Annotated in this window: 55 protein-coding genes and 1 tRNA gene (2 of these 56 running past the window's edge); 26 read left to right on the top strand and 30 right to left on the bottom strand. The window is 63.4% G+C overall.

Annotation, left to right across the window (positions count from 1 at the left end; genetic code table 11):
• Positions 1-620: the 5' portion of a fumarate/nitrate reduction transcriptional regulator Fnr gene (fnr, locus tag R3F42_04605; GenBank protein ID MEZ5541305.1), read on the bottom strand. Its footprint begins 154 nt before the window's first position; the window shows 620 of its 774 coding nt (coding positions 1-620); its start codon is at positions 618-620; its stop codon lies beyond the left edge, outside the window.
• Between the two features lie 235 nt (positions 621-855).
• On the opposite strand from fnr, the gene gshA reads away from it, so the two are divergent.
• Entirely contained in the window at positions 856-2,433 is a 1,578-nt protein-coding gene (gshA, locus tag R3F42_04600; GenBank protein MEZ5541304.1) for a glutamate--cysteine ligase, read from the top strand.
• A gap of 271 nt (positions 2,434-2,704) precedes the next feature.
• On the opposite strand, the gene R3F42_04595 is transcribed toward gshA, so the two are convergent.
• Entirely contained in the window at positions 2,705-3,325 is a 621-nt protein-coding gene (locus tag R3F42_04595) for a hypothetical protein (GenBank protein MEZ5541303.1), read from the bottom strand.
• Positions 3,326-3,658, bottom strand: a complete 333-nt coding sequence (locus R3F42_04590; protein MEZ5541302.1) for a hypothetical protein — start codon at positions 3,656-3,658, stop codon at positions 3,326-3,328. It lies immediately after the preceding gene.
• 326 nt (positions 3,659-3,984) lie between these two features.
• Between R3F42_04590 and R3F42_04585 the strand changes: the two genes are divergently transcribed.
• The gene (locus tag R3F42_04585) at positions 3,985-4,890 is read left to right on the top strand and encodes an HDOD domain-containing protein (GenBank protein MEZ5541301.1); all 906 of its coding nucleotides are present in this window, start codon (positions 3,985-3,987) and stop codon (positions 4,888-4,890) included.
• 184 nt (positions 4,891-5,074) lie between these two features.
• On the opposite strand, the gene R3F42_04580 is transcribed toward R3F42_04585, so the two are convergent.
• Both R3F42_04580 and R3F42_04575 read right to left on the bottom strand, forming a co-directional pair.
• Positions 5,075-5,464: a DUF302 domain-containing protein gene (locus R3F42_04580; GenBank protein ID MEZ5541300.1), complete on the bottom strand. Its 390-nt coding sequence runs from the start codon at positions 5,462-5,464 to the stop codon at positions 5,075-5,077.
• A gap of 51 nt (positions 5,465-5,515) precedes the next feature.
• Positions 5,516-6,421 carry a phosphoribosylaminoimidazolesuccinocarboxamide synthase gene (locus R3F42_04575; protein MEZ5541299.1) on the bottom strand — a complete coding sequence of 302 codons (906 nt, stop codon included), beginning with the start codon at positions 6,419-6,421 and terminating at the stop codon, positions 5,516-5,518.
• Between the two features lie 153 nt (positions 6,422-6,574).
• On the opposite strand from R3F42_04575, the gene purE reads away from it, so the two are divergent.
• From purE to dxs, 10 genes are all read left to right on the top strand, one after another.
• Positions 6,575-7,072 (top strand): 5-(carboxyamino)imidazole ribonucleotide mutase, encoded by a 498-nt coding sequence (gene purE, locus R3F42_04570; GenBank protein ID MEZ5541298.1) that lies wholly within the window; start codon positions 6,575-6,577, stop codon positions 7,070-7,072.
• Positions 7,069-8,196 (top strand): 5-(carboxyamino)imidazole ribonucleotide synthase, encoded by a 1,128-nt coding sequence (locus tag R3F42_04565; protein MEZ5541297.1) that lies wholly within the window; start codon positions 7,069-7,071, stop codon positions 8,194-8,196. The genes purE and R3F42_04565 overlap by 4 nt, the downstream gene beginning before the upstream one ends.
• Before the next feature lie 54 nt (positions 8,197-8,250).
• Positions 8,251-8,646 carry a hypothetical protein gene (locus R3F42_04560; GenBank protein MEZ5541296.1) on the top strand — a complete coding sequence of 132 codons (396 nt, stop codon included), beginning with the start codon at positions 8,251-8,253 and terminating at the stop codon, positions 8,644-8,646.
• A gap of 8 nt (positions 8,647-8,654) precedes the next feature.
• On the top strand, positions 8,655-9,578 hold the full coding sequence (locus R3F42_04555) for an HPP family protein (protein ID MEZ5541295.1): 924 nt from the start codon (positions 8,655-8,657) through the stop codon (positions 9,576-9,578).
• 58 nt (positions 9,579-9,636) lie between these two features.
• The gene (locus tag R3F42_04550) at positions 9,637-10,335 is read left to right on the top strand and encodes a DUF6498-containing protein (GenBank protein ID MEZ5541294.1); all 699 of its coding nucleotides are present in this window, start codon (positions 9,637-9,639) and stop codon (positions 10,333-10,335) included.
• Positions 10,332-10,514 (top strand): PLDc N-terminal domain-containing protein, encoded by a 183-nt coding sequence (locus tag R3F42_04545; protein ID MEZ5541293.1) that lies wholly within the window; start codon positions 10,332-10,334, stop codon positions 10,512-10,514. Before R3F42_04550 ends, R3F42_04545 begins: the two co-directional genes overlap by 4 nt.
• A 40-nt stretch (positions 10,515-10,554) precedes the next feature.
• Positions 10,555-11,220, top strand: a complete 666-nt coding sequence (locus tag R3F42_04540) for a hypothetical protein (protein ID MEZ5541292.1) — start codon at positions 10,555-10,557, stop codon at positions 11,218-11,220.
• Positions 11,217-11,684: a methyltransferase gene (locus R3F42_04535; protein MEZ5541291.1), complete on the top strand. Its 468-nt coding sequence runs from the start codon at positions 11,217-11,219 to the stop codon at positions 11,682-11,684. Before R3F42_04540 ends, R3F42_04535 begins: the two co-directional genes overlap by 4 nt.
• A complete protein-coding gene (locus tag R3F42_04530; protein ID MEZ5541290.1) occupies positions 11,681-12,115 on the top strand; it encodes a hypothetical protein in 435 nt (144 codons plus the stop codon). Before R3F42_04535 ends, R3F42_04530 begins: the two co-directional genes overlap by 4 nt.
• 153 nt (positions 12,116-12,268) lie before the next feature.
• The gene (dxs, locus tag R3F42_04525) at positions 12,269-14,164 is read left to right on the top strand and encodes a 1-deoxy-D-xylulose-5-phosphate synthase (GenBank protein MEZ5541289.1); all 1,896 of its coding nucleotides are present in this window, start codon (positions 12,269-12,271) and stop codon (positions 14,162-14,164) included.
• A 15-nt stretch (positions 14,165-14,179) separates the two neighbouring features.
• Here the strand turns inward: dxs and R3F42_04520 are convergent, their stop codons facing one another.
• The 8 genes from R3F42_04520 to R3F42_04485 all read right to left on the bottom strand — a co-directional run bounded on the left by R3F42_04520 (position 14,180) and on the right by R3F42_04485 (position 24,551).
• Complete coding sequence (locus R3F42_04520; protein MEZ5541288.1) at positions 14,180-15,574, bottom strand: MFS transporter; 1,395 nt, start codon at positions 15,572-15,574, stop codon at positions 14,180-14,182.
• 354 nt (positions 15,575-15,928) lie between these two features.
• Positions 15,929-16,843: a YkgJ family cysteine cluster protein gene (locus R3F42_04515; protein MEZ5541287.1), complete on the bottom strand. Its 915-nt coding sequence runs from the start codon at positions 16,841-16,843 to the stop codon at positions 15,929-15,931.
• Between the two features lie 265 nt (positions 16,844-17,108).
• Positions 17,109-19,091: an adenylyl-sulfate reductase subunit alpha gene (gene aprA, locus R3F42_04510; GenBank protein ID MEZ5541286.1), complete on the bottom strand. Its 1,983-nt coding sequence runs from the start codon at positions 19,089-19,091 to the stop codon at positions 17,109-17,111.
• Positions 19,092-19,128: 37 nt separating this feature from the next.
• Positions 19,129-19,596, bottom strand: coding sequence for an adenylyl-sulfate reductase subunit beta (aprB, locus tag R3F42_04505; GenBank protein ID MEZ5541285.1), 468 nt, complete (start codon positions 19,594-19,596; stop codon positions 19,129-19,131).
• A 76-nt stretch (positions 19,597-19,672) separates the two neighbouring features.
• Positions 19,673-20,884 carry a sulfate adenylyltransferase gene (sat, locus tag R3F42_04500; GenBank protein ID MEZ5541284.1) on the bottom strand — a complete coding sequence of 404 codons (1,212 nt, stop codon included), beginning with the start codon at positions 20,882-20,884 and terminating at the stop codon, positions 19,673-19,675.
• 326 nt (positions 20,885-21,210) lie between these two features.
• On the bottom strand, positions 21,211-21,999 hold the full coding sequence (locus R3F42_04495) for a sulfite exporter TauE/SafE family protein (protein MEZ5541283.1): 789 nt from the start codon (positions 21,997-21,999) through the stop codon (positions 21,211-21,213).
• 143 nt (positions 22,000-22,142) lie between these two features.
• Positions 22,143-22,640, bottom strand: a complete 498-nt coding sequence (locus R3F42_04490; protein ID MEZ5541282.1) for a VPLPA-CTERM sorting domain-containing protein — start codon at positions 22,638-22,640, stop codon at positions 22,143-22,145.
• Positions 22,641-23,189: 549 nt separating this feature from the next.
• Complete coding sequence (locus tag R3F42_04485) at positions 23,190-24,551, bottom strand: NAD-dependent succinate-semialdehyde dehydrogenase (GenBank protein MEZ5541281.1); 1,362 nt, start codon at positions 24,549-24,551, stop codon at positions 23,190-23,192.
• Between the two features lie 49 nt (positions 24,552-24,600).
• On the opposite strand from R3F42_04485, the gene R3F42_04480 reads away from it, so the two are divergent.
• The 3 genes from R3F42_04480 to R3F42_04470 are packed head-to-tail and all read left to right on the top strand — an operon-like array spanning position 24,601 to position 28,736.
• The gene (locus R3F42_04480) at positions 24,601-26,568 is read left to right on the top strand and encodes a transglycosylase SLT domain-containing protein (GenBank protein MEZ5541280.1); all 1,968 of its coding nucleotides are present in this window, start codon (positions 24,601-24,603) and stop codon (positions 26,566-26,568) included.
• A 25-nt stretch (positions 26,569-26,593) separates the two neighbouring features.
• On the top strand, positions 26,594-27,556 hold the full coding sequence (locus tag R3F42_04475; GenBank protein MEZ5541279.1) for a complex I NDUFA9 subunit family protein: 963 nt from the start codon (positions 26,594-26,596) through the stop codon (positions 27,554-27,556).
• Position 27,557: 1 nt separating this feature from the next.
• The gene (locus R3F42_04470) at positions 27,558-28,736 is read left to right on the top strand and encodes a multifunctional CCA addition/repair protein (GenBank protein MEZ5541278.1); all 1,179 of its coding nucleotides are present in this window, start codon (positions 27,558-27,560) and stop codon (positions 28,734-28,736) included.
• 332 nt (positions 28,737-29,068) lie between these two features.
• On the opposite strand, the gene R3F42_04465 is transcribed toward R3F42_04470, so the two are convergent.
• The 5 genes from R3F42_04465 to folB all read right to left on the bottom strand — a co-directional run bounded on the left by R3F42_04465 (position 29,069) and on the right by folB (position 32,915).
• On the bottom strand, positions 29,069-29,866 hold the full coding sequence (locus tag R3F42_04465; protein ID MEZ5541277.1) for an undecaprenyl-diphosphate phosphatase: 798 nt from the start codon (positions 29,864-29,866) through the stop codon (positions 29,069-29,071).
• A 465-nt stretch (positions 29,867-30,331) separates the two neighbouring features.
• On the bottom strand, positions 30,332-30,577 hold the full coding sequence (locus R3F42_04460) for a hypothetical protein (GenBank protein ID MEZ5541276.1): 246 nt from the start codon (positions 30,575-30,577) through the stop codon (positions 30,332-30,334).
• Positions 30,578-30,866: 289 nt separating this feature from the next.
• Complete coding sequence (locus R3F42_04455; GenBank protein ID MEZ5541275.1) at positions 30,867-32,045, bottom strand: SAM-dependent methyltransferase; 1,179 nt, start codon at positions 32,043-32,045, stop codon at positions 30,867-30,869.
• A 15-nt stretch (positions 32,046-32,060) separates the two neighbouring features.
• Positions 32,061-32,552, bottom strand: a complete 492-nt coding sequence (gene folK / locus R3F42_04450) for a 2-amino-4-hydroxy-6-hydroxymethyldihydropteridine diphosphokinase (GenBank protein ID MEZ5541274.1) — start codon at positions 32,550-32,552, stop codon at positions 32,061-32,063.
• A 6-nt stretch (positions 32,553-32,558) separates the two neighbouring features.
• A complete protein-coding gene (gene folB, locus R3F42_04445; GenBank protein ID MEZ5541273.1) occupies positions 32,559-32,915 on the bottom strand; it encodes a dihydroneopterin aldolase in 357 nt (118 codons plus the stop codon).
• 121 nt (positions 32,916-33,036) lie between these two features.
• Between folB and plsY the strand changes: the two genes are divergently transcribed.
• Positions 33,037-33,636, top strand: a complete 600-nt coding sequence (gene plsY / locus R3F42_04440; GenBank protein ID MEZ5541272.1) for a glycerol-3-phosphate 1-O-acyltransferase PlsY — start codon at positions 33,037-33,039, stop codon at positions 33,634-33,636.
• 394 nt (positions 33,637-34,030) lie between these two features.
• Here plsY and tsaD read toward each other — a convergent pair whose 3' ends face one another.
• Positions 34,031-35,044 (bottom strand): tRNA (adenosine(37)-N6)-threonylcarbamoyltransferase complex transferase subunit TsaD, encoded by a 1,014-nt coding sequence (gene tsaD / locus R3F42_04435; protein MEZ5541271.1) that lies wholly within the window; start codon positions 35,042-35,044, stop codon positions 34,031-34,033.
• A gap of 107 nt (positions 35,045-35,151) precedes the next feature.
• Here tsaD and rpsU point away from each other — a divergent pair, with 107 nt between their 5' ends.
• The 7 genes from rpsU (at position 35,152) to R3F42_04400 (ending at position 42,919) form a co-directional block, all read left to right on the top strand.
• Positions 35,152-35,367, top strand: coding sequence for a 30S ribosomal protein S21 (rpsU, locus tag R3F42_04430; GenBank protein ID MEZ5541270.1), 216 nt, complete (start codon positions 35,152-35,154; stop codon positions 35,365-35,367).
• A gap of 13 nt (positions 35,368-35,380) precedes the next feature.
• Entirely contained in the window at positions 35,381-35,824 is a 444-nt protein-coding gene (locus R3F42_04425; GenBank protein ID MEZ5541269.1) for a GatB/YqeY domain-containing protein, read from the top strand.
• A 469-nt stretch (positions 35,825-36,293) separates the two neighbouring features.
• Positions 36,294-38,057: a DNA primase gene (dnaG, locus tag R3F42_04420; GenBank protein ID MEZ5541268.1), complete on the top strand. Its 1,764-nt coding sequence runs from the start codon at positions 36,294-36,296 to the stop codon at positions 38,055-38,057.
• A 138-nt stretch (positions 38,058-38,195) separates the two neighbouring features.
• Positions 38,196-40,064 carry an RNA polymerase sigma factor RpoD gene (rpoD, locus tag R3F42_04415; protein ID MEZ5541267.1) on the top strand — a complete coding sequence of 623 codons (1,869 nt, stop codon included), beginning with the start codon at positions 38,196-38,198 and terminating at the stop codon, positions 40,062-40,064.
• 51 nt (positions 40,065-40,115) lie between these two features.
• Positions 40,116-40,192: transfer RNA gene (locus tag R3F42_04410), tRNA-Ile, on the top strand.
• Between the two features lie 375 nt (positions 40,193-40,567).
• Positions 40,568-41,299 (top strand): DUF2726 domain-containing protein, encoded by a 732-nt coding sequence (locus R3F42_04405; GenBank protein MEZ5541266.1) that lies wholly within the window; start codon positions 40,568-40,570, stop codon positions 41,297-41,299.
• A gap of 879 nt (positions 41,300-42,178) precedes the next feature.
• Positions 42,179-42,919 (top strand): hypothetical protein, encoded by a 741-nt coding sequence (locus R3F42_04400; protein ID MEZ5541265.1) that lies wholly within the window; start codon positions 42,179-42,181, stop codon positions 42,917-42,919.
• A gap of 152 nt (positions 42,920-43,071) precedes the next feature.
• Here R3F42_04400 and R3F42_04395 read toward each other — a convergent pair whose 3' ends face one another.
• Complete coding sequence (locus tag R3F42_04395; protein MEZ5541264.1) at positions 43,072-43,428, bottom strand: PA2779 family protein; 357 nt, start codon at positions 43,426-43,428, stop codon at positions 43,072-43,074.
• 640 nt (positions 43,429-44,068) lie between these two features.
• Here R3F42_04395 and R3F42_04390 point away from each other — a divergent pair.
• Positions 44,069-44,530 (top strand): hypothetical protein, encoded by a 462-nt coding sequence (locus R3F42_04390; protein MEZ5541263.1) that lies wholly within the window; start codon positions 44,069-44,071, stop codon positions 44,528-44,530.
• A gap of 705 nt (positions 44,531-45,235) precedes the next feature.
• Complete coding sequence (locus R3F42_04385; protein ID MEZ5541262.1) at positions 45,236-45,952, top strand: ParA family protein; 717 nt, start codon at positions 45,236-45,238, stop codon at positions 45,950-45,952.
• Positions 45,953-46,835: 883 nt separating this feature from the next.
• Here R3F42_04385 and R3F42_04380 read toward each other — a convergent pair.
• The gene (locus R3F42_04380; protein MEZ5541261.1) at positions 46,836-47,861 is read right to left on the bottom strand and encodes a PKD domain-containing protein; all 1,026 of its coding nucleotides are present in this window, start codon (positions 47,859-47,861) and stop codon (positions 46,836-46,838) included.
• A 1,080-nt stretch (positions 47,862-48,941) separates the two neighbouring features.
• A complete protein-coding gene (locus R3F42_04375; protein ID MEZ5541260.1) occupies positions 48,942-49,340 on the bottom strand; it encodes a hypothetical protein in 399 nt (132 codons plus the stop codon).
• A 553-nt stretch (positions 49,341-49,893) separates the two neighbouring features.
• On the opposite strand from R3F42_04375, the gene R3F42_04370 reads away from it, so the two are divergent.
• Positions 49,894-52,824: an EAL domain-containing protein gene (locus R3F42_04370; GenBank protein MEZ5541259.1), complete on the top strand. Its 2,931-nt coding sequence runs from the start codon at positions 49,894-49,896 to the stop codon at positions 52,822-52,824.
• Between the two features lie 14 nt (positions 52,825-52,838).
• Here the strand turns inward: R3F42_04370 and tatC are convergent, their stop codons facing one another.
• The 8 genes from tatC to hisH all read right to left on the bottom strand — a co-directional run.
• Complete coding sequence (tatC, locus tag R3F42_04365) at positions 52,839-53,705, bottom strand: twin-arginine translocase subunit TatC (GenBank protein ID MEZ5541258.1); 867 nt, start codon at positions 53,703-53,705, stop codon at positions 52,839-52,841.
• Positions 53,689-54,030 carry a Sec-independent protein translocase protein TatB gene (tatB, locus tag R3F42_04360; GenBank protein ID MEZ5541257.1) on the bottom strand — a complete coding sequence of 114 codons (342 nt, stop codon included), beginning with the start codon at positions 54,028-54,030 and terminating at the stop codon, positions 53,689-53,691. The genes tatC and tatB overlap by 17 nt, the downstream gene beginning before the upstream one ends.
• A gap of 36 nt (positions 54,031-54,066) precedes the next feature.
• Positions 54,067-54,294, bottom strand: a complete 228-nt coding sequence (tatA, locus tag R3F42_04355; protein ID MEZ5541256.1) for a Sec-independent protein translocase subunit TatA — start codon at positions 54,292-54,294, stop codon at positions 54,067-54,069.
• Positions 54,295-54,336: 42 nt separating this feature from the next.
• Positions 54,337-54,654 (bottom strand): phosphoribosyl-ATP diphosphatase, encoded by a 318-nt coding sequence (locus R3F42_04350; GenBank protein ID MEZ5541255.1) that lies wholly within the window; start codon positions 54,652-54,654, stop codon positions 54,337-54,339.
• 21 nt (positions 54,655-54,675) lie between these two features.
• Entirely contained in the window at positions 54,676-55,083 is a 408-nt protein-coding gene (hisI, locus tag R3F42_04345; GenBank protein MEZ5541254.1) for a phosphoribosyl-AMP cyclohydrolase, read from the bottom strand.
• A 107-nt stretch (positions 55,084-55,190) separates the two neighbouring features.
• The gene (gene hisF / locus R3F42_04340) at positions 55,191-55,964 is read right to left on the bottom strand and encodes an imidazole glycerol phosphate synthase subunit HisF (GenBank protein ID MEZ5541253.1); all 774 of its coding nucleotides are present in this window, start codon (positions 55,962-55,964) and stop codon (positions 55,191-55,193) included.
• A 9-nt stretch (positions 55,965-55,973) separates the two neighbouring features.
• On the bottom strand, positions 55,974-56,723 hold the full coding sequence (gene hisA / locus R3F42_04335; protein MEZ5541252.1) for a 1-(5-phosphoribosyl)-5-[(5-phosphoribosylamino)methylideneamino]imidazole-4-carboxamide isomerase: 750 nt from the start codon (positions 56,721-56,723) through the stop codon (positions 55,974-55,976).
• A 3-nt stretch (positions 56,724-56,726) separates the two neighbouring features.
• Positions 56,727-56,990 carry the 3' portion of an imidazole glycerol phosphate synthase subunit HisH gene (gene hisH, locus R3F42_04330; GenBank protein ID MEZ5541251.1) on the bottom strand. 384 nt of this gene lie beyond the right edge of the window, so only the last 264 of its 648 coding nucleotides appear in the window; the start codon falls outside the window, past its right edge — the gene reads right to left on this strand; it ends in the stop codon at positions 56,727-56,729.

Here is a 56,990-nt window from a genome sequence, read left to right as displayed (position 1 = left end):
GTCTCGATGGCCAGCCCGAGGTAGTTGCCGATGTCCTGGCGGGACATGGGCAGGTTGAACTCGGTGGCCGAAAGGCCGCGCTGGTGATAGCGCGTCGACAGGCTGAGCAGGAATGAGGCCAGGCGTTCCTCGGCAGTGCGCTTGCCGAGCAGCATCAGCATGTGCTGATCGGACGTGATTTCCCTGGCCATCACGTGCATCATCTGCCGGTGCAGACTGGGCAGCTCGCTGCACAATCCCTCCAGCTTGTGAAACGGCAGTTCGCAGATGCTGGAGGTCTCCAGCGCGACCGAGGCGCTGGCATAGGTTCCGCCGCTCAGGCCGTCCATGCCAGTCAGCTCGCCGGGCAGGGTGAAGCCGAGCACCTGTTCCTCACCGTCCTCGGTGATGCAATACGATTTCAGCGCACCGGAGCGAAGCGCGAACAGCGCCCTGCTCTTGTCGCCGGAGCGGAACAGATGCTGTCCGGGTTGCACCGGCTGATGATGCAGTACGATGGATTCCAGCCGGTTCAGCTCTTCCGCACTCATACCGTGCGGCAGACACAGATCGGCCAGTGAGCAGTCCTTGCAAGAGACCTTGAGCTCTTCGAGATTCAGGGTCTTGCTCTTCTTCGGCATAATGTCGGTCCCACAACCACGTGATGACGGCAGGCCGGTGTGTTACACCCCGTCTCACGACTCGTTATAGTAGTCCTGCCTGCGACTTCCACAGCTGCCCCACTGTGCTGGCAGGCCGGCGTATTGTCGAGTATTTATTTGTTTATATTGTATTTATACATCACAAGCCGGGGAAAGCAAACTACAATACCCGCCGACCATAGCGGCCGGCAGCGCGCCGCGGAGATATAACGCCTTGATTTCCATCCCGACTGATAAACTGAATCGCCTGCTGGAATTACGTCCCGACGGCTTTTCCGGTGGCCTGACCGGCATCGAGAAGGAGAGTCTGCGCGTGGGACCCGACGGGGTGATCGCGCAGACACCGCATCCGGCCGGTCTCGGTTCGGCGCTGATGCACCCGTGGATCACCACGGATTACTCCGAGGCGCTACTGGAACTGATCACCCCGCCATTCGCGGGACCGGAACCGGCGCTGGCTTTCCTCGCCCAGCTGCAGCAGTTCGTCTACCAGCGCCTCGACGACGAGCTGCTCTGGTCGGGAAGCATGCCGTGCGTGGTGCAGGGCGAAGCCGGTATTCCCATCGCACAATACGGCCACTCCAACCTCGGCATGATGAAGACGGTATACCGGCGCGGCCTGGGGTACCGCTACGGCAAGGTCATGCAGGTGATCGCCGGCACCCATTACAACTACTCCTTTCCGCAGGTGCTGTGGCCGGCCTGGCAGTCCGTGCAGGATGACGACCGCCCGCTGCAGGCATTCATCGCCGATCAGTATTTTCATACCATTCGCAACCTGCTGCGGCATGGCTGGCTGGTACCCTACCTGTTCGGCGCCTCACCGGCAGTCTGCAAATCCTTTCTGTGCGGCCAGCCCGCGCCCCGGCTGGTGATCTACAACGAGGGCAGCTACTACGGTCCATATGCCACCTCGCTGCGCATGTGCGACATCGGCTACCAGAACTCGCGCGAGGCGGAACTCGGCTTCAAGGCCAGCTACGACAGCGTCGATGCCTACGTCGCCAGCCTCAGCCGCGCCATCACCACACCCTGTCCGCGCTACGCCGAGATCGGCGTGAAGGTGGCCGGCGACTATCGCCAGCTGAACGCCAACATGCTGCAGATCGAGAACGAGTACTACAGCTCGGTGCGCCCCAAGCAGCTGCCAGTCGGCAACGAGAAACCGACCCACGCGCTGGCGCGCCGCGGCGTGCGCTATATCGAACTGCGCTCGCTCGACATCAACCCCTTCGATCCGCGCGGCATCGACGAGACCCAGTGCCGCTTCCTGGAAACCTTCATGCTGTTCTGCCTGCTCGCCGACAGCCCCCCCATCAGCCGGGAGGAAAGCCGCGACATCGACGTCAACCTGGATGCGGTCTGCTATCGCGGGCGCGAACCCGGACTCGTTCTGGCGCACGCCGGTGGCAACATGACGCTGCGCGATTGGGGCAGCGAGCTGTGCGAATCCATGGCCGGCTGCGCCGAACTGCTTGATGCGCATGTCGCCGGCACCCCGTACCGTGACGCGCTTGAGCGCCAGTCCGCCGCGATCCGCGACCCGGATCTCACCTTCTCCGCGCGCGTGCTGGCTGAAATGGACGAGCACGGCGAGGGTTACTTCGATTTCGCCAGGCGCATGTCGACCCGGCACCAGCAGTATTTCCTGAAGCTTGCACCCGATGCCGCACAAACCCGGATCTTCGACACCAGCGTCATCCAGTCACTGGAGGAACAGCAGGCACTGGAACAGGCCGAGACCCAGTCATTCGACGATTTTCTGCAGGAATATTTCGCGCAGACGCTCTAGAACCTAGCGCATCATTCCCCGCGCGCAACGGCAGCAGAGCAAATCACAAGCAACCCGCGCCGGGACGCAAAGCAATCAGCGGCAATGCCACGGAGACCGCGGTCGCGCATAGGAATTGAAAATCTGCACCGGCAATGCGCGCCCGCCACCGCCCGGACCGGAGTGCCTGTGCCGCGGACAGCCGCTGGCTGCGCCGAGATCGGGGCTGGAATATTGCTGCTCTTTCCCGCGCGTCTAGGCGCGAACCAGGCAATGAGAACGATGCCCGTGCTCAGCCCGCCAGCACAAAGCACACGCCTGCCAGATAGCACCCGGCCGGATAGTGCCAGCGCGGCGGTTGCCGGCGCAGGTATTCGAGCAGCAGGTTGAGAATGATGCCCATGATCATGTACAGGGGGATCACCCGCAGCGAGGTGTAGTGACGCAGGTCGCCCGGCAGGTAGTAGAAATAAAAGGTGCCGTAGCAGAGCAGGAAGAAGCCGTTGGCGAGAATCTCCAGTACCGGCCCGTCGAACCCGGCCACGATACCCTGCAGCCAGCGCGGCCGGATGGCGATGCGCCGCAGCCGCAGCACCTGGTGCAGGAAGTAGAGGTAATAGCCATAGACCGGCCAGACGATGAAATTGAGCGCCGAGGTGTAGCCGCCATGGATCGGCCAGACCCGGTACTGCCACAGCGGCTCCCCGCTGAACAGGTAATAGAGCCTGCCGAGGCAGACCTCGCAGACGATCGCGACCAGGAAGGCGACGGTCATGAACAGCGCCAGCTGGTAGGCATCGATGCGGATCCAGTGCCGCACCAGCAGCGATCCGAGCAGATAGAACAGCACCGCACCGACCAGCGCGCCCGACACGGCCTGCAGGATCAGGACCGCTGCATGGATGGCACTCATTTAGATGTGCGAGATGAGCTTCGCCTCGGGGACGAGGCGCTGGATCGCGTCCGCAATTTCCAGCCGGATGCCCTGGATGGCACGCACCGACACCCACAGCAGGTTGAGCCTGAGATTGAACTCCGCGAACACCACGGCGTGGCTGTAATGCGTCAGCGCGATGTGCACGTCCTGGAGGGTGCTGTCCACCTGGTGCCTGGGCTTGTCGCGCAAGCCCGGTATCAGCATCATGAAATCGCCCAGCGGGCGGCCATGCTCGTCGTGGGTCGGGGCGCGCTTGCGCAGCGGCTCCGAGGCCTGTTCCCAGGCTATGGTGACGCGCGGAACGGACATGTCAGAACACCCGCTAATCGTTGCTCGTCGGGAGTATACAAAATTCGTGCGCGCGCCGCCGGACCCCGATCGACAATGTCGCGCGCCCGGGTTGCCCTGCACTCCGTACGGGAATAGCGGACAGATCCGGCACCTGTCGTCACATGCCCAGCGCCGCAGGACACCGGCATGCGAAACTGCAATGGTCGCTGTCGCATGGAATGGTGAGATAGGTTCTAGTACGTGTGTATTAATGACAGGCTGTCAGGCCCTGACTAGTATGACAGCGCTCCGCAGCAACCGGCGCCGGCCGGCGGCTGACAACAGGGATGACGGAGCAGGACGACATGGACGCTACCGACACAGCACCCGTCTGCGCAGATATCGAGGAACAGCTGCGGGAATTGCCGCTGCTGCCGGTGGTGGCCGTGAAGATGCTGTCCCTCAACCGGGAGTCCGCGGACTATTTCGATGACATCACCCGGCTCGCCGGGCAGGATCCGACCTTTGCCGTCCGCCTGATCAGGATCGCCAATTCCAGTGCGCTGGCCACGCGCACGCCGATCACCAATCTCAAAACCGCCATCATCCGGCTTGGCACCGCGCAGATCGCGGCACTGGTCACCTCCATGGCGGTCATGAGAATTTTCGTGCCGAGCAGCAGCGAGGCGCGCGACTTGTGGCTGCATTCGATACAGGTCGCACAGGCCGCGCGCGCGGTCGCCGTCCTGGGCAAGGACCTGCAGGTCAACCCCGATGATGCCTTCCTGGCCGGCCTGCTGCACGATATCGGGCGCTTCATCCTCATCAGGACGGCGCACCATGTGCTGCGCACCCTCGATGAAAACGACTGGGACTCAGCCGGGCAGCTCATCGCCAGTGAACAGGAAATCTGCGGCTACGATCACACCCAGCTGGGCTGGCGCATCTGCCGCAAGTGGCAGTTGCCGGAACCCATCGTCAGCGTCGTCAGGTCGCATCACGAGCTGGATATCGCCGCGGACGGTAGCGCGCACGCGAACCTGAGAAACCTGGTCAGAATCACGCGGCTGGCCGACAATCTGAGCATGGCCGCGCTGCAGGCGACACGGCAGCCAGCCGACGGCGCGGCAACCGGCGCGGCAATCGGCGCACGCTGCTCAGCACTGCTCGAGACTGATCCGTTCATCAGCCTGACCGAACTCCAGGCAGCGGTCCCCGGGATATTGGCCGAGGCAGACCGGCAGTTCGCCATGCTGGGGCTGCCCGCGTAGAACCGGTAACGCTAATCCGCGCGGTAGTGCCCGTGACGATTATTCACGTCCGGCAAGGCGCGTGGCGCAACCGTTAGCCGCATGGGCAGGCGCGACAACCGCACGGCTCCACGGCGTTGCGACTGCAATCCGGCTCAGGTGGAATATTACGAGCGGTTACGGATCCCGGGCGCAAGGCGCTGCGCTACTGCCGCAGGGCGTCGCGCACCCGTTCCAGCCTGCCGCGCACCTCGCTGGCGAGCTGTGCCACACCGTCCCGCTCCACCAGCCCGAGCACGGCCGCAGGATCCATGAAGCCGACGGTGATGGTGCCGTCCGCTTCCTCGCGCAGCACCACGTTGCACGGCAGCAGCAGGCCGATATCGGGATCGGCCTCGAGCGCCTGATGGGCCAGTACCGGGTTACAGGCACCGAGGATCACGTACGGCCTGCGCTCGACGCCGAGTTTCTTCTTCAGCGTCGCGGCCACATCGATCTCGGTCAGCACACCGAAACCTTCCTGCTGCAAGGCGGCCGTCACCTGCTCGCGCACCGCCTGCAGATCGCCCGTTACCGAAACATTGAAGCCGTACATAAGCCGAGATCTCCCGTTTGCGTCTGAGTGTTCTGACCGGCGGCGCCCGGGTCATGCCGGCGCCGGGAGCGCGGCGCCGGTCAGCCGCTGCTGGGCCTCGCGGTACTTGGCCGCTGTCCTTGCCAGGATTTCCTCGGGTAGGTGCGGGCCGGGCGCGGTCTTGTCCCAGTCCAGCGTCTCGAGGTAATCGCGCACGTACTGCTTGTCGAAGCTGACCGGACTGGCGCCGGGCCGGTAGCTGTCGGCCGGCCAGAACCGCGACGAATCCGGGGTCAGGATCTCGTCGATCAGCACGAGTCCGCCGCTGTCATCGACACCGAACTCGAACTTGGTGTCGGCAATGATGATGCCGCGTTCCAGCGCGTAGGCCGCACAGGCGCTGTAGACCCGCAGGCTCACATCGCGCACCTGCGCGGCAAGCTCATCGCCCAGCAGTTCCCGCGTGCGCGCGTAATCGATATTGATATCGTGCGCCCCGGCATCGGCCTTGGTCGAGGGTGTAAATATCGGCTCCGGCAGGCGATCCGCCAGCCGCAGGCCGGGTGGCAGCGCGATGCCGCAGACGCGCCCGCTGGCCTGATAGTCCTTCCAGCCCGAGCCGATCAGGTAGCCGCGCACGATCGCCTCGACCGGCAAGGCCCGCATCCGGCGTACCACGACGGCGCGCCCCTCCACCTCGGCACGCTCGCGCGGATCCGGCAGCACCGCCTCCAGCGGCAGGTCGGCCAGGTGATTCGCGACGATCCCACGGGTGAAGCCGAACCAGAAGTTCGAGACCGCGGTCAGTACCGCACCCTTACCCGGCACCGGATCCGGCAGCACCACGTCGAAGGCCGACAACCGGTCGGTGGTGACGATCAGCAGGTGGTCCTCGCCAACGGCGTACACGTCACGCACCTTCCCGCGCAGCAGCAGCGGCAGGCTGGTCAGGCGGGATTCGTACAAGGTCGCTCGCATTCCGGGCTCCGGCGTCGCAATCCGCGCATTGTACAGGCAGAACCCGCCGGCCGGGGCCCGGGGCGGAAAAAATCCCCCCCTCTCACCTGTTTCGGCGCCGGGCAGGGGTGTTAAAATGACCTGCTTTCGTTTTCTCTACAACTGGATAGCATCATGAGCGAAGCACCTCGCGTGGGCCTGGTCATGGGCAGCAGCAGCGACTGGGAGATCATGCAACACGCCGCGGACGTGCTGACCCAGTTCCAGGTTCCGTTCGAGCAGCGCGTGGTTTCGGCGCATCGCACGCCCGACCTGCTGTTCGAGTACGCGAGCGGCGCGCGCGCGCGCGGGCTGGCCTGCATCATCGCCGGCGCCGGCGGCGCCGCCCATCTTCCCGGCATGCTGGCAGCCAAGTGCACCCTGCCGGTGCTGGGCGTACCGGTGCCCTCGCGCTACCTCAAGGGCATGGACTCCCTGCTGTCGATCGTGCAGATGCCGCGCGGCATACCCGTGGCGACCTTCGCGATCGGCGAGCCAGGCGCGGCCAACGCGGCCCTGGCCGCGATCGGCATCCTGGCGGTCTCCGACACCGCGCTGGCCGCGCGGCTGGAACGCTACCGCCGCGAGCTGGAAGCGAGCGTCCACGACATGCAGCTGCCGCCGCCGACATGATCCTGCCCGGCGCCACACTGGGAGTCCTCGGCGGCGGGCAACTCGGCCGCATGTTCACGCTGGCCGCGCACAGCATGGGCTACCAGGTGGTCGTGCTCGATCCGGACCCGCACAGTCCGGCCGGGCGCATCGCCAGCCAGCACATCCAGGCCGGCTATGGCGATCACGCCGCACTGCAGCTGCTGGGCGACGAATGCGCGGCGATCACCACCGAGTTCGAGAACGTCCCGGCCACCAGTCTCGAGTACCTGCAGCGGTTCTGCCCGGTCCGGCCGAATGCCGCGGCGGTGCGTATCGCCCAGGACCGCATCAGCGAGAAGGGTTTCTGCGAGGAACACGGCCTGCCCACCGCGCCGTTCGTCGCCGTTTTCGACAGCAGCGATCTCGAAGAGGCATTCGCTGCGCTCGCCCCCCCGCTGCTGCTGAAGACGGCGACCCTGGGCTACGACGGCAAGGGCCAGATCCAGGTCGCTACGCTGGCAGAGGCCGAGCTCGCCTTCGAACAGCTGGGCAACCGCAGCTGCATCCTGGAGGAGGTCGTGGAGCTCGCCTGTGAGATCTCTGTGATCGTGGCCCGCGGCGCCGACGGCACGCTGGTCGACTACCCGGTCGGGGAAAACCGCCATGTCAACGGCATACTGGATACCACGCTGGTACCCGCCCGTATCGATGACACGCTGAGCAAACAGGCCGTCGCAATGACCCGCCGCATGGCCGCGGCGCTCGACTACTGCGGTGTACTGGCCGTCGAGTTCTTCGTGACCCACGCGGGCACCCTGCTCGTCAACGAGATGGCGACGCGACCGCACAACAGCGGCCACTACACCCTCGATGCCTGCGTGACCACCCAGTTCGAGCAGCAGGTACGCTGCATGTGCGGGCTGCCGCCCGGCGCCGGCGAACTGCTCTCACCGGTGGTGATGACCAACCTGCTCGGCGATATCTGGCAGCATGGCGAGCCGGCATGGGAGCATGTGCTCGGGGAGCCGTATGCGCATCTGCTGCTGTACGGCAAGCACGAGGCGCGCCCGGGACGCAAGATGGGCCACTATAATTGCCTGGCGGGCGACGTGGACAGCGCCCTGCTGCTGGCGACCCGCATACGCGATCGCCTCGGATTCTGATACGGGCGGCGGCACCAGGCCCGCAACCTTTCAACCCCGCGCGGAGGAAGCACCATGATTGGAAGATTCCTGCTGGCGAGTATCACCGTGTTCGTGCTCTGGAGCGGTGCCGACTACCTGTTCCATGGCGTCATCCTCGCCGATGCCTACCGCGACACCGCGCAACTGTGGCGACCCGCAGGCGAGGCGATGCTGGGCCTGCATACCGTGGTCGTACTGTGCAGCGCCGTGCTGTTCTGCGCCATCTACAGCCTGCTCGTCGTACCGCGCTCAGTCCGCAGCGCGATCCTGTACGGGGCGCTGTTCGGGCTCGCCGGCGGCATCTCGTTCGGCTATGGCATGTACGCCTTCATGCCCCTGCCGCACGACATGGCGGTAACCTGGCTCATCGCCAGCCTGGTCGAGGGCGTGCTCGGCGGCCTCGCGCTCGGTTACATCCTCGGCACCTAGCAGCGGCCGTGACCCTGTTCGCGCGCCTGTTCGATGCCCTCGGCGGCTCGGTCAGCCACACCGAGCGACTGGTCTCGGCGCTGGGTGGCGGTGTCTCGATCCTGGCCATCCTGTTGGTTTCGGCGCAGCACCTCGATCCACGCACTGCCGTGCTGATCGTGCCTTCCATGGGTGCCAGCGCCGTGCTCCTGTTCGCGGTGCCGCACGGCGCGCTGTCACAGCCCTGGAACGTGTTCGGCGGTCACCTCGTCTCCGCCCTGATCGGCGTGACCTGCTACCAGCTGGTCCCGCACACCATCGCCGCAGCCAGCCTGGCGGTCGGCCTGGCGATCGGCGCGATGCACTACCTGCGCTGCATTCACCCCCCCGGCGGCGCCACGGCACTGGCCGCGGTGATCGGCGGGGAAACCACGCACGCACTGGGCTATCGCTTCGCGCTCACGCCGGTACTCGAAAACGTGCTGGTCATCCTGGCGGTCGCGGTCCTGTTCAACTACCTGTTCAAGTGGCGCCGCTATCCCGCCTGGCTGATACCGGAGGAGGCACCCGTCGCGGTAGCCGAGCGCACGCCCATCGAGCATTCCGACCTGGTTGCGGCCCTGGCCCAGATCGATTCGTTCATCGATGTCTCCGAACACGACTTGCTGCGCATCTACGAGCTGGCCACGGGCCAGGCCGACCGGCGCCGGTTGCACGCCGACCAGATCGGCCTCGGGCATTACTACAGCAACGGCGCCTTCGGCGCGGATTGGTCGGTGCGCCAGATCGTCGACGAATCCCATCATGTCGACCCCGACAAGGACATGGTGGTATTCAAGGTTGTCGCCGGCAAGGGCCTGCGCAGCTCCGGCGTCGTCACCCGCACCGATTTTGCCCGCTGGGCAAGCTACGAGCTCGAGCGCGAGGAAACGAGCTGGAAGCGCGTGCCATGACCACCGTTGCCCGCGACGGGCACCATCCGGCACACCGGGGCTGAGGAGGAACCGTCACATGCCGCTGCGTAGCTACCGCCCTGACCTGCCGCAGCTCGCGCTGCTGCTGGCCAACCTGCTGCCGGTGATCGGCGTGCTCTGGTTCGACTGGGACGTGGCTTCGATCGTCGTGCTGTACTGGGTGGAAAACCTGATCGTCGGTCTCATCACCATCCTCAAGATGCTCGTCACCGGCGGTGCGCACGCGCTCCCGCAGGCCGCATTCTTCTGTGTGCACTACGGCTTCTTCGCTGCCATTCACGGCTTCTTCGTGCTCAAGCTCACCGGCTTTACCGACCTCGAACGGATCGGCGGCGCCGCCACCAGCTGGCCCGGCCCGCTGGTCGTGCTCGAGAAATTCGTCGCCCTGGCACAGCAGCTGCTGGCGTCCGCGCCCGACCAGTTCCTGTGGGCCTGCCTGGCGCTGCTGTGCAGTCACGGGGCCTCGTTCCTGCTGCTGTTCGTCGGTCAGCAGGAATATCGCCGCACCAGTGTGAGCGCGCTCATGTCCGCGCCGTACCGGCGCGTTGCCCTGCTGCACATCACCGTGATCGCCGGCGGATTCCTGGTACAGCAGCTCGGCTCGCCACTGGGCCTGCTGCTGGCACTGGTTGCACTGAAGACCGGAATGGATATCATGCTGCATATCCGTTCACACCGGGACGCAACCGACCCGGACCAGGCCGGCGCCACCGGCGGGGAGCGCGCGCACGACTGATGCTGGAGACGGGGGGCATATTCGGTCTGTTGCTGCTGGCCGCGGACGTGTGGGCGATTCTCAATATCTTCCAGAGCGCAGCGGATACGGGCCGCAAGGCATTGTGGACCGTACTGGTGCTCGTCCTGCCACTGGTCGGCCTCATCATCTGGTATTTCGCCGGCCCGCGCGAAGGCTGAACGGACGGTGGGTCCGCGCCACAACGGCACCGGGGCGAACATGACCGAATCCAGATACCACACCATCGAAGAGCAGATCCTGAAGGAGACCATCGTCAGTGCCGCCGGCCTGAACGCGGACACCCTGCAGATCGGACTCAAGGGCGACCCTTCCCTGCGCGAAACCGTCCTGCAGCGCAAGCGCCACCGCAGCAGCATGGACGACAATATCGATACCATCGCCGGCAATCTCGAGGACATGATGCTCAACCGCGGCATGTACTGCGTCTATGTCGGATTCAACAGCGGGGAGATCCGCACCCTGTCCGTGTTCGATCCGCTGCGTTCGGAGATCCATGCCGGGGAGAAGCTCGCCGACCGCCACTACATCGAGCGTCACTTCCCGACCATACCGTTCGAGGACAAGATAGCGCTGATGCGCGAGCTCTACGATGCCTTGCGTGCCACGCGCTTCTATCAGCAGCTGCCGGGCTACTGGCAGAGCATTCTCGAGCGCCGCGCCGGCATCTGGCAGCCGCTCGGCCGTGACGAGATCAACGCGGTATTCAGCTCGCTGCGCGCCCTGCGCGAGATGCAGGAATACTATCTGCGCAACGTCACCGTGTGCATGGTCCAGGGTATCGTGCACATGCAGTTCAACTGCGACGGCACCCAGATCATCAATGCCAGGAACGTGCGGCGTTTCGTCAGTGAGAATATTCCGTGAGCGAGACGCCGCAACCCGCTGACGCCGGCCCGGACGTGCACATCAATCCTGCGCTGATCGCGGCAGGCGTCATGCTGATCGGCATGCTGCTGGACCACCTGCAGCCGCTGCCGCTGCCGGCTGCCGCGCCGCTGAAGGCGATCGGCATCGCGCTGGCCAGCATCGCGATCTGGGCATTCGTGCAGTACCAGCGCGCGGATACCGGCATCCGTCCGGACGAACCGGCCAGCGTGCTCATCACCGGCGGCCCCTACCGCTACTCGCGCAACCCGCAATACCTCGTACTGGCGCTGCTGCAGGTCACCGTGGCGTGCTGGCTCGACAAGCTGTGGATCCTGCTCCTGGTACCGGTGACGCTGTTCGTGATCGACCGCTATGCCGTCGTCCGCGAGGAACATTACCTGGAGCAGCGCTTCGGCCAGCAGTATCGCGACTACCGACGCCGCGTGCGGCGCTGGCTGTGACCGCGATGGGATGGCTCGACACGCTGTTTTCGCGCCGCTCGCGCGCACCCGATGTGGGCGGCGAAATCAACCGGATCATCGGTCGCTTCGCCACCGCCACCAGCATGGGCATCGACCGCGAGGCCCTGGGACGCTACCCGGCCAGGCAGCACAAGGTCATGGCATTCCACTACGGCGCCATTGCGTACCTTGCCGCCAGCTACGGGCTGGACGAGGCGCACACGCTCGGGCTGTTCGTGGCGTTTCTCGACAAATACTTCAACATGCCGGTCACCGAGACCGGCAGCATCAGCGAACGCCTGCAGGGTTTTCACACCCGCCCGGACGAGCGCCGCTTCCTCGAGGCGGGAGCCGACGTGTTCCGGCGCTGGCACGAGCAGGACGAGCGCCGCGCCCCGCTCGAGCTGGGCGCCATGCTGCAGGACGACTGAACGGCAGGGCAGGGCTTTTTTGCACCGTTTCCAGCCAGTTACATAACAGCCGCTGATCTGTAGCGCAGTACCGCCCCCATCCCCGCGACGGGCGCGGCACCCGCGTGCAGCTTTTTCAGGCCCGCCTTGCTAGAATCGGCCTCCGGGTCCGCCATGCCACACAGATACACGCTACTCAAGACCATCCGCTCCCCGGCTGACCTGCGCGGCTTCAGCGAGGCCCAGCTGGTGCAGCTGGCCGCCGAGGTGCGCGAATACCTGCTCGAGACCGTTTCCGCGACCGGCGGCCACCTCGCGGCCGGCCTGGGCACGGTGGAGCTGACCATCGCGCTGCACTATGTCTTCAACACCCCCGAGGACCGCCTGGTCTGGGATATCGGGCACCAGGCCTATCCGCACAAGATCCTGACCGGCCGCCGCGAGGCCATGCCCAGCCTGCGCCAGCGCGGCGGGCTGAGCGGATTCCTGTCACGCAGCGAGAGCGAATACGACGCCTTCGGCGCCGGTCATTCCAGCACCTCCATCAGCGCGGCACTGGGCATGGCCGTGGCCGCCCGCGCGCAGGGCAGCGCGCGCAAGACCGTGGCCGTGATCGGCGACGGCGCCCTGACCGCGGGCATGGCCTTCGAGGCGCTCAACAATGCCGGTGATCAGGAGTGCGACCTGCTGGTGGTACTGAATGACAACGAGATGTCGATCTCGCCGAACCGCGGCGCACTGCACAACCACCTGTCCCGACTGTTGTCGGGCCGCATGTACACCGGCATCCGCCAGGGCAGCAAGCAGGCGCTGACGAACCTGCCCGGTGCGCGGGAATTCCTGCGGCGCTGGGAGGAGCACCTCAAGGGCATGATCCTGCCCGGCACACTGTTCGAGGAACTCGGCTTCAACTATATCGGCCCGGTGGACGGGCACGACCTGCCGACGCTGGTGCGGACGCTGCGCAACATGCACAAGCTGCATGGCCGACTGCTGCTGCATGTCGTCACCCGCAAGGGCAAGGGTTACCAGCACGCCGAGGAGGACCCCTGCGTCTATCACGGCGTCACACCGTTCGACCGCGCCACCGGCGCGCAGCAAACGGCCAGCGGCAAGACCTACACGCGCGTTTTCGGCGACTGGCTGTGCGACATGGCGGCACGGGACGGGCGGCTGATCGGCATCACGCCCGCCATGTGCGAGGGCTCGGGCATGGTGGAATTCTCACGCCGCTTCGAAGACCGCTATTTCGATGTCGGCATCGCCGAACAGCATGCGCTGACATTCGCCGCCGGCATGGCCTGCGAGGGTCAGAAACCGGTGGTCGCGATCTATTCGACCTTCTTGCAGCGCGCCTATGACCAGTTGATACATGACATTGCGCTGCAGGACCTCGACGTCACCTTCGCCATCGACCGCGCCGGCCTGGTGGGAGGCGACGGCGCCACCCACGCGGGGGTATTCGATCTGAGTTTCCTGCGTTGTGTGCCCAATCTCCTGGTCATGGCACCGGCCGACGAGCAGGAATGCCGGCAGCTGCTGAGCACTGCCTACGGCTACCCCGGTCCGGCCGCGGTGCGCTACCCGCGCGGCACCGGACCCGGCATCATGCCCAATGGCGGGCTCGATACGCTGCCGATCGGCAAGGCCGAGCTGCGCCGCCAGGGTCAGCGGGTGGCGATCCTCGCCTTCGGCAGTCGCGTCGCGGCTGCGCTGCAGGCCGCGGAGCACTGCGGCGCCAGCGTGGTCAACATGCGCTTCGTCAAACCGCTGGATGCCGAGATGATCGCGCACATCGCCGGCACGCACGAACTCATCGTGACCGTGGAGGAAAACGTGCTGCAGGGGGGCGCCGGCTCCGCTGTCAACGAGGTGCTGGTGGCGCTGGGCAGCACCAGCCGCGTCATCAACCTCGGCATCCCGGATGCCTTCATCGGCCATGGCGAACACCAGCAGCAGCTGGCCGAGTGCGGCCTGGATGCGGCAGGCATCAGGGCTGCCGTCGAGGCGGCGTTGCCGCGGAACAGCGCTGCCGGTCTCGGCGGCCTGCACGCCACCAAACCATCCTGAGCCACCAGCCGCCGCTCAGCCCCGGGCAACGCGTCTCTCCCGGCCGCGCCGCTTCCTGAAGCTGGAGACCGGTACCAGCGACATCTCGGCCGGCGGGTACAGGCGCGTGAAGCGGAAGATCAGGCCGCGTGCGGTCAGCCGGCGCACGCGACGCAACTCGCGCAGCCGCCGCAGGCCGATGATCGCCACCCCGAAGCGCAGCAGCGACGAGACGGCAAACACGCCATAGAGCGGATACGCCAGTGCCGGGAAGAGCGCCGGCCAGTTCTGTCCCAGCCAGCCGCCCGCCAGGGCACCCAGAAAGACGCCGGCCGCGGTGAACAGCGCGTTCAATGCCATGAACGGGGCCAGGCGCCGCCCCGGCAACAGCTCATAGAGATAATTACCGCTCGACAGGCTGAACCCCGCCCACACCAGCCCGCCCAGGCACTGGATGACCAGGAGATACCAGAAGTCGCTGGATATCAGCCACAGTGCCGGCACGACAGGAATGACGAGTCCGGTAATGCGCTGCACCAGCCGGCTGCCGTAGGCGTCCGCCACCCGGCCCCAGGCCGCCAAGGTGAAGAACTTCATCATGACCGAGGCAGCGGTCAGCACCATGAACTCCAGGTAGCTGAAGCGCAGGTCATTGAGCATGTGCACGGTAAAGAACGGCGAGGCGACGGCGGTCGCGCCCTGGAACAGGGCCATGAACAGCACGAAGCGGAGGTAGCCGGTGCCGCGCAGGTCCCGCAGCCAGGCGCGGAACTGGCGCGGCGGGGTCTCCTGGTCGCGCGTGATACCGGCCTGCGGATCATGCATGCGGGCCAGGTGATAGACGGAGGTAATGCGTGCGACCATGGCGACGGCGAAGACCAGCAGATAACCGAGCAGCGTCATGCCATGCAGTTCGGCCAGGTGCAGCAGCCCGCCCGCGCCGATCAGGGCGATGAAATTGGTCAGCGTCGACAAGCGGGATCGATGTCCGAAGTAGCGTCCGCGGCGCCGTTCCGGCACCAGGTCTCCCATCAGGCTGCCCCATTGGGGTGCGATGAAATCTCCCGCCACGGTCAGCAGCAGGACGCAAGCGATAAACAACTCCACGCCATGCACGGGAAACAGCAACGGCAGGACCATCAGCGGCAGCCAGGTCAGCGCATGCAGGGCGGCACCCAGCACGATGATGCGCTTGCGCCAGCGCACATGCCCTGCCGTGAGCCAGGCCGAGACCAGCTGGGCTGACGCACCGACCAGTGCCGGCAACGCCGCCAACCAGGCAACCTGCTGGGTCGAGGCCCGGAGGAACAAGGCGAAGGCCGAGAAATAGGTCTCGCCGCCCCCCTGCATCACCGAATACGCGACGCCATCGCGCACCGAGTGGCGCAAGGACTGACTGACCAGCGGATCCTGGTGCCGGTACAGGTTCATGGAGGGTTGCGGAAGCAGGCGAGCAGGATGGACATGCACGGATCCTGGAGGACTCTCCAGGCGGACGATAACATGCTGATATGAATGCCTATATTTTTATCATCCCAAGTAATATATATTATTGTATATTACTATAAAATATATATCTATCTGAATCTTATAGACTTAATTACAAGATCCGGTCCTACAGCCGGAAGCGCTACGTGTATCGCCCGGAAAAGGCATCGCCCGGCCTGCCCCGCGCAGCCCAGTCTTGGTTTCCACTGGCCATTAATTATTGAAATCATCATTTATAAGGCGCTCTATAATTTCACTCCCGGCACGTCATACTTATTCTATAGCATTGATATTTTGCTATTTTTCATCTTCGCCATCGATCGGCATATCGTAGGCGGCCATGCTCGGTCGGACATCATCGGCCTCTACCTTGCTTTCTATATGGTTTTTTCCACGTCGCGCCAGGTGGACTTCCAGGGCATCATTTTTCATCGGGATGGTGTTCTCGGCATACATGATCTGGCGGATCATGCGGTCGCCGAATGCCATCAGGGCCAGGTCGTCGCCGAGCAGCTGCGCCATCGTTTCCTGGTCGACGTCGTAGGTCGTGCTGAAGCCCTCGCTCTTGATGAACTCGCGGAAGCGGTCCAGATCGTAGCTCGCCATGAAGAAGAACTTGCGGCTGGTCATCGACATCCTGCCGATGTAGGGGCCGGCCGATTTCACCTTCAGGATCTGCTGGCGCCAGAGCCGGCCTTTCTCATCGTATTCCTCCAGGCCCTGTTCCCTGCGGTATTCGTCGATGGTGAGCTTGCGGTCCTCGAAGTGGCCGTGGCAGTGATCCTCCTTGACCAGCGCGTAGGAGGCACGGTCGAAATTCTCGTCCTGACGCCGAGTCGACAGCAGCCCGACCGGGTAGTAGCGGCACGCGGTCGGCCGGTCCTCGTACACACTGCAGCCCTCGTCTGTCATGAACTGGCAGGCAGTGCCGTCCGCGACAGGCTTGAACTTGACCCCGGCGACACTGTCCTTGGCGAACTCGAACGGGTAGGTGAATTCCCGCAGAAACTCGGTTGATGTAATCCCCAGGCGCCGCTTCAGCCGGATGATGTCATAGGGCGTCAGCATGATGTCGATGTTGCGACAGCAGGCATTGAAGCAATCGATGCCCTTGTGGCAACGGAACTGGATGACAGTGTCACCGGTCAGCTGGTTGGGCACCACCGGACTGTTCTGGATCGGGGAATCTTCAATCAGTTTCTTGTCGGACATCTTGCTCACCTCGCAAAGGAACGCTACCCCTTTCGTATTTCATACTGCGATCGATCGCATCATTGCATCCGCCGGGCTTGCGACACATTCCTGTATGCGTTGACCATTCAAATGATAGTAACCGCATCGGAGAAAAACGGTACTGGCCCAATTAGATACTGCGCAGCTTACGCGCCATTTCCCATAAGAAAAAAGTCCGGGCACCGCGAGGTACCCGGACTCGGATACTGCGGGGACAGGATGGAATCCCGTCCCCCGTTACTGCTTACTTGAACAGCTTGGACTTGTCGACCAGGTCAGTGTGGGCGCGCTTGAAGCAGGTCCACTTCTTGGTCTCCTTGTCGTAGATGGAGTTCACGAAGCACTTCCAGTTCTCCTCATCGACAAAGTTCTTGTCCATGCGGTAGTAGAAGCCCGGGTAGCGGGACTCCTCGCGGAACTGGATGTGTTTCATGTGGGCTTCCGCCGTCAGGATGCGGTGGTAGTTCTCCCAGGCACGCAGCAGTTCATGCAGGTCCTTGGCGCGCATCTTCATGGCGTCTTCCTTCAGCATGTCGAGCTTCTCACTCGCAACTTCCAGCATGTGGTTGTTGGTCGTGTAGTAGGTCGCGACACCGGCCACGTACTCGTCCATGATCTTCTGCAGGCGGAACTGCAGCATCTTGGGCGTGATGTAGTGCGGGTTGATGTCGATAGCCGTGGTGTAGTCCTTGTGCTCAAGGTAGTTACGTACCGGCTGGTAGATCTCGTTGACCAGGTCCTCGACGGAGGTATCGAGTTCCGGGGCCTTGTCCTTGTTGTCAAGGCAGTACTTGACCATGGACTTGGCGGCGATACGGCCTTCCGCATGGGAACCGGAAGAGAACTTGTGACCGGAGGCGCCCACGCCGTCACCGGCGGTGAACAGGCCGGACACGGTGGTCATGCCGCGGTAGCCCCAGTTCCAGCCCTTCGGCAGGTGAGCAGGGACATTGCCTTCGGTCTCGCTGGTCGGAGCGCCGACGTCGGTCGGGCCGGACACCCAGATGCCGCAGCAACCGGAGTGCGAACCCAGCAGGTAGGGCTCGGTCGGCATCAGCTCGGAGTTCTTCTTCTCCGGCTCGATGTTCTCACCGACCCAGATACCGCACTGGCCGACGCACATGTCGAGGAAGTCTTCCCAGGCCTCGGCCTCGAGGTGCTTCACCTCGCGCGGGGTCAGGGTTTCACGCAGACGGGCCAGGGCGGACACGGTGTCCATCCAGATCGGGCCGCGGCCTTCCTTCATCTCCTTCAGCATGAGATGGTTGCGCAGGCAGGATGCCGGCACCGCCGCCTTGCCGTAGGGCGGGTAGTCGTCCAGCATGGCCTTGTTGCGGGTCATGTAGGTCTCGCCCTCGGCGTTGGTGGCCTGGGACTTGAACAGCAGGAACCAGGCGCCGACCGGACCGTAACCGTCCTTGAAGCGCGTCGGCACGAAGCGGTTTTCCATCATGGTCAGCTCGGCACCGGCCTCGGCCGCCATGGAGTAGGTGGAACCGGCATTCCAGACCGGGTACCAGGCACGGCCCGTGCCTTCACCCACGGAGCGCGGACGGAAGATGTTCACGCAGCCGCCGGCGGCGAGCAGGATGGCCTTGGCCTTGTAGATGAAGATCTTGTCTTCGCGAACGGAGAAGCCGACCGCACCGGCGATGCGGTTCTTGTCGTTCTTGTCGTTGACCAGCTTGACGATGAACACGCGCTCCTGGATGTTGTCGGTGCCCAGCGCCTTCTTGGCGGCCTCGGCCACGATCCACTTGTAGGACTCGCCGTTGATCATGATCTGCCACTTGCCGGAGCGCACGGGCTTGCCGCCGTCCTTCAGCGGGGTCATGCCCTTGGAGCCGTCATAGCGCTCGCCGTTCTCGTCGGTCTTCCAGATCGGCAGACCCCACTCCTCGAACAGGTGCACGGACTCGTCGACGTGACGGCCGACGTCATAGGCCAGGTCGTCGCGGGTGATGCCCATCAGGTCGTTGGAGACCATGCGGGCGTAATCGGCCGGGTCCTGCTCCGGACCGATATAGGTGTTGATGGCGGACAGGCCCATGGCCACGGCACCGGAACGGTCCATGGCGGCCTTGTCGACCAGCTTGATCTTCAGACCGGTGCCTTCCGCCCAGCGCATGACTTCGTAGGCGGCACCGCAGCATGCCATACCACCGCCGATCAGGAGAATGTCGACCTCTTCCTGAACGACTTCGGGATTACCAAATTCACCTGCCATTGTCAGTTTCCTCTTATCTTGAAATTGATGCGTACCGTTAGAGCTTGATCAGCTCGCTGCGGTTACCCGCGCGGTAGCCATTGTTCTGAACGAAGAAGCCCGGCTCCTCGATCTTGGACATGTCGGCCGCCGGCTTGCCACCGTACGGATCGATGGAACCTTCCGGCGTGGTGCGGATCGGGAACTTGAAGCGCTTCAGGGTGCCATTGCGGAACTTGATGGTCCACATGATGGAGTCGGAACCACGCAGCGGCTGCACGGAACCACCCAGCGGAACGATATCGGCGTAGTGACGGGCCTCAATGGCCTGCTGCGGGCAGATCTTCACGCAGGAATAGCATTCCCAGCACTGCTCGGGCTCCTGGTTGAAGGCGCGCATGGCATGGCCGGTTGCCGAGCCGTCCTTGTCGAGCTTCATCAGGTCGTGCGGGCAGATGTACATGCAAGCGGTCTTGTCCTGACCCTTGCAACCATCGCACTTGTCTGTACGTACAAATGTCGGCATTTTCAGTTCTCCATCTTCTATTACTGCAGTTGAATAACCCGTTGCCCCCTCCCGGCGGCAGCGGTCTCTAGAGCCGTTACTTGGCGGAGTGCCCGCTCATCTTGATCTCGACCGTCTCGGTCAGGGTGGCGTAGTAGCCCTGGAGCACCTTGGCCACCTCCGGGCGGCTGAAGGTCGCCGGCAGGTCCTCGCCGTCGGTCAGCATCTTGCGTACCTTGGTGCCGGACAGCAGGACGCGATCCGCCGCCTCGTGCGGACAGGTCTTCATGGAGGCCATGCCGCCGCACTTGTTGCACCAGAAGGTCCAGTCGATCTTGAGCGGCTGGGTTTCCAGGGCACCGGCCGGGATCTCGTCGAAGATGTGATGTGCATCGAACGGACCGTAGTAGTCGCCCACACCGGCGTGATCACGGCCGACGATCAGATGCGAGCACCCGTAGTTCTGACGGAACAGGGCATGCAGCAGCGCCTCGCGCGGACCGGCATAACGCATGTCCAGCGGATACCCGGCCTGGATCACGGTGTTCTTGACGAAGTAGTTGTCGATCAGCACCTGGATGGCCTCGGAACGCACCTCGGCCGGGATGTCGCCGGGCTTCAACTTGCCCAGCAGGGAATGGACCAGCACACCGTCCAGTGTCTCGATGGCGATCTTGGCCAGATACTCGTGGGAACGGTGCATCGGGTTGCGGGTCTGGAACGCGGCGATGGTCTTCCAGCCGCGCTTTTCGAATTCGGCGCGGGTCTGCGCCGGGGTCATGAACTGTTCGCCGTACTGATCGGGGAACTCGCCCTGCGAGAGCACCTTGATCGGACCGGCCAGGTTGACGTTGCCCTGGGACATGACCATCTTCACGCCCGGGTGCTCGTCATCGGTGGTCTTGTAGACCATCATGCACTCGTGCTTCTTGTCGATGCTGTACTTCTCCGTCACCTTCATGGTGGCGAGGATTTCGCCGGATTCGGAATCGGCCAGCGCGATGTCGTCGCCCTCGCTGATGCCGTTGGCGGTCGACTCGTCGGTCGACAGGGTGATCGGGATCGGCCAGAACAGTCCGTTGGCCATCTTCATACCGTCACAGACGCCTTCCCAGTCGGCGCGGGTCATGAAGCCGGTCAGCGGGGTGAAGCCGCCGATGCCCATCATGATGATGTCGCCGGCTTCGCGCGAGGATACGTTGATCTTGGTCAGACCGGCCGCACGCGCCTGCTCGGCAGCCAGTGCGTCGCCTGCTAGCAGCAGCGGCTTCAGATCACCGCCACCATGTGGCTTGACTAGTGTGGACATGAGGCTCCTTCAATACAGCGATCGTTGTGAATTACGTATTGCGTGACTGTACGTGCGGCGCCATATATAGGTGACTTGCCTGCGCGCACTTTCCCCACCTGTAGCAGGGGTCGCTAACGATACCCGTTTGGTAGTGAATTTCAAACCAGTAAAATCTTGCCGTGAATAAACACAACTTATTCCTGGCCTTAGGAATGAGCACCCATCTATCTGATTGTAATTACTCATAATATTGTTATATAAAAAACTGGTGCTTCATGTAAAAATCCGGTGGTTACCACAGTTCCACAGGGGTTAAGCAATGGTGCCAACACCAGCAAGACCGCTCAGGCGGAGAGCAGCATCCTGCCACCGACCAGCAGCAGGAACAGGGCGAATACCCGTTGCAGCCGGGCCCGGGGAAGTCGATGCGCGAGGCGGGCGCCGAACGGCGCCACGGGTACGCTGGCGAGCACGATGCCAAACACCGCCGGCCAATAGATGAATCCGGTGGTCCAGGCCTGATCCGCCATCAGGTTCCGTCCGCTCCAGGCAAACCCGGCCGCGCCCGCCAGCGCGATCGGCAACCCGCAGGAGGCCGAGGTCCCGACCGCACGGCGGATGTCGATACCGTTCCACAACAGGAATGGCGTGGTCAGCGTCCCGCCGCCGATGCCGAGCAGGGCCGAGACCGTTCCGATCAGCACACCGGCCAGGACCAGCCCGGCCCGGCCCGGTAGGCTACGGTGCGCGACCGGCTTCAGGGCGAAGAAGAGCTGCAGCGCGACCAGGATCTCGAAAACGCCGAAACACACCGCCAGCACCGGCGAGCTGGCGTGGCGGGCAAGCCATGCCCCGCCCAGCGCGCCGACCAGGATGCCGGGCAGGAGACCGGCAACCGCCGGCCAGTGCACGCTGCCGCGCCGATGATGTGCGAGCAGCGAGGACAGCGCCGTGGGAATGATGGCCGCCAGCGAGGTCCCGACCGCGAGGTGCATCAGATGAGTATCCGCCACCCCGTGACCCGCCAAAAGCCATGCCAGCGCCGGCACGATCACCAGCCCGCCGCCGACCCCCAGCAACCCGGCCAGCAAGCCGGCCGCGGCACCCGTCAGCAGATAGGTGAGCAGTTCCATGGCACGGGATTATCCCGCCGCGCCTGCGCCGGGGCCAGTCACTGGCAGCAGCGGTATTCTCCTGCGATGTATCCGGCCGTGTCGTAGCCGCAAATAAAAACGGCTCCCGAAGGAGCCGTTGCGGGTACAGACGATAACGCCTGTCAGGTCTGTTTCCTCCTGGCGATCCCGGCCAGACCGATCAGGCCGGAGCCGAACAGCCACATGGCGGCGGGTACAGGTACAGCAGCCACCTGGCTGTCAACCGAAAGGACCGTGCCATCACTGAAAGTCACGGTGCATGATCCGGTAGTCGCCGAGCAACCGCTGAATACATCCCGCGTCCAACCACTGTTGTTGTTGTTCGTGGCCAGGATGAACCAGTTGTTACCCGTGAGGGTCAGGCTCTGGCTCAGGATGTTGGTGGCAGTGTAATCACCGGAGATGGTCGGTCCGCCAATGACCACCTTGGACGGCAGGGGGATAGCGAGCGGGTTGGTAAAGCCAGTATCGCTGTCATCGAACATCGCCAACACCGAACCGGCTTGCAGGGTCAGGTTGAAGAAGTTCACGTCAGCATTCGTCGGCATGAAAACCGTTGCCGCATTGGCGGTTCCGCAGACCGCCAGCGCAGCACCAATCAAATACCTTTTAAAATTCATACCTCTCTCCGTAGTAAAACCGGTATAGGCTAGTGCCGACCGGATCCTTGTTTTAGTTACATTCCTTCGAAACCCATCCCGTTTTTCTTATTATTAGCGAGCAGGTGTACAAAATTACTGCAACACCCGTGCCAGCCTTTCTTATTATTAAATTTCAATATCTTACGATATGCCAAAAACCCGGCGACAACAGCGCTGTAAATACTGCCGACAATCCTGTCGCACCCGTTTTGGGTGGACGCCAAGTAAAAACGAGGTGAAATAAGAACATATCTCATTTGCCATAAAACTGCCGCCGCATCCGCATGTTAGCAATTCCGACAAGGCACGGGCGGGGCGCAGGGGGCAGACTCTGCCTTGATAACGCACAACGGCGCACGCACCACGGGGATCTTGCGGCGCGGGTGCAGAGCCGAACCCTGCCCTGTCGGCAGCGGACATCCGTCGGCAGGCGCAGGCTGCGAACCCATCGCCGCTGTCGCCCCCGCACCGGCGGTAGTCCAGCAGCGCCAGCGCCGACGTCGGCACCGGGCAGAGCATCACGCGGTACTAGCGGATCCAGATCGTCTTCGCGTTGACGAACTCGCGGATGCCGTGATGTGACAGCTCCCGGCCGTAGCCCGAGTGCTTCACGCCACCGAAGGGCAGGCGCGGATCACTCTTGACCAGGCCGTTGACGAAGGCCGAGCCGCACTGCAGCCGACGGGCCACCCGCTCCCCGCGCGTGCTGTTGCGGGTCCACACGCTGCCACCCAGCCCGAACTCCGTGTCGTTGGCGATGCGCACGGCATCGGCCTCGTCCCGCGCACGGATGACGCTGGCGACCGGACCGAACAGCTCTTCCCGGTAGGCGAGGATACCCGGCGCCACCCGATCGAGGATGGAGGGCGGGTAGTAGGCGCCTGGGCCGTCCAGCGGCGCGCAGCCGGTCACCGCGACCGCGCCCTGGCCGATGCTGTCGGTGACCTGGCGGTGCAGCTCTTCGCGCAGATCGTGACGCGCCATCGGCCCCATACGGTTGGCTTCGTCCAGGGGATCTCCCACCGGCAATGCCTCGGCTGCGCGCCGGAACCGCTCGACGAAGGCGTCGGCGATCTCCGGCACCACGATGAAGCGCTTGGCCGCGATGCAGCTCTGTCCGGTATTCAGGAAACGCGATGCGACCGCGTGCTCCACCGCCAGGTCCAGGTCGGCATCCTCCAGCACGATGAACGGATCGGATCCGCCCAGTTCCAGCACCGTCTTCTTCAGCGCCGCACCGGCGGTTGCCGCCACCTGGCGCCCGGCCGGCTCGCTGCCGGTCAGGGTGACGGCGTGGACGCGGCGGTCCTCGATCACTCTGGCCACCCGGCCGGAAGGGATCATCAGGGTACGGAACACGCCCTCCGGCAAGCCGGCTTCGCGGAACACGCTCTCGATGGCCAGCGCGCACTGCGGCACATTGGAGGCATGCTTGAGCAGCCCGGTATTACCCGCTACCAGGGCCGGCGCGGCGAAGCGGAAGACCTGCCAGAACGGAAAATTCCATGGCATGATCGCCAGCACGGTACCCAGCGGCTCGTAGGCCACCAGGCTGTGCCCGGCATCGGAGCCGATGATCTCGTCGGCGAGGAAGACCGGGCCGTGGTTGGCGTAATACTCGCAACCGAGCGCGCTCTTCTCGACCTCGGCACGCGCCTCCGCGATAGGCTTGCCCATCTCCAGCGACATGAGACGTGCGAACGCCTCGCTGCGCGCGCGCAGGACACCGGCCGTGCGCTGCAACAGTGCACAACGGTCGCCGATCGGCAACGTGCGCCACGCTGGCGCAGCCTGCGCCGACTGCGCCAGCGCGTGTTCCAGCTGCGCGTCATCGAATGCAGCGACGATCTCGCGTGAACTGCCGTCCGCCGGATTGGTCGATACGAACATGTCGTGCACCTCCTGTTATGCCGCCACATTTTCTGTAACTATAGCAACCATGACAACCGCGCTTGAAAAGGTCCTGGCAATTTCCTGCCTGGTGGCGGCGTTGTGCGCGCCCGCCGCCCTGCGCGCGGCAGCGGACGACCCGCTCGCCGCCGCCCGCGCCCGCTTCGAGGACGCGCGCAAGGCGCTGAACGATCACCGCAAGGACGACTACCGCAAGCTCGCGCGCAAGCTGAAGGATTATCCCCTCTACCCCTACCTCGAGTACTGGGAACTCAACGACCGTCTGTCCAGCGCCGGCAACCGCGAGGTGAGCGCCTTCCTCAAGAACTACGCCGACCAGCCGGTCGGCATAAGGCTGCGCCGTGCCTGGCTGTACCAGCTCGCACGCAGACAGGACTGGAAACACTACCTGGATGCGTACGAGGGCGGTCAGCCGGTCGAGCTGCAGTGTTATCGCCTGCAGGCGAAGCTCCATACCGACGATACCGCGACACTGGTCGATGCCGCCCTGCCGCTCTGGCTGGTGGGCTACTCGCAGGACAGCGCCTGCGACCCCGTCTTCGACTACCTCGAACAGCAGGGCAAGATCACCGACGATCTCGTCTGGGAACGCATCCGCCTGGCCATGAACAACGGTAACGCCAGTCTCGCCACCTGGCTCGCGAAACGCCTGCCGACCGCCGACCAGGATTGGGTCACACTCTGGCGCGAGGCACGGCAACGGCCGGCCGAAACCCTCGATGACCCGCAGCTGCGGCGCGATACACCCATTGCACGCGAAATCGTCCTTTACGCCATCCGGCGCATCGCCGGCAGCGACGAGCAGCAGGCACGCGACCGCTGGCAGTCTGTCCGTACGCGCTACGATTTTTCCGCGGAAGATGCCGGCCGCATGGAGCGGACCCTCGCACTGTATGCCGGCTGGCGGCAGCACCCGCAGGCGCATGCATGGCTGGAAGCGGTGCCCGCCGCGGCGGTCGACAGCGAGGTGCGCGAATGGCGCGCGCGCAGCGCGATTGCTGCCGGTCTCTGGCTCGATGTGCTCAAGCACATCGCGGCCATGCCGCCAGCCGAGGCCCAGGCGGAGGAATGGCGCTACTGGGAGGCCGTCGCCCTCGAGCACACGGGACAGAAACAGGCGGCGCAGGACCGGCTTGCACCGCTGGCCCGTGAACGCGACTACCACGGCTTCCTGGCGGCGGACGCGTTGCGCTGGCCGTACGTGATGAACAACCAGCCGCTGGATTTCAACCGCGACGAGCTGGACTCGATCCGCGCACTGCCGGGCATGGTACGCGCCCGCGAGCTGCTGCTGGTCGACCTGCCGACCGACGCGCGGCGGGAATGGCTGCATGTCATCGAGGGCTTCGATGCCACCCGGCTCAAGCTCGCCGCCGTGCTGGCGAGCGAGTGGGGTTGGCATGACAGCGCCATACTGACGGTCGCGCGCAGCAGCGACTACGACGACCTGCAACTGCGCTTCCCGATCGATCACGGCGAGGATGTCGAGCGTTATGCCAGCGCCAACCGGCTCGACCCCGGCCACGTCTTCGCGGTCATCCGCACGGAAAGCGCCTTCAACAAGGATGCCCGTTCCGGCGCCGGCGCCATGGGGCTGATGCAGTTGATGCCGGCCACCGGCCGCAGCACGGCACGCAAGTACCGCATCCCGCTCGCCAGCACGAAGAGCCTCTACGAACCGGAGCAGAACATCCGCATCGGCACGGCCTACCTGAAGCAGGTGATGGAACAGTACGACGACAACGTCGTGCTCGCCTCGGCCGCCTACAACGCCGGGCCACAGCGCGTCAACCGCTGGCTGCCCGAGGAGCACGAGCGGCCGGCGGAAAACTGGGTGGCCGCGATCCCGTTCGACGAAACACGCAAGTACGTGCAGCGCATCCTCTCCTATGCAGCCATCTACGATTGGCGCCTGGACCGGCCGATCACACCGTTGTCGGAACACATGCCCGACGTCAAGCCGAAGGAACAGTACGACAAGGGCGACGGGCGCTGATCCCGGCTGCCTGGTGGAAACGATCATGCGACAGACGACCCTGTGCATACTCGGCGGCACCGGCTTCGTGGGCCGCCACCTGGCCGCCCGCCTCACCCGGGAGGGTTGCCGCGTGCGCATCCTCACCCGTCGGCGCGAACGGCACCGCGAGCTGCTGGTCAACCCCGACATCGAGCTGCTGGCGGCGGACAGCCACGATCCGGACACGCTGACGCGGCACCTGGCGGGCGTGGACGTCGTGATCAACCTGGTCGGCATCCTCAACGACCCCGATCCGCGCGGCAGCGGTTTCCGACGCGCGCACGTCGAGCTGCCGCGCAAGCTCGTCGATGCCGCGCGCGCCTGCGGGGTGCCGCGCCTGCTGCACATGAGCGCGCTGAATGCCAACGCGCAGGAGCGGCAATGCCGCTACCTGCAGACCAAGGGCGAGGGCGAAGACCTCGTGCATGCCGCGGCCGGCCCGGACCTGGTGGTGACGAGCTTCCGCCCCTCGGTGATCTTCGGGCCTGGCGACGGCTTCTTCAACCGCTTCGCCGGCCTGCTGCAGCTGGCGCCGGGCGTGTTTCCGCTGGCCTGTCCGCAGAGCCGCTTCGCGCCGGTGTGCGTGCATGATGTGACAGCGGCACTGTGCCGCTGCCTCGATGACGCCACCGGCGGCGAACGCCTCGAGCTGTGCGGACCCGAGGTGTTCACGCTGCAGACGCTGGTCGAATACACGCGCGCGCAGCTGGGCCTGCACCGTGCCATCATCGGCCTGGGCCGGACACTCTCGCGCCTGCAGGCACAGGTGCTGGGCCTGCTGCCCGGGCAGCCGTTCACGCTCGACAACTTCTACGCGCTGCAGCTGGACAGCATCTGCACCAGCAATGCCCTGCCGCTGCTGGGTATCCAGCCGACACCGGTCGAGGCCGTGGTGCCCGGTTACCTCGGCGGCGGCGGCAGCCGCGCGCGTTACGACGCATTCCGCCGCCACGCAGGGCGTCCCTGACGTGGAAGTCTACCTGGTCGGTGGTGCGGTGCGTGACAGGCTGCTGGGCCTGCCGGTCGCGGAACGCGACTGGGTCGTGGTCGGCGCGACCCCGCAACAGCTGCTCGATCGCGGCTACACCGCCGTGGGCAGGGATTTCCCGGTATTCCTCCATCCACGCACGAAGGAGGAGTACGCACTGGCCCGCACCGAGCGCAAGACCGCCCCGGGCTATACGGGCTTCGCCGTCTGCGCCGACCCCTCGATCACGCTGGAGCAGGATCTGCTGCGGCGCGATCTCACCATCAATGCCATGGCCGAGACCGCCGACGGCACGCTGATCGATCCCTACGGCGGCCGCGACGACCTGGACAACGGCCTGCTGCGCCATGTTTCGCCGGCATTCGCGGAAGACCCGGTACGCATCCTGCGCGTGGCGCGCTTCGCCGCCTGCCTGGCGCGCTACGGCTTCCACGTCGCGCACGGCACCAATGCGCTGATGCGGCAGATGGTCGACAACGGCGAGGTCGACCATCTGGTGCCGGAGCGGGTGTGGGCCGAGCTGCACAAGGCGCTGCAGTGCGCTGCGCCGTCCCGGTTCTTCGCCGTGCTGTACGGCTGCGGCGCGCTGGCCCGACTGTTCCCGGAACTCGTTGCAGTGCCGGGTGCCGCGGCGCCTGCCGCGCACGGCCCCGCCCCGCTGCGCTTACCGGTGCTGGAACGCGCGACCGTGATACGCAACGACGCGAACATCCGCTTTGCCGCGCTGGTCTGCGACATCGACAACGGCAGGGAAGCGGGCCTGTCACGGCCGCAGCTGGACGCCCTCTGCGACCGCCTGCGCATACCCAATGCCTGCCGCGAACTGGCCGGCGTGGCACTGCAGCATCGTGCGACCGCACATCGCGTCGCCGACCTGGATCCGGCGCAGATACTCGACCTGTTGGGCGCGCTCGATGCCTTCAGGCGCGGCGCGCGTCTGGCCGACTTCATCGCCGTGTGCGCGGCCGAGGCGCAGGCCGCGGATGCCGCCGTGCACGACTACCCGCCCGCGCAGCTGCTGGAAAACGCCTGGCAGGCCGCCAGCGCGGTCAAGCCCGACACCGGCGGCAAATCCGGCCCCGAGATCGGCGCGGCCCTGCGCGCGCAGCGCATCGCGGCCATCGAACAGGCCCGCGCGCAAGCGCGGCCTGAGCAGTGAATGTCCTGCGCAAAGCGGCGCAGGCGCCAAGGATAAATAACCGCCGCAGCGGTCGCAGTGCCCGCAATCACGGGGTTCATCCGTTTACCCGCTCCGGACGGCTGTCAGGCATGGGAGGGCAGGAGGCGTTCCCGCAAGGCAACCAGTGTGCTTACCGGGCACCGGCGACGGCTGCCGCCACTTCCCGCGTCCGGGGAAAGACCGGACTGAGGTTCGCAAGCGCCCTGCATACCGCTGAACGGAACGCTGCGCGGTGACGAGTGTGCGTGCGCTACGGCAACAGGTGTTCCTGGCGTCTGCGCGCGCGGCAGAGTGACGGGCTCAGTCGGTCCCTACAGGTACATCCAGAACAGCACCGCGCCGAGCAGCAGCCGGTAGACCACGAACGGCTGCATGCCGATACGCTCGATCAGCTTCAGGAAATAGTGGATGCAGAGCCACGCGCTGACAGCAGACACGCCCGAACCGAGCAGGATGGCCTGCCAGTCGACCGGCCCCGCCTGTTCCAGCAGCCGAAGCGTCTCGTAGCCGCCGGCCATCATGATCAGCGGAATCGACAGCAGGAAAGAAAAGCGCGCCGCGCCCGAGCGCGTCATGCCCAGGGCGAGGCCTGCGGTCATCGTGATACCCGAGCGCGACGTGCCGGGCACCAGCGCGAGCGCCTGCGCGAAACCGATCACGAGCACGTCGCGGACTTGCAAGCCGTGCTCGTCGCGCTGCTGGCGCCCGTACCAGTCGGCCACCCCGAGCAGCACACCGAATCCTATGGTGGCCGCGGCGATGACCAGCGGCGAGCGCAGCCAGGTCTCCACCAGGTTGTGCAGCAGCAGACCCAGCACCGCCGCCGGCAGCGTGCCGAGGATGACGTACCAGGCCAGGCGCGCATCGGCATCGACGCGGCGCGTGCCGAGCGAGCGCAGCCATGCCGTCAGCAGCTGCAGCACGTCATGGCGGAAATACACCAGCACCGCGAGCAGCGTGCCGACATGCACCGCGACATCGAACGCCAGCCCCTGGTCCGTCCAGCCCAACAGCCGCGGCAGCAGGATCAGGTGCGCCGAACTCGAGATCGGCAGGAATTCGGTCAGACCCTGCAGCAGGGCGAGATAGATGGCATGCAGGTGATCCATGGCCGCGCATTCTGCGCCGATGCCGGCGAATTCTCAATCGCCGCCGCGCAGCGCTAACAGCACCCATGCCACGGCGTAAGACGCGGCAGCCAGCGTGCGACGGATGCGCCGGACATGCAAACGACCACGCGATTCCGGCCCGATCCGGTACGCGACCGGCAGTGGCATGTCACGCGCTGGCAGCGTACTTACCCGCACGGCCGTACAGCGCATCGCCGCACGGTATCAGCCCCGCATCGTTCTGGACGCGCACGGGGACAGCGCACACACCGGCGGGTGCTGCCGCGCCGCCCGGCACAAGCGGGCCATGCGCTGCCCGCCGCGGCACCTTGCGGCAGTCGCGGTACGGAGTGCGTGCCACACAAGTTGAAACATGAATCGGGAATGCGGGCGCAGGATCAGGCCCGGACTGCAAACGCACCACGCCGCCGCCCCGCAGGAGCGGCGGTGCGCGCCAGGCTCGGCCTAGCGGTAGTAACCGGTCAGGAACAGCGACCGGGCCGGCACCTGCGCTGCGCGCGCCGCAGCGGCGTGACGGGTACCGCGAACGACATGGCGCACGCTGACGGCGCCGTGCAGCACACCCTCGTGTCGCAGGGTGCACTGCGCCCAGTTGCGCACGGAACATTCCGTGACCGGACAATCGAATTCGCAGACAGAGAGTTCCGCGGGAACTTGCTGCACGAACAGGGACTTCAATCGTTTAAACATGACGACACCCCCGCAAAGGCTTGTTATCCGTGTGTGTCACTGGGTGTCGCAGCAATTCCTGTACCACATTCAACGCGGCCTCGGAAAACAGCAACCTGGCGGCGGGCGGTCCCGCTGCGGGACGCCGGGGACCGGACAGCGGCACCCATTCTGTCACCATTCGGCGACGGTGAAATCGGGGTTGGGTCCTAAGGTTTCGATTTGATGACATGTTGCAGCGTCATCGATCGGCGACAGCCCGGATCGTCAAACCATTGACTATGAAGGCACCGAACGCGTCCAACACGCATCACAGCCGGTGCCGCAGATCCTGGCCCCGGAACCCCGGCACCGCGGCGGACAAGCCGCGCGTCAGACTCATGCACTGAAAGCGCTCGCCCATTTCACCCGGCAGAATCAGGGTCTTGGCCTGCTGCACCAGGCGCAGGTAGGCGACATCGTCCAGCGTCGGCAGCGCCGCCTGCAACAGGCGGTCGAGACCGCAGTCGATCAGGAAATGCGCCTGGGTGGCGTAACCGCTCACCTCGAGCCCGGCTGCGGCCGCCGCCTCGGCCACCGCGGTAAAATCGACATGCGCGGTGATATCCTGCAGGCCGGGCCACAGCAGCGGGTCGGCGTGCGCACGCTGGCGGTAATGGCACAACAGCGTGCCGCTGCTGCGCTGGGCATGGTAATACTCGCAGCGCGGGTATCCGTAATCGATCAGCAGGAGCATGCCCCGTTGCAGCCGCTCCGCCACGCTCGCGAGCCACGGCGCCAGGCTGCTGCTGAACTCCGATTCGTAGCCCGGCGCCAAGCCGCAGGTCGCGGCGATGCGCGCAAGCTGCGCGGCGATCTCCGGTTCCGTCACCGCCCGCCGCTCCCACGCGAAGGCCCCGTCCGTAACGGTCACCCAGTAGCGCTCGGCCGCCCGCCCGTTCCAGCGAAAGCGCTCCACCGCCATCGCATCGAGCACCTCGTTGCCGAACATGACGCCATGGAATCCGGCCGCCGGCAGCGCGTCGAGCCAGGCGATGCGGCCGCACAGCGCCGGCGCCTGCGCGCGCAGCAACGCCTGCTGGCGCGCGCGCAGCTCCGCACTGCGCTCGAGGATCAGGTAGCGTCCCGGCAGGCTGCCCAGCGCATCGAGCTCGGCCAGCAGATCCAGCGCCAGCCGCCCGCTGCCGGCGCCGAATTCCAGGATGTCGCCGCCGGTGGCGTCGAGTACCGCGGCACAGGCATGCGCCAGACAACGGCCGAACAAGGGCGAGAGTTCTGGTGCCGTGACGAAATCGCCGCCGGCGCCGAACTTGCGCTGACCCGCGCTGTAATAGCCCAGGCCCGGCGCATACAGGCACAGCTCCATGAAGCGCGCGAACGGGATGGCCCCGCCACCCGCCTCGATCTCGTCGCGAATCAGGCCGGCCAGCCGCTCGCTGTGGGCCAGCGCGCGCGCGTCCGGCGCGGGCAGCTCGCTGCTGGATCGCATGCCCGAGCGCTCCGTTCAGGCGGCCGGCGGCCAGTCGACCCGGGTCAGCACCTGGTCGGGATCATCGAACGCGGCCCACAGATCGGCGTAACGTGCGCCGGAGACCGGGTGACGCGCCGCGGGCGCGATCTCGGCCAGCGGATAGAGCACGAAGGCGTAGCGGGTGATATCGTCGCGCGGCAGCTTGAGCCGGCCCGCATCGATGACCAGCTCATCGTACAGCAGCAGGTCGAGGTCCAGGCTGCGCGCCGCCAGCTCACCGGTGCGCTCGCGCCCGCTGGCCGCCTCGATCGCATGCAGCCGTGCCTGCACCTCCTGCGGCGAGTATGCGGTATCGAACGCGACCACCAGGTTGTAGAAAGGCGCGCTGTCGAAGCCGACCGCCGCGCTTTCGTACACCGACGAGCGCAGCAACGGTCCGTAGGTCTCGCCCAGCCGCCGCAATGCCAGGTCGATGTTGCGCTCCCGGTCGATATTGCTGCCGATGCTGACATAGACCCGCGCCATGCGATGTCACTCCCGGCTGCCGCGCTCGATGACGACCCCCACATCGCGCGAGCCGCGCACGGCACCGGGCTTGTGTACGGTCAGGCGCAGCCAGGGCACGCCGAACTCGTCCAGCACGATCCCGGCGATGCGCTCGGCCAGCGTTTCCACCAGCTGGTACTCGCTGGCTTCGACGTACGCGATCAGGCGCTTGGCCACGGCCTTGTAGTTCAGGGTGTCCGCGATGGCGTCGGTCGCGGCCGCGGCGCGGATGTCCGTGCCCATTTCCAGGTCGAGGCTGATGGTCTGGCGGATCCTGCGCTCCCATTCATAGATCCCGATACAGGTCTGGATGCGCAGGTCGCTGATGAAGACGGTATCCATGGAATTGCGCCGTGATTGCCGGCGTTTCAATATAGAGTGTTGCCTGCTGGAAGGCCAGCGCCCGCGCCGGCAGGATCAATACGCTTGACGCCGGCACGCCGAAACAGTCCAATGGGCCGCCATGGATCCCACCTACCTGCTGATCGCCGTCGGCTACCTGTTCGGGTCCGTCTCGGCTGCGATCATCGTCTGCCGGCTGATGGGTCTGCCCGACCCGCGTACCGAGGGTTCGCGCAACCCGGGCGCCACCAACGTCGCCCGTCTCGGCGGCAAGAAGGCCGCCGCGGTCACCCTGCTCGGCGACCTGCTCAAGGGGCTGCTGCCGGTACTGCTCGCGCACGCCCTGCATGCCTCGCCGCTCGTGCTCGGCGCCACCGCGCTCGCCGCCTTCCTCGGCCACCTGTACCCGGTGTTTTTCCGGTTTCAGGGCGGCAAGGGCGTGGCCACGGCGCTGGGCGTGACCCTCGGCCTGTACTTGCCGGTGGGACTGCTGTTCGCCGTGATCTGGCTGGTCATGGCGCTGCTGTTCCGCTACTCGTCGCTGGCGGCGCTCACCGCCAGCCTGGCGATACCCGCGGGCTTCGCCTGGCTGTGGCCGGAACCGGCGCTGGTCAGCTCGATGAGCATCATGGTCGTGCTGCTGTACTGGCGCCATCGCAGCAACATCGCCAACCTGTGCAGCGGGAAGGAAGGGAAGATCAGCTTCGGCAAGAAACCGTAGGAACGGACCGTGTCCGCGCACGGTTCGCGTCCGGTAGTCGTGGACAGGACCCGCCCCTGCGGCAGGTACATCAGGTAGCGAGCGCTACCGCGCGCGGTTCGAAGGTTCGCCGCATCACAGTGCGAGTAGAACCTGGACGGGAGCCGGCGTTCTTTCCCTGCAAGGATTCAGGATGCTGTCGGGTGTCTGTGCACCGGTGCTGGAGCACTAGCATGTTCCTGCCGGTGAAAATGATCGCGGACACGGCCCGCTCCGACAGAATACACGGCGATATGCAAAGGATATCGAAATGGCTCGCGGTTACACCGCAACCCGCGTCGGCAGAATCATCTTCTCTCTACCTGCTCTTGCTGCCGGTTATATCTGGCCTCAATGCGCGAGAGCATTTATTTAACTACACCGCTGGCAGATCCTCCAGCGACCAGCGCGGTGTCGCCCTGATCGAGAGGCTTTCCTGCTGCCCGGCACGCAGGCGGCACCAGCCGGCGTAGGCGATCATGGCGCCGTTGTCGGTGCAGAACGCCGGCCGCGGGTAGCACACCCGGCCGCCGCGCTCGCGCATCAAGGCATCGAGGCGCGCGCGCAACCGGCGGTTCGCGCCGACACCGCCGGCAATCACCAGGGTGTCCAGGCCGGTCTGCTCCAGCGCCCGGCGACACTTGATCGCCAGGGTGTCCACCACCGCCTCCTCGAAGGCGCGGGCGATGTCGGCCCGGTCCCGGTCCGTCCGGTCACAGCGCTGCCAGGTCGTGAGCGCGAAGGTCTTGAGGCCGCTGAAACTGAATTCCAGTCCGGGCCGGTCGGTCATCGGGCGCGGGAACCGGTAACGGTCGGGCGCGCCCTGTTCCGCCAGCGCGGCCAGCGCCGGCCCCCCGGGGTAGCCCAGACCCAGCACCGTGGCGGTCTTGTCGAAGGCCTCGCCGACCGCATCGTCGATGGAATCCCCCAGCAGGCGGTAGCGCCCCACACCGGCGACCTCGATCAGCTGGGTATGGCCGCCGGAGACCAGCAGGGCGAGGAACGGAAACGCCGGCGGGTCGGGCTCCAGCATCGGCGCGAGCAGGTGGCCTTCCATGTGGTGCACGCCCACGGCCGGTACCCCCCAGGTCCAGGCCAGGGCCCGGCCGGCCGCCGCGCCGACCAGCAGCGCACCGACCAGGCCGGGCCCCGCCGTATAGGCGACTCCGTCGATGGATCCTGTTGAAATATATGAGTTTTCCAAAACCTCCCGGACCAGCGGCAAGAGCCGGCTGACATGATCGCGGGAGGCCAGTTCCGGCACCACGCCGCCATAGCGGGCATGCAGATCGACCTGGCTGTGCAGGGCGTGCGCCAGCAGGCCGCGCTCGCCGTCGTAGAGCGCGACCCCGGTTTCGTCGCAGGAGGTTTCGATACCCAGGATGACCATATCGGTATGGTAGCCGCCGGTTCTTGTTACACAAGGAGATTTTGCCTTTTGGCCGGGAGGTGTATAGAATTCGCAGCCCTTGTTAACCATTAACCGAGCTGTGTTGTATGCCCAATGTCCGTGTAAAAGAGAACGAACCGTTTGAAATCGCGCTGCGCCGCTTCAAGCGCTCGTGCGAAAAGGCCGGCGTGCTGGCCGAAGTGCGTCGCCGCGAGTTCTACGAGAAGCCCACGCAGGAACGCAAGCGCAAGATGGCCGCCGCCGTGAAGCGCAACCAGAAGAAGGTTTCCCGCGAACTGGCTCGCCGCGTCCGCCTGTACTGATCTCCAACCGCGTATGTCCATCAAGGACCGCGTCCAGCAGGACATGAAGGATGCCATGCGGGCCAAGGAGAAGGCGCGCCTGGCCACGATCCGGCTGATCCTCGCCGCCATCAAGCAACGCGAAGTCGACGAACGCATCGAACTGGACGACACCCAGGTCATTGCCGTGCTCGACAAGATGATCAAGCAGCGGCGCGAATCGATCGCGCAGTTCGAGCAGGCCGGCCGTGACGACCTGATCGCGCAGGAGTCCGCCGAGATCGAGGTCATCACACCCTACATGCCGGCCGCGCTGAGCGAGGCCGAGATCGACGCGCTGGTCAGCGCCGCCCTGGCCGAGACCGGCGCCGCCTCCATCAAGGACATGGGCAAGGTGATGGCCGCCCTCAAGCCGCAGCTCGCCGGCCGCGCCGACATGGGCGCGGTGAGCGCGCTGATCAAGTCACGCCTGGGCTGATACCAGCCAAGCCATTCTCATACCAAGGCACAAGGCCGCCAAGAATTCGAAAAACCGTCTCTGCAAGGACACAGCGAAATCCGCTGTGTTCGCGCCTGAGAAGGGGCAAACCAGAATATCGAGCGGGATCAGAATTCCGTCTGGCGCAGCCGAGCATCGCAGCCGGTTCGGGATCGAGCGAGCCGCCATGTCGAGCTGGATTTGCTAGCCGTAAGGCGCCGCAAATCCTGCGAGTTCGGCGAGCGCACGAACTGGCGAGAAGCGCAGGGGACCCGGAATGTCAGCAGAGCCGACTTTCCGGGCAAGCCTGCGGGCCGCTTTTCTTTTGGGTACTTTTCTTTGGCGGCGCAAAGAAAAGTACTTCGCCCCGGCGGGGCGAAACCTGCATCAAATTCAGAAACTCACTTTAATTATGACTCCGCCATCCAGGCACCTTCCCTTTCCCCGGTATCCCTTTTAACCTTGATTCATGGCCGGCCGTATCCCGCAAGCGTTCATCGATGAACTGCTCTCGCGCATCGACATCGTTGATGTCATCGACAGGCGCGTGCCGCTGAAGAAGGCCGGCCGGGAATACAAGGCCTGCTGCCCGTTCCACAGCGAGAAGACCCCGTCGTTCACCGTCAGCCAGGTGAAACAGTTCTACCACTGTTTCGGTTGCGGCCAGCACGGCACCGCGATCACCTTCCTGATGGACTACGAGCACATGGACTTCGTCGAGGCCATCGAGGAACTCGCGCACCAGGCCGGACTGGAGATCCCGCGCGAGGCCGGCGCCGAACACGCCCGCAGCGATACCTCGCAACCCCTCTACCCGCTGCTCGAACGCGTATCGGCCTACTACCAGGAGCAGCTGCGCGGCCACGCGCAGGCCGGCCGCGCGGTGGAATACCTCAAACAGCGCGGACTGACCGGCGCGGTGGCGGCGCGCTTTCACATCGGTTATGCACCACCGGGCTGGGAAAACCTGGCCGACGCACTGCAGGCCGATAGCGCAACACGCAAGCGCCTGCTGGAACTGGGCCTGACCGTCCGGCGCGACGACGGCCAGGGGGCATACGACCGCTTCCGCGACCGGGTGATGTTCCCCATCCACGACCGCCGCGGCCGCACCATCGGCTTCGGCGGGCGCGTGCTCGACAGCAGCACGCCGAAGTACATGAACAGCCCGGAATCGGCCGTGTTCCACAAGGGCCAGGAACTGTACGGCCTGTACGAGGCACGCAAGGCGGTACGCCGGCTGGAGCGCATCCTGGTGGTGGAGGGTTACATGGACGTGGTCGCGCTGGCGCAGTTCGACATCAACTACGCCGTCGCCACCCTCGGCACGGCCACGACACGGGAACACCTGGAGCAGCTCTACCGCGCGGTGCCTGAGGTCGTGTTCTGTTTCGACGGCGACCGCGCCGGGCGCGAGGCCGCCTGGCGCGCCCTGGAGAACGCCCTGCCGGTGCTGACCGACGGGCGCGAGGCGCGCTTCCTGTTCCTGCCCGAAGGCGAGGACCCGGATACGCTGGTCCGCAAGACCGGCCAGGCGGGCTTCGAGCAGTTGCTCGGGAGCGCCATGCACCTGTCGGATTTCTTCTTCGAGCGCCTGGCCACGGGTCTGGATCTCGGCAGTATCGACGGCCGCGCCCGGCTGGTCGCCCTGGCCAGACCGATGCTCGCCACGCTCCCGGACGGCATGTTCCGCCAGCTGATGACCGAACGCCTGGCCGAACTCGCCGGCACCACCGCCCGGACACTCTCCGCGCGCCTGGAACTCCCCCGGGAGACCCGGGAGCCCGCCCCGGCTCCGGCCCGGCCGCCGCCTCCCGGCGGCGGCCACAGCCCGGTCCGCACGGCCATCTCCATCCTGCTCTACCGGCCGGGGCTGGCCCGGGAAATCGATGGGTTGCCGTTCGAGGAACCCGTTGACGTGCCGGGTGTCGCACTTCTGAAAGAATTGCTTGAATTGCTGCGGCAACAGCCGTTAGCAAGCACAGGTGCGATTCTGGAGCACTGGCGCGGGCGCGACGAGGCCCGCCACCTGGCCCGGCTGGCACAGTGGAGCCCGGTGAGCGACGACCTCGACCTGCTGCCGGATCTCCGGCGCCAGTTGCAGCAGATCCAGCGCCTGCACCTCGAACAGCGTATTGAAGCATTGGATAATAAGTCTAAAATACAAAAACTTAGCGAAGATGAACGGAAAGAGTACTGGAAATTGCAGACCCTGCTTCAGGAGGTACGCTAGGTGGCAGCACCGGACAGGGCCCGGCAGCCGGGCTTGGAATCCGCTTTGCCGCCCCAACATGTTGTTCTATACTGCGCGATTGATTTCCACCCCCTTGGCTGACTTTGCAACTGGGCACTGCGGTGTCCGCGGACCGTTATGGACAAAGAGCAACAATCTCGCCTGAAACTGCTGATCGAAAAGGGCAAGGACCAGGGCTTCCTGACCTATGCCGAGGTCAATGATCATCTGCCCGACGAAATCGTCGATCCGCAGCAGATCGAGGACATCATCGGCATGATCAACGATATGGGGATCCTGGTGCACGAGGTTGCACCGGACGCGGATTCCCTGTTGCTGGCCAGCGCCAAGAACACCGCCGACGACGACGCGGCCGAGGAAGCCGCCGCCAACCTGGTCACCGTAGACAGCGAATTCGGCCGGACCACCGACCCCGTACGCATGTACATGCGCGAGATGGGTACGGTGGAACTGCTCACACGCGAGGGCGAGATCGTCATCGCCAAGCGCATCGAGGATGGCCTCAGCCAGGTGCTGCACGCCCTGGCCGCCTATCCGGAAACCGCGGCCACGCTGCTGCGCGGCCACGAGCGCGTGGAAGCCGGCGAGATGCGGCTGAACGACCTGATCTCGGGCTTCGTCGATCCGAATGCGACCGAGGAAGAGATCAGCGAAACGCCGGTCAGCCCGGTCGACGACCGCGAGGTCGCCGCCAGCAGCCGCGATGACGACGACGACAGCGACGACGACGACGACGATGACAACGTCAGCGACGGCCCGCCGGAAACCGGCCCGGACCCCGAAGAGGCGCGCGTGCATTTCGCCGAACTCGACAAGACCTACAAGCAGCTGATCGCCGCCGCCGAGAAGGGTGGCAGCAAGAACGCCGCGCGCATCCGCAAACTGCGCGACCAGCTCACCGAACAGACGCTGCAGCTCAAGCTGGTGCCGCGGATCATCGAGATCCTGACCACGAACCTGCGCAATGCGATCGCCAAGATCCGCACCCACGAGCGCGGCATCATGGACGCCTGCGTCACCCGCGCCGGCATGGCGCGCAAGGAATTCATCACCTCGTTCCCGACCAACGAGACGGATCTCGCCTGGACCGACATCCAGATCAAGGCCTCCAGCAAGCATGCGGCGGGGCTCGCCCAGGTCAAGGACGAGATCATCCGGCACCAGAACAAGCTGATCGCGCTGGAGAACATCGCGCACCTGACCATCGCCGAGATCAAGGAGATCAACCGCCTGGTATCGATCGGCGAGGCCAAGGCACGCCGCGCCAAGAAGGAGATGGTGGAGGCCAACCTGCGCCTGGTGATCTCGATCGCCAAGAAATACACCAACCGCGGACTGCAGTTCCTCGACCTCATCCAGGAAGGCAACATCGGCCTGATGAAGGCCGTGGACAAGTTCGAGTACCGCCGCGGCTACAAATTCTCGACCTACGCCACCTGGTGGATACGCCAGGCGATCACGCGCTCCATCGCGGACCAGGCGCGCACCATCCGCATCCCGGTGCACATGATCGAGACCATCAACAAGCTCAATCGCATCTCGCGCCAGATGCTGCAGGAGATCGGCCGCGAGCCGACGCCGGAAGAACTGGCCGAGCGCATGGACATGCCGGAAGACAAGATCCGCAAGGTGCTGAAGATCGCCAAGGAACCGATCTCGATGGAAACGCCGATCGGCGACGACGAGGATTCGCATCTGGGCGATTTCATCGAGGACCAGAACATCGATTCACCGATCGATGCCGCCTCGATGGAAGGTCTGAAGGAGGCGACCCAGTATGTGCTCTCAGGGCTCACCCCGCGCGAGGCCAAGGTGCTGCGCATGCGCTTTGGCATCGACATGAACACCGATCACACGCTGGAAGAGGTCGGCAAGCAGTTCGACGTCACCCGCGAACGCATCCGCCAGATCGAGGCCAAGGCGCTGCGCAAGCTGCGCCACCCGACCCGTTCGGAACCGCTGCGCAGCTTCCTGGAAGCCGAGTAGGATAGGCGCCGTGGCCGCATCGGCCACGGCGTTTCACTCTGTACGTCATCAGGGCCTGTAGCTCAGTTGGTTAGAGCAGGGGACTCATAATCCCTTGGTCCCAGGTTCGAGTCCTGGCGGGCCCACCACTATCGTCTACAAGCTTGGTCCTGTGGCATCAGGTCCCGCGAGGTCATCCCGTCAAGGCCATGGGGCCCGCTCGTCGCATTACCGTCCGGTCATGACCTCGGCCTTAAGTGGCCCTTACCACCAGACGCCACGACAGGGTAGCGCCTGGTATCAACGCATATCCATCTGCCCTGCTGGATCACCACGTCATTCAGTAAGTCTCCCGGGCCCGGGGCCGATAAAGGCATACGGGTTGCGCATCTCATCCAGTGACAAGTGGGTCAGCAATATCCACTGAAGTTTTATAGGACGTATTCACGCGAGCGCCCCGCGCGCCATGCATATGCATTTCGGAACATTCAATTTCGTGCAGTTAGTTATGATGAATTGAAAACATGAACATAGTCCTGCTCGCCGCCATTGTCATTTTCGGGTTCGCCATCATCGCAGTCCTGGCAAGGGGTAAAAGCACGACTCAGGAATACCCCTATCAGCTCTCAACGTACCTCATGTCAAAGGCGGAGCGGTCATTCTACGGCGTGTTGGTTCAGGCTGTCGGAAGGACCGACCTCGTCTTCTCCAAGGTTCGCGTAGCAGACGTCATCAATCCAAAAGCGGGGCTGAATCGCGCTCAATGGCAACGCGCCTTCAATGCGATCTCAGCTAAGCACTTCGATTTCCTCATATGCGATCGCAAAGACTGCTCGATCAGGCTGGCAGTGGAGCTCGATGATTCTAGCCATGATTCGGCTAAGGCCCACAAGAGGGATCGATTGCTGAATGCCGCCTGCGCATCGTCTGGACTTCCATTGCTGCGCATAAGGGCAGCTCATACTTATGTGATTGAAGAAATAAAGCGCGAGGTGATGGATTCCATGAATCCACGCACGATCGCATCGCCTGTCGCTGCCTCAGCCAACTCACGCAGTATTGGGAAACGCCTCGCAATGTCTCAAGCATTGTCAAACACCTTACTCACGACAGATGAATCCGCTGCGCCCACATGCCCGGAGTGTGGGCTACCAATGGTATTGCGCAAGGCGAAGACAGGAAGTCATGGCGGGAACATGTTCTACGGCTGCAGCGCATTTCCCAGGTGCCGCGGCCTCGCAAGGCTTGACTCGTAGAATAAAATACACGGTATACGCCACGCACCCAGTGATCTGATCGAAGGCCGGGCAATGATTTCGTAGAGGTTAAGAGCATTTCTCCAAAAAGCCGGTGAAGCCGATTCTTGTAAAGCGCTCTGCAAATATCTGCAAGTCACTACTTGTGAAGGTCAACGAAGACTTTGAATTCGAGCCGCCAATGATTGATAGCGCGGACATCAATAAAGGCAGCGAGAACGCGCATGAGTGAAATGGCGTGCTGAGCAAGGATAGCACGCGTACATACTCCATTCCGACACCTCATGCAGCTCCCTGGAATCCTGATCTCACGGCCCGCCGCCATCCAAACCCGGTGCCCTGTCCCAGGATTGCCCGCGCCGGTGCATTCCCGGCCAGGGCATGCGCCTACCCCTGACGAGCAGGCTCCGTCACGTCGCGCGGCAGGAAAATACGCTGGGGCGCGTGGGGATAGTCGGTTGATGAGAGCTTAACCGCAGTGCTGAGCCACTACCGAATGGAAATCTTCGATGCTCCCGTAATGGACTGCCAGCTCAGGCAATTTCTTTGAGGGTCTGGTACTTTCTGAACGTCGTCCTGCGTGCCATGCTCTGCACTGGCAGTGCGTACGCAATTTCCACTATATTGCCTAGAACCTATCTTAAATTGGCACAAGCATTCTGACATTGTCATGCCCGCGCAGGCGGGCATCCGGCAAACCCGCGCAATACTGGATTCCGGCCTGCGCCGGAATGACGACAAACATGCTCACCGCAGGATTTTCCAATTTTGAGATTGGTTCTAGTGTTATTTAGTGGTCTACATTGAGCTGAACGGCGAAAAAATCAATAATTAAGATCTTGATTCCAACAACTAAGAATCGATTTACGAATGATCACCATGAAACAGTTACAGCCTTATCGGCGCAACATGCGCGGCTGCGTGAGTTACAATAAGATTCGTAATATGTACACGACAGCGCCGGATAAGCATATGTCAAAAATCACAAGGGTGTTGCTTGTATTGTCAGCGATATCCTTCCCGCAAGGCAGTCCAGCGACAACTGTTAATTACAATTTAGATGTTAAACTGACACCATCGCAGTTTGACGCGGCTTTCTGGGGGCTGAGCAACTATGCGCTACCGTCGCCGACTCTGGTTAATATTGGCGATACGGTAGAGGTGAACATCAATTTCACCAATGGGTCGGTGCTGTTCGGTGATAACGGTTCGATTATTGAGTTTGCCACTTTTGGCCTTAACTCGGCATCAGGGACAAGCAAACCTGTAAATTCACAATATTATATGGAATTTGATATTCTAGACACTGGTGGCGATCTTGCCGCCACGCATTTCCAAGGAATCTCTAGTTCGGCCAGCTTTGTTGGCAGTGTATTGGGTTCCACACTCAACCTAGGCCAGAATACGCTAACTGATTCGGCTTTTTCTTTTGGCGGTTTGTCATTTCTATTCACTATCAATGCCGGCTCTACAGGCTATCCAGACACCTTTACCGCTTTTGATGTTCTAGTGATTGGTGGCGATGTTTCTTTTGCGGTTGTTCCTGTGCCTGCCGCTGCCTGGCTCTTCGGCTCTGGTCTGCTCGGACTGATCGGGACAGCCAGGAAGAAAGCCGCTTAAAATTTCCTCACCAGGCGGCCGCGCGCCGCCGATTCCATTTGTGCGGCATGTCCGAGTCTGTGGCCGTAATATGACCTGGCCATTGCCTCCCGGCGCAGACGCTGAAGTGAATCCGGATATCAGCCATATCATGTAAAACAGTGTCCCGACATTCAGAGAACCAGCGTGACCAGGATTGCGACCAGCAGAATGATGATGACGTCGTTCGAGCTGAGGTTGCCGCCCGCCTGCAGGCTGTTGATCTTACCGGCGAGCGTATGGACTTCGGCATCGGTCAGTCCCGCCACACGTTCCTGCGCGGCTGCCGGGTCGACGCCCAAGGCGCCCAGCCGTTCACGCGCGTCAGCCCGTTCCAGAAATGCCCCGACCCGGGCGCGCTCCTGATCCGCCATGCTACCGGCAATAGCCTGATCGGTCGTCACCAGCGCCGCGCCAGCCAGCGGTGTCAATACGCACAACACAACCGTGGTCGCGGCCGCCAACCAAAAGCGCCTCAGTTTCATTTTCATCGTGCCTCCCGACTGTTGGTGGTATCTGAATATGGGCATAACTGGTGAAGCATAGAACGGGTTACCAATATTGTGAAGTCCGCCGCCCGACTAATGGCGGCGTATACGGTTGAAGGATAGCCGGCCTGCGGGCCAGCGGGAATTCAGCCACTAGCGGAGGCCCGTTGTGACTTTGCCAGACCTTTACGCCCCACCATGTGGTGTCGGGACTGTCTGCAGTCAGGCTTTCGCGACGAAGGTTTCCCGCTGCGCCCCTCGACGGCTGGCTGGCATTCAACGATGCGCTGCCCGGCATCCCTGCCAGGGCGACTAAGAACCAGACCGTGTGCTGCCAGGAAATTTTATCGCGCTGAAACAGCGCCGCCACAACGGCCCTCCGGGGCCGTTAACGTAGCTGAATGATGTCGACTATTCTGTCACTGCTGCCATTTTCAGGTTGTCTGTGTTGTTCCGGGGCTGGTCGGCGTACGACCTGGAAACGGGTTCGGTTGCAAGACTGATTGCAGCTCGATTCCGATATTGGCGCTCAGACTTTCCATCGAATGAATTCCTACTTCAAAAGTCGCATTCGATATAGCAACATCCAGTTGCTCATAAGACATACAAACCATTGACCATACAAACAGGGAATCACACGAAGATGTCAGAACATTCAATTGGCAGCAATCCCACTATCGAAGAGGACCTGGTTGCGCTGCAGATGCATATGCACCATTACCGTTCCGCGCTTAACGACAGGGGAATTTGGCTATTCCTGGCGACGCTCGGATGCTGGAGTGTTGAGAATGCACATATGCAAATACTGGCGTTTCTTATCACATTTTATTTATTTTTCATACAGCTGACGGAGAGCCAGAAGGACAAGCGCACGGCGCCATCGCTTGTTGCAGCCGTCAAGGATCGCATCGCCAAGGCGGACCTAGATGACAAATCCAGGAACAAGTATCTTTTCGATCTTAAGGCGCTGGAACGAGAAATATTTTCTCTTAATCTTACGACTTTCAGGAATGCCCTCCCATTCTTCCTGCCTTGGTTGTTCTTTGGCATATCCTTCGTACTCTTTTTTGCGAATCGCCTAGCCTTGCTTGCAAGTCAGTCGTAACGACGCACGATGACATAGTTACAGGGTCACGCTTGTTAGCGGTTTTAGCAGCCGCTTCATTTGGCAAGTGTCCGGAGTCGACCGTGCCTGGACGTACAACGACGCCAATACAGCCGGAGCATCGTTCGGGTCTGTTCGGCCGGGTTCGGTAACGAATCCGGTTTCGGTCAACCGAACCTATGCAAACTGTCGCTAGTCGTGCACCCGAATCGGTGTCGCGCCCGGCATCAACAGCCCGGCTGATGCGGATGACGATATCCGGTTAGATTTGTGGTTTATTATTCCGTTAATACAAACAGTTATCGCTTACCATGAGCCAATGGGCCCGGGCGGATCCACATCAACCACAGTATTCCAGACTCTGCGCCATCGAACCCCTTCGGGCACGCGGGACTGCTGCACCATGTTGTGGCACAGCGGAGTTGCAACCGCAGTCGAGCTGGTCAGGATGCGCATGAAACTCGCGTAAAACCCGCTGTCACGCTTTGCCTATGCGGTTGCGGTTTAACACTGGAACCGGCATTTCAAGTCAACCCGGGGGATTCATGCTCATTTCATGTCATCTCTTTATGCTAACGGTGGCAGCTGAAGCGCCGGTTCATTGACAGCTACCTGCCGGCGATTCTGATTTTTATCGCATGACTGGATGTCGCCGGTAATGCTGATACAATTTGCACTAAACAACGAACCCGTAACACCACCCAGATGCAACACGCGACCACACTCAAAGTCAGCATCATGAACACCAAGGGTGGCTGTGGCAAAACCACGATCGCCACCAACCTGGCGAGTTTCTGTGCCTCGCACGGGTACGGCACTGCGCTGGTCGACTACGACAGACAGGGTTCAAGCATGCGCTGGTTGCATGAACGCCCCGGCTACCACCCGCCGATCTACGGTATCGCGGCCTATAAGCCGCCGCGCGAAGGCATCACGCGGGCCTGGCAGATGCGGACACCGCCGGATACGCGTTATGTCATTTCCGACACCCCCGCCGGGTACAGCCTGATTGACATGGAGGACCGGGTTGCCGAGGCGGATGTCATATTGATACCCGTATTACCGTCTTCTATCGATATCCACTCGACGGTCGACTTCATTCGGGATCTGCTGCTGATCGGCAAGGCACGCAAACACAATACCCGCCTTGCCATCGTCATGAACCGCACCCGCATCCGTACCCGGGCGCTGGACAAGCTGGAACGCTTCCTCAACAAACTCGATATCCCCGTCATCGGCCGCATTCGTGACACCCAGTTCTATGTCAGCGCGGCCGAGCAAGGCCTGGGCATCCATGAGATGAAGGAGCGCGAGGCGTCCAAGGACCGTACCACCTGGGACGAGATGCTGGATTGGCTGGACCACAATCGCGGCGGGTTCATCGAATCCGAGTCCGCGCTGCTGCAGGATCTCAGCGCCTAGGCATCGACCGCAGCATGCCCGCCTGATCCGTCCCGGCGCGCTCAATCCATTCTGATTCCGGCTCAATTGCGGCCGGCTGCACCCGCCGTTCCAGGGGTAGCACATCAGCGCTTCGACCCGCCTGAATCCGCATCAGTCCGTCATGGCGTGATCGCAACTCCGTAGGACCCGTCGCCGCCCGCCAGGCCAAAGTGATCCCCAGCCTCCCGCAGTCCGTTTCAGCGACGCGAGACGAGCGCACTGTTCGGAATTACGCGGCTGTGTGATTCCCGCTGTTCCAGCGCTCAATCAGCGGGATGCAACGGCAAGCAACCGCTGCGAAACCAGCGGTAGTCGCACGGGAAATTGCACTCCAATCCGCCATGTAGGTGACATATCGGATCCATAGGTAAACATAGATATTGAAATATTATTTATCAATTATATACTGATAATAACTTTGCTGCCAGACATACGCATTCTTACCGGAAGGTTGTAGACATGGGAATTTTGGAGCGTAGCGGAATTTGCCACGAGACCGGTGACTGCTTCATCACCAGCATGGCATTTCTAGCAGTACTCGTAGCCTGGATCGTCCTGGTCTGCTGGATGATTTTCAGCTAGCGCGCCGGGACACGGCGGCGCGATAAGCAACCAGGCAAGGATCTTCCTGGCAGCGGGCGCGCTTGCGACGCGTCCGCCCTTCCTCTCACACGATGACATCGATGCCGGTTCGCGCATTGCCGCGGCCGCGTGCGGCATGGCAATCCGCAGTACTCGAGTGCATTCCTGCCTGCACCGCTGCAGCGTCATGACCCGGGACAGGCACGCCATTCCAGTCAAACGCAGCGCAAAATAAAAAAAGGCGGCGTCGCCGGGCGACGCCGCCTCAGCGAGTGGCAGACTAGATCAGGATATCGATACCGTCTGTCAGGACGTTGCTCGTATCCGGACTGAAGGTGTGATCCGTCTTGATCACCTCGACGACGCTCAGCGTATAGTGGCCGGCCACCGTGGGGGTGAGTGCGAAATCGGCCCGCAACCGCCTGCCGATCTTGCTGTACTTGTCCACCGTCGTGCCATCCGGCAAGGTCCACACCGCATGCACGACCGCCCCGTCCACAGCCAAACCGTTCTCGTCAACGAGCCAGACCTGGCCGCTGATGCGGTTGTTGTAACGGGTGTAGCTCAGTGCCATCCGGTCAACCGACATGCAATTGCTGCTGCAACCGGCAGCGTTGTCCACCACGGTGATAGCGGTCGAGTTGCTATCCGATGCGCCCATGTTGTCGGTCACGGTCAGGGTGGCGACGTAACTGCCGACGCCGTTATAGGTGTGGGTCGGGCTGGCCGTGGTGGAACCGCTGCCGTCACCGAAGTCCCAGGCATACGTGACGATCGCACCGTCGGGATCTACCGAACCATACGAGTCGAAGTTCACGGTCAGGGGCGCATCGCCGCTGACGGTGTCGGCGTTGGATACCGCCGTGGGCGGCGCATTGGCCGCGCTGCCGATCGCGATACTCCGGCTGGTGATACTGCTGTTATCCGGATCGAAGGTATAACCGATCTTTACCACATCGACAACGGTGAGCGAATAGACACCCGGTACGCCGGCGGTAGACAGGCTGAATTCAGCGCGCAGACGGGTGCCGATGAGCGCGTACTGGTCAAAGGTGGAACCATCAGGGCGGGTCCACAGCACGTGGGCAACCGAACTCCGCGAGCTCGTCGCCGACCCGTTTTCGTCGATGAACTTGACGACGCCGCCGATCGAACTGCCGAGATCGGTCAGATCGATACTGTACACGCGCAGGCAGTTGCTGGCGCAGGTTTGCGCCTGAGCGTTGGTGGACGCGATAGCAAAAAGCGCCAGCAGTACAAGCAGCGCTGACACCAGTTTCCAATAGCTTGAGGCTAGTCGTGGCATGATTGCAAACTCCAGTAAATAAATTTCAAATTCACCCTGCCACCGCAGTCATCCTGCAGTGGCAGGGCCTGGTCCGGGTCCGCGCTAACGCGAACCGCCCCTGGTGTTTCCGTCCATCCGCATACCAGCTTTCCGATTACCGTCAGTGCAGCGCCCGACGACTCGCGGCGTTGCAGCTGTCCTGCAATCATTGCTTGTGCAGAACGTTATTGTTCACGTCAAAATCACGCTCGCGGCCTCTGCCAGTCAGCGTAAAACGCCACGGCCTGACGGCAGTCGCGGTAAGCGCCGCCCTGATCACCTCAGTCACTCTTGGCGCCAGGCCCTAGGCTGTATCTCTTGCTGGCGGAATGCCGTGACTGGCATCACAGGCGCACATCACCCGGCACGGGTCGAGACATTACGATGACTGCATCTGCTTTCCTGCATCGCCGTCGTTACGGCCGCGATGCCGACACGCTCTCTCGACAAACGCGCACCGCTTGCCAGCCGGGTGCATTGCGTTTGCATGACCCTCACATTGCATGCCGCATGCCAACCACAGGTAACCCGATAATCAGCAAGAACAAAGGTCGCTGCGGACCGGCATACACTGCAGATCTGCCAGCAAAGGCGTGCCGATTTTGTCGCCGGCTGATGACGAGACCGCCACAACCCAGGCTAAACGCTCGGAATCAATTGGTTTCCAGTGTCGCCCGCAGGTGACATGCCGTTCCGTTCGCGTATGCAAGACCGGCGCTGCGCGCCGTGCAGGAGTTATAGGCGCATAAAGACAGCATTGGGCATGGCGGCAGAATTGCGAACGCGCGCAAGAATTCCGGGCAAGGATTGATTCAAACGGTAACGCCCGGGTTATGCCGCAGTCGCTGTGCGGTTAAGGCATCGGCGCGAGATAAAAGCGTCATGTATTGGATACACGGCACCGGACCGTGCGCTCGGGCGGCGCTAAGGACAACAGGCGTGGGAAAATGGCGGTCTGCGCGCAGCGCTCGCGCAAGTACCGCGTCAGACTCGGTTTGTGGTGTTGCAGACCGTCAGCGTGAAACCGGCAAACCCGGCAGTGGGCGCATGCCTGACTGGTTATGCCTCACTGGATTCCGGCCAGAGGTCCGCGTCGTCTTCGTCGAGCGCTTCGTCGTCACTGTAATCCGTGTCGGCGGGTTTCGCGAGCGGAATGATCGCGGCTTCGACGACGCTGCGATCCCGGCCGCCACGGCCCTTGAAAGCACGTCGCGCCTTCTTGTAACCGGCATCGAGCTCGCCGATAAAACCGGCTTCGCTTGGTTTCAGATCACGCAGCTTGGCTGCGACGGTGGCAAGATCATATTCGACGATTTCGCCGCGCTTTAGGTTATAGAGATAAACCGTCTTACGGTTACCCGTTTCGAAGCCTTCGTCGCGCAGCACCGGACTGCTGCGCTCACCCGCCATGAGATAGCCATACCAGCATGATGCGCTGCCTTTCGAAATACCCGCCATCGCGATGCTCCCCCCACCAAAGAAAGAAACCCGGCCGGATTAACCGCACGGACCGCCACCTGGAACCTTCGCAGTTATCGTGCCGGACCGGTGAAACTTGAAGCGAGTTCTTGCCCCCCCGGGCGGGCACTATACCGCGGAAACAACACGACGGGCTTCGCCGGGGCCGGCGCGCTACCCGGCCGGTCGCACCGAGTCACTTTGACACGCCGCAACGGCCGTGGCGCTGCCCCATTACCGGACGATCCGGCAACGCCGCCCGGATACGTGATCGATGTCACAGGACGAACCACACCGGTCGCCGGCAGCGCTGCATCATGGCCGTTCCAATGCCATTGCAACCGGCGCTCCCGCGCATAACCCGATGTATTTATGGTGATTTCGGCGGCGCCGCCAATGTAGATCTAATCCAATGATTTCAAATAGGTTTATCGGGCAGAAGGCTAAAGTCCGGCTAGCGGCAACCGATGACATATGAGGTGCAGACACCCGCTCTGGACTGTCAACTCAACCACACAGCAGCGGCCCGCCAGGCCAGGACCCCGGACCCACCGTGGACAAGTACGACGACAGCACAACGGAAGCATCCGGATTGCCGCCGCACCAGCACAGCCACATCGTCCCGGTCCCGGGACAGCAAGCCAAGAGATCACCGCCCCAGCCGCACCCGCCAGCCGGACAGGCGCAACTGCAGCACAAGCACAACCAGACCGAGCTATCCACCAGCATCGTGGTGATGGCGATCGTCGCCACGGTGTTCTGGGACGACATGCCGCAGCTGCTCATACTCGGCTGGATGCTCGCCCTGCTGACCACGCTCGGCCTGCGTTCGCTGTTCGATTCGATCGCCGCCGGGACGCAGGACGGACAGGCCGGCTGGCGTGAACGCCGCATCACCGGCGTCCTGCTGACCGGTATCTGCTGGGGCACTTTCGGCGGCGCCGCGATCCTGTACGGCAATTTCGTACAACAGGTGTTCACACTCGAGGCATTGGCCGGCATTGCCCTCACGGCCTATATCTCCATGCAGGCCTCGCCACGGACCCTGGCAGCGTTCCTGATCCCGTCCCTGACACCACTAACCGGCTTCTTCATCAACAGCGGCGAGACCATCGGTTACGCCCTGGGCGGTCTGGTCCTGATCTTCGGCGCCGTGATGCTGCTGTCCGCGCGCAGGATGCAGGAGATGCGATCCAGATCCATGCATCTGGGCGCCCATAACACGGAGCTGATCAAGAAGCTGGTGACGACCAGGGAGTCCGCCGAGGCGGCGCGGGAATATGCCGAGCAGGTGAACGCCGAGTTGCAGCAGCAGATGAATGAACGCGAATGCATCGAAGAGCGTATCCGCGCCTCGGAACAGCGCATGTCGGCGATTTTCGACAGCATGCAGGACACCATCTACCAGACCGACCTCGACGGTACGGTGCAGTGGACCACGCCCTCGGTGAAACACCTGCTCGGCTACGATGTCGACGAAGTACTGAACCGTAACATCAAGGAATTCTACGTCTGCCCGGATGATCACGCGAACCTCAAGCACGCGCTCGACATCAACGAAGGGCGCCTGCAGCATTTCGAAACCCGGATGCTGCACAAGGACGGCGCGCATATCTGGGTCTCGGAAAACTCGCACTACCGCTATGACAGCAATTCCGTCGCAATCGGCATCGAGGGAACAATCCGGGACATCACCGCGCTGAACCACGCGAAGGAAGCGCTGCAGCTGGAAAAGGAGCGTGCGCAGGTGACGCTCGGCTCGATCGGCGACGGTGTGATCACCACCGACCTGAACGGCGATATCGAGTACATGAATACCGTGGCTGAGCAGTCGACCGGCTGGCGCCTCGAGGATGCCCGCGGCAACCCCATATTCAGCGTCTTCAACGTGGTCGACGAGAAGACCTACGAGTCGCCTCCGGATCCGTCGGAATACTGCCTGGTGAAAGGCCGCGGCATAACCCTCGCGGGCAACCTGCTGCTTATGCACCGGTTTCGCAACCAGCACATGTCGGTCGAGGTCAATGTCTCGCCGATCCTCGATTCGAACACGAACATCACCGGCATGGTGCTGGTGTTCCATGACGTCACCAAGCTGCGCGGCCTGGCACGCAAGATGTCCTACCAGGCCAGTCACGACTCGCTCACCGGCCTGCTCAACCGCAGGGAATTCGAGAACCGCCTGGAACAGGCGATCGACAATGCACGCAGGGAAGACAATCGCTACGCGTTGTGTTACCTCGATCTCGACAATTTCAAGGTGGTCAACGACACCTGCGGCCACAGTGCGGGCGACGAACTGCTCAAGCAGCTGACCATCAAGTTCCGCATGCAACTGCGCGAGGCCGATACCCTGGCGCGCCTGGGCGGCGATGAATTCGGTATCCTGCTGGAGGGTTGCTCGATCGAGCATGCCCAGGAGGTGGCGGAGTCGATCAGGCGGATCGCCGAGAATTTCCGCTTCGTCTGGGACAACACCTTCTTCCGGATCGGGGTCAGCATCGGCCTGGTGCCGCTGACCCGCACCTCGGGATCGCTGACCGACATCATGAGCGCCGCCGACTCCGCCTGCTACGTGGCCAAGGAGCAGGGCAGGAACCGGATCCACATCTACCAGCACAACGACGAAGCCGTTGCCGAGCGACATGGCCAAATGCAGTGGGCCAACAGGATCCAGAACGTGCTGGAGGAAAACCGCTTCAGGCTGTATTTCCAGCCGATCATGCAGCTGCACCCGGCAGTGCAGGGCGACAAGACGCACGGCGAGATACTCATCCGCATGCTCGACGACAACAACAGCATCGTCGGCCCCGGCGCGTTCCTTTCCTCCGCAGAACGCTACCTGCTGATGCCCGCCATCGACCGCTGGGTGATCCAGAACACCTTCAGGCTGCTGACACTCGACAACAGGCGCGCCGAGCGCCGTATCGACACGATCTGCATCAACCTGTCGGGCCAGTCGCTCTCGGATGACCGCTTCATGGACTTCCTGATCAGCGAAATCGGCAACTGCGGCGTGCGGCCCGGGCTGCTCTGCTTCGAGATCACGGAAACCGCGGTGATCACCAACCTCTGCACCGCGACAAAATACATCGCCAGGCTGCGCGAACTCGGTTGCCGTCTGGCACTGGACGACTTCGGCGTCGGGCTGAGCTCGTTCAGCTACCTCAAGAACCTGCCGGTGGACTACCTGAAGCTGGACGGGTGTTTCGTGCAGAACATGATAACGGACGAGACCGACTACGCCATGGTCAGGGCGATCAGCCAGATCGGGCGCACGATGAATATCAGCACCATTGCCGAATACGTCGAGAACCACGCCACGCTGCAGGCCGTGCGCGATATCGGCATCGACTACGCGCAGGGCTACTACATCAGCAAGCCGGTACCGGTTGAGATCGGCCTGTTCAACGACACCACGAACACCGCACGGCTGCTGGACGACATCGGGCACATGCACGAACGGCGCGCAGCCGGCGACTGAGTGCGGCTCCCGCGCTACGGGTGCTTCTTCTCCTCGGCCTCGATGCGGTCGAGCTCGGCATCCATCTCGGCCTCACTGAGCGGCCGGTAACCGGCCGTCCGGCCGCCCTTGTCGGCAGCAGCCTGCGCCTGGCGCACGAACCAGCCTGAAAAATACACACCCAGCTCGAACAGCAACCACATCGGCACCGCCAGCAGGGTCTGCGAGATCACGTCCGGCGGCGTCAGCAGCATGCCGATGACGAAGGCCGCCACGATCACGTAGGGCCGCTTCTCACGCAGACCCTCGCGCGTCGCCACACCGGTCCAGACCAGCAGGACGGTCACGATCGGCACCTCGAACGCGGCGCCGAATGCGAAGAACAGGGTGAGCACGAAATCCAAGTAGCGGCTGATGTCGGTCATCACCGCCACGCCTTCCGGCGCGGTGCTGGTGAAGAAGGCAAAGACCAGGGGGAAGACCACGAAGTAGGCAAAGGCGGCGCCCGCATAGAACAGCACCGTGCTCGACACCAGCAGCGGCAGCACCAGGCGGCGCTCGTGACGATACAGTCCCGGCGCGACGAACGACCAGAGCTGATACAGAATCCAGGGAATGCTGATGAAGACCGCCAGGAACAGCACCAGCTTGAAGGGAATCAGGAAGGGCGCGGCAACCTCGATGGCGATCATGCTGCCGTGTTCCGGCATATGCGCCAGCAGCGGGCCTGACAATGCGGTGAACAGGGTGTTTGCAAACGGCAGCAGCGCGAGCAACACCACGGCGACGACCAGCACAATGCGCAACAGGCGGTCGCGCAACTCGACCAGGTGGCTGATGAACGGCTGCTCGGTGTCAGCCAGCTCCCGCTCCTCGGTTTCCTTGTTATTGCTGGCGCTCATCCACGTTGCTCTCGCCATCCCGCTCCGGCAGGGCGGCGGCCGGCCGCGCGCGGGCTGCGGATTCCTGTGACTGCAGCGGCTTGCCGGTCGCCTCGTCGACCAGTTCCTCCAGCTCCGGCAACGCCGCCTGCTTGGCCAACGCCTTCTTCAGTTCTTCGGTCGCTAGCTCGCGGTCGATGTCTGCCTTTACCGAGGATATGAATCCGCGCATCTTGCCGAGCCAGAGCCCGGTCGTACGCGCAATGCGCGGCAGCCGCTCCGGTCCCGCGACCAGCAGGGCGATGACGAAGATGAGAATGACTTCCGAAAAGCCGATGTCGAACATACGAGCCCGGCGGCCTAGCAACCGGAGCGAGGCAGACTAGACCTTGTCCTTGTCGTGGCGGGTGGCCTTGGCATCGATGACATTTCCCTGCCTGCCTTCCAGCTTGTTCCCCTCATCGGCCTCGTCCTCGCCTTCGCGCATTGCCTGCTTGAAACCCTTGATTGCACCGCCCAGGTCCGAGCCGATGTTGCGCAGGCGCTTCGCGCCAAACAACACCAGCACGATCGCCAGGATAATCAACAACTGCCAGATACTAATGCCCATCGAAATCTCTCCAACTGTAGCAAACAGGTACAGGTTGTGTGGTTACTTGCCGCGCCCCGCCTTCTCTTCCAGCCCGGATATACCAAATCGCCGGTCCAGCTCCGCCAGCACGGCCTCCGGCCCGAGACCGCGGGCCGCCAGCATCACCAGGGTGTGGAACCAGAGATCGGCGGTTTCGTACACCAGCGCCTTATCATCTGACTCCTTGGCGGCGATAATGGTTTCAGCGGCCTCCTCGCCCACCTTCTTGAGTATGGTGTTCATACCCCGCGCGAACAGTCCGGCGACATAGGAACTGTCCGGATCGGCGACCTTGCGCGTCTCGATCACCCCGGCCAGCCGTTCGAGAGTATCAGCCATATGATTCCTTCCGTTTCAGCCTCAGCGCCCACCGTAGATGCTGTCCGGGTCCTTGAGCACCGGTTCCACGCTGACCCAGCGTCCGTCCTCCAGGCGCTGGTAAAAGCAGCTGCGCCGGCCGGTATGGCAGGCGATCCCGCCGACCTGCTCGACCTGCAGCACGATCACATCGTTGTCGCAATCCAGGCGGATCTCCCGCACCTGCTGCACATGCCCCGATTCCTCGCCCTTGTGCCAGAGCCGGCGCCGCGAGCGCGACCAGTATACGGCCGTTCCACCCTCTGCCGTGAGCCTGAGCGCCTCCCGGTTCATCCAGGCGACCATGAGGATCCTGCCGTCCGCGGCGTCCTGGGCGATCGCGGGTACCAGGCCGTTCGCATCCCATTTGATTGCGTCGAGCCAGTCCGGGTTCTGCCTGTCGGTCTGCATGCGCGCTCAGTCAGCCCTGCGCGACGCTGCGTCTGTCACTGCCTGCAGCCGCCGGCGCGACCGGCAGACCGGGAGCGTGGCCAACCACCACTGCGGCGGATTGCGCATCACAGCCGCACCTCGATGCCGAGCTCCGCCATATAGCGCTTGGCCTCAGCGACCGTGTATTCGCCGAAATGGAAAATACTCGCGGCCAGCACGGCATCGGCACGTCCCTCGGTCACGCCTGCCGCCAGGTGCGCCAGCGTGCCCACGCCGCCGGACGCGATCACCGGCACCTCGACCGCATCGCTCACGGCGCGGGTCAGATCGAGATCGAAGCCGTCGCGGGTACCGTCGCGATCCATGCTGGTGAGCAGGATCTCACCGGCACCGTTGCCCACCATGCGCCGCGCCCACTCGACCGCATCGATACCGGTCGGCCTGCGGCCGCCGTGGGTGAAGATCTCCCAGCGCTTCGCCACGCCGGGTGCGCTCACCTGCTTGGCGTCGATCGCGACGACGATACACTGCGAACCGAAGCGCTCGGCCGCCTCGCGCACGAAATCCGGATTGGCGACAGCAGCCGTGTTGATGCCCACCTTGTCCGCGCCGGCATTGAGCATGCGGCGGATATCGCCGACCTGGCGGATGCCACCGCCCACCGTCAGCGGGATGAACACCTCACCGGCCACCTGCTCGACGACATGTACCATGGTCTCGCGCTGGTCGGAACTCGCGGTGATGTCGAGAAAGGTCAGCTCGTCCGCACCCTGCTCGTCGTAACGGCGCGCGATCTCGACCGGATCGCCGGCATCGCGGATGTCCAGGAAACGCACACCCTTGACAACGCGGCCGGCGTCGACGTCGAGACAGGGGATGATGCGTTTGGCCAGTCCCACCAGGCACGCTCAGCTTGCGGAATCGCCGCAGAGCTCGTCGGCAAGCGTCTGCGCGGCGGCCAGTTCCAGCGTGCCTTCATAGATTGCACGGCCGGTGATCGCGCCCATGATGCCCTCGTCGGCGACCGCACACAGCGCGCGGATGTCATCCATGCTGGTGATCCCGCCCGAGGCGATCACCGGGATATGGATGGCACGCGCCAGCTCGACGGTCGAGTCCACGTTGACGCCGCTCATCATGCCGTCGCGGCCGATATCGGTGTACACGATCGCCTCGACGCCGTCCTGTTCGAAGCGCTGCGCCATGTCGATGACCGAATGGTTGGACAGCTTGGACCAGCCATCGATGGCCACCTTGCCGTCCTTCGCATCCAGCCCGACGATGATGTGCCCCGGAAACTCGACACACAGGTCGTTGACGAAATGCGGCGCACTCACCGCCTTGGTGCCGATGATGACGTACTGCACGCCGGCATCGAGATAGGCCTGCACCGTCTCCTCGTCGCGAATGCCACCGCCCACCTGGATCGGCAGGTCGGGGAATGCCTCCGCCACGGCGCGAATGGCCTGCGCGTTCACCGGCCGTCCCTCGAAGGCACCGTTGAGGTCGACCATGTGCAGACGTCTCGCGCCGGCAGCGACCCAACGCGCCGCGACCTCGATCGGGTCGTCACCGAACACGGTTTCATCCTCCATGCGCCCCTGACGCAACCGTACGCAGCGGCCATCCTTCAGGTCAATCGCGGGTATTATCAGCATATCTCAGGACTCTCCATTCCAGGCCACAAAATTGGCCAGCAGCTGCAGACCGGCGTGCTGACTCTTTTCCGGGTGAAACTGCACGGCAAAGACATTGTCGCACGCGAGCACGGATGCGAACTCCCTGCCATAGGGCGTCGTACCCGCGATGTGCGCCGGATTCGCCGGCACCGCGTAGTAACTGTGCACGAAATAGAAGCGGGAATCCGCGGGGATATCCTGCCACAGGGGATGTCTGCGCACCTGCAGCACCTGGTTCCAGCCCAT

It is taken from the genome of Pseudomonadota bacterium, from assembly GCA_041395565.1.
In the GTDB taxonomy this organism is placed as follows: Bacteria; Pseudomonadota; Gammaproteobacteria; order UBA9214; family UBA9214; genus UBA9214.
This window is presented reverse-complemented; position numbering and strand designations above follow the sequence as displayed.

Bases quoted from the DNA above. Each gene is read 5' to 3' on its own strand.
- aprB (MEZ5541285.1), bottom strand. From the start codon at position 19,596: ATGCCGACATTTGTACGTACAGACAAGTGCGATGGTTGCAAGGGTCAG.
- R3F42_04490 (MEZ5541282.1), bottom strand. From the start codon at position 22,640: ATGAATTTTAAAAGGTATTTGATTGGTGCTGCGCTGGCGGTCTGCGGA.
- R3F42_04540 (MEZ5541292.1), top strand. From the start codon at position 10,555: ATGACCGAATCCAGATACCACACCATCGAAGAGCAGATCCTGAAGGAG.
- R3F42_04495 (MEZ5541283.1), bottom strand. From the start codon at position 21,999: ATGGAACTGCTCACCTATCTGCTGACGGGTGCCGCGGCCGGCTTGCTG.
- R3F42_04400 (MEZ5541265.1), top strand. From the start codon at position 42,179: ATGAAACAGTTACAGCCTTATCGGCGCAACATGCGCGGCTGCGTGAGT.
- dxs (MEZ5541289.1), top strand. From the start codon at position 12,269: ATGCCACACAGATACACGCTACTCAAGACCATCCGCTCCCCGGCTGAC.
- purE (MEZ5541298.1), top strand. From the start codon at position 6,575: ATGAGCGAAGCACCTCGCGTGGGCCTGGTCATGGGCAGCAGCAGCGAC.
- R3F42_04460 (MEZ5541276.1), bottom strand. From the start codon at position 30,577: ATGTTTAAACGATTGAAGTCCCTGTTCGTGCAGCAAGTTCCCGCGGAA.
- R3F42_04425 (MEZ5541269.1), top strand. From the start codon at position 35,381: ATGTCCATCAAGGACCGCGTCCAGCAGGACATGAAGGATGCCATGCGG.
- rpsU (MEZ5541270.1), top strand. From the start codon at position 35,152: ATGCCCAATGTCCGTGTAAAAGAGAACGAACCGTTTGAAATCGCGCTG.
- plsY (MEZ5541272.1), top strand. From the start codon at position 33,037: ATGGATCCCACCTACCTGCTGATCGCCGTCGGCTACCTGTTCGGGTCC.
- dnaG (MEZ5541268.1), top strand. From the start codon at position 36,294: ATGGCCGGCCGTATCCCGCAAGCGTTCATCGATGAACTGCTCTCGCGC.
- R3F42_04595 (MEZ5541303.1), bottom strand. From the start codon at position 3,325: ATGAGTGCCATCCATGCAGCGGTCCTGATCCTGCAGGCCGTGTCGGGC.
- folK (MEZ5541274.1), bottom strand. From the start codon at position 32,552: ATGGCGCGGGTCTATGTCAGCATCGGCAGCAATATCGACCGGGAGCGC.
- hisI (MEZ5541254.1), bottom strand. From the start codon at position 55,083: ATGCAGACCGACAGGCAGAACCCGGACTGGCTCGACGCAATCAAATGG.
- R3F42_04485 (MEZ5541281.1), bottom strand. From the start codon at position 24,551: ATGTTCGTATCGACCAATCCGGCGGACGGCAGTTCACGCGAGATCGTC.
- R3F42_04585 (MEZ5541301.1), top strand. From the start codon at position 3,985: ATGGACGCTACCGACACAGCACCCGTCTGCGCAGATATCGAGGAACAG.
- R3F42_04580 (MEZ5541300.1), bottom strand. From the start codon at position 5,464: ATGTACGGCTTCAATGTTTCGGTAACGGGCGATCTGCAGGCGGTGCGC.
- R3F42_04575 (MEZ5541299.1), bottom strand. From the start codon at position 6,421: ATGCGAGCGACCTTGTACGAATCCCGCCTGACCAGCCTGCCGCTGCTG.
- R3F42_04520 (MEZ5541288.1), bottom strand. From the start codon at position 15,574: ATGAACCTGTACCGGCACCAGGATCCGCTGGTCAGTCAGTCCTTGCGC.
- R3F42_04405 (MEZ5541266.1), top strand. From the start codon at position 40,568: ATGAACATAGTCCTGCTCGCCGCCATTGTCATTTTCGGGTTCGCCATC.
- R3F42_04565 (MEZ5541297.1), top strand. From the start codon at position 7,069: ATGATCCTGCCCGGCGCCACACTGGGAGTCCTCGGCGGCGGGCAACTC.
- R3F42_04550 (MEZ5541294.1), top strand. From the start codon at position 9,637: ATGCCGCTGCGTAGCTACCGCCCTGACCTGCCGCAGCTCGCGCTGCTG.
- R3F42_04380 (MEZ5541261.1), bottom strand. From the start codon at position 47,861: ATGCCACGACTAGCCTCAAGCTATTGGAAACTGGTGTCAGCGCTGCTT.
- hisA (MEZ5541252.1), bottom strand. From the start codon at position 56,723: ATGCTGATAATACCCGCGATTGACCTGAAGGATGGCCGCTGCGTACGG.
- tatB (MEZ5541257.1), bottom strand. From the start codon at position 54,030: ATGTTCGACATCGGCTTTTCGGAAGTCATTCTCATCTTCGTCATCGCC.
- R3F42_04590 (MEZ5541302.1), bottom strand. From the start codon at position 3,658: ATGTCCGTTCCGCGCGTCACCATAGCCTGGGAACAGGCCTCGGAGCCG.
- R3F42_04350 (MEZ5541255.1), bottom strand. From the start codon at position 54,654: ATGGCTGATACTCTCGAACGGCTGGCCGGGGTGATCGAGACGCGCAAG.
- R3F42_04480 (MEZ5541280.1), top strand. From the start codon at position 24,601: ATGACAACCGCGCTTGAAAAGGTCCTGGCAATTTCCTGCCTGGTGGCG.
- R3F42_04465 (MEZ5541277.1), bottom strand. From the start codon at position 29,866: ATGGATCACCTGCATGCCATCTATCTCGCCCTGCTGCAGGGTCTGACC.
- R3F42_04385 (MEZ5541262.1), top strand. From the start codon at position 45,236: ATGCAACACGCGACCACACTCAAAGTCAGCATCATGAACACCAAGGGT.
- tatA (MEZ5541256.1), bottom strand. From the start codon at position 54,294: ATGGGCATTAGTATCTGGCAGTTGTTGATTATCCTGGCGATCGTGCTG.
- tsaD (MEZ5541271.1), bottom strand. From the start codon at position 35,044: ATGGTCATCCTGGGTATCGAAACCTCCTGCGACGAAACCGGGGTCGCG.
- tatC (MEZ5541258.1), bottom strand. From the start codon at position 53,705: ATGAGCGCCAGCAATAACAAGGAAACCGAGGAGCGGGAGCTGGCTGAC.
- R3F42_04375 (MEZ5541260.1), bottom strand. From the start codon at position 49,340: ATGGCGGGTATTTCGAAAGGCAGCGCATCATGCTGGTATGGCTATCTC.
- R3F42_04515 (MEZ5541287.1), bottom strand. From the start codon at position 16,843: ATGTCCGACAAGAAACTGATTGAAGATTCCCCGATCCAGAACAGTCCG.
- R3F42_04475 (MEZ5541279.1), top strand. From the start codon at position 26,594: ATGCGACAGACGACCCTGTGCATACTCGGCGGCACCGGCTTCGTGGGC.
- sat (MEZ5541284.1), bottom strand. From the start codon at position 20,884: ATGTCCACACTAGTCAAGCCACATGGTGGCGGTGATCTGAAGCCGCTG.
- aprA (MEZ5541286.1), bottom strand. From the start codon at position 19,091: ATGGCAGGTGAATTTGGTAATCCCGAAGTCGTTCAGGAAGAGGTCGAC.
- R3F42_04390 (MEZ5541263.1), top strand. From the start codon at position 44,069: ATGTCAGAACATTCAATTGGCAGCAATCCCACTATCGAAGAGGACCTG.
- R3F42_04560 (MEZ5541296.1), top strand. From the start codon at position 8,251: ATGATTGGAAGATTCCTGCTGGCGAGTATCACCGTGTTCGTGCTCTGG.
- rpoD (MEZ5541267.1), top strand. From the start codon at position 38,196: ATGGACAAAGAGCAACAATCTCGCCTGAAACTGCTGATCGAAAAGGGC.
- R3F42_04395 (MEZ5541264.1), bottom strand. From the start codon at position 43,428: ATGAAAATGAAACTGAGGCGCTTTTGGTTGGCGGCCGCGACCACGGTT.
- folB (MEZ5541273.1), bottom strand. From the start codon at position 32,915: ATGGATACCGTCTTCATCAGCGACCTGCGCATCCAGACCTGTATCGGG.
- R3F42_04455 (MEZ5541275.1), bottom strand. From the start codon at position 32,045: ATGCGATCCAGCAGCGAGCTGCCCGCGCCGGACGCGCGCGCGCTGGCC.